The sequence below is a fragment of the Paenibacillus sp. M2 genome (assembly GCF_046713495.1).
GTDB lineage: Bacteria > Bacillota > Bacilli > Paenibacillales > Paenibacillaceae > Paenibacillus > Paenibacillus amylolyticus_B.
Map to the genome: position 1 here is coordinate 5,699,508 of NZ_CP169648.1, position 57,671 is coordinate 5,757,178.

53 protein-coding genes and 1 pseudogene (2 of these 54 cut by a window edge) are annotated in these 57,671 nt (G+C 47.2%); 11 read left to right on the forward strand and 43 right to left on the reverse strand.

The window, feature by feature from the left end:
- The 3 genes from gcvT to gcvPB form a co-directional block, all read left to right on the forward strand.
- Positions 1 to 82, forward strand: the end of a protein-coding gene (gene gcvT / locus ACETMN_RS26120) for a glycine cleavage system aminomethyltransferase GcvT (protein WP_091020397.1). 1,055 nt of this gene lie to the left of the window's left edge; only the last 82 of its 1,137 coding nucleotides appear in the window; the start codon falls outside the window, past its left edge; it ends in the stop codon at positions 80 to 82.
- Positions 79 to 1,434 carry an aminomethyl-transferring glycine dehydrogenase subunit GcvPA gene (gene gcvPA, locus ACETMN_RS26125; protein WP_341073836.1) on the forward strand — a complete coding sequence of 452 codons (1,356 nt, stop codon included), beginning with the start codon at positions 79 to 81 and terminating at the stop codon, positions 1,432 to 1,434. Before gcvT ends, gcvPA begins: the two co-directional genes overlap by 4 nt.
- Positions 1,435 to 1,568: 134 nt before the next feature.
- A complete protein-coding gene (gcvPB, locus tag ACETMN_RS26130) occupies positions 1,569 to 3,008 on the forward strand; it encodes an aminomethyl-transferring glycine dehydrogenase subunit GcvPB (RefSeq protein ID WP_105601851.1) in 1,440 nt (479 codons plus the stop codon).
- Between the two features lie 237 nt (positions 3,009 to 3,245).
- Here the strand turns inward: gcvPB and ptsP are convergent, their stop codons facing one another.
- The 11 genes from ptsP to ACETMN_RS26185 all read right to left on the reverse strand — a co-directional run bounded on the left by ptsP (position 3,246) and on the right by ACETMN_RS26185 (position 16,866).
- Complete coding sequence (gene ptsP / locus ACETMN_RS26135) at positions 3,246 to 4,958, reverse strand: phosphoenolpyruvate--protein phosphotransferase (RefSeq protein WP_047844045.1); 1,713 nt, start codon at positions 4,956 to 4,958, stop codon at positions 3,246 to 3,248.
- On the reverse strand, positions 4,951 to 5,226 hold the full coding sequence (locus ACETMN_RS26140) for an HPr family phosphocarrier protein (RefSeq protein WP_036617010.1): 276 nt from the start codon (positions 5,224 to 5,226) through the stop codon (positions 4,951 to 4,953). Before ACETMN_RS26140 ends, ptsP begins: the two co-directional genes overlap by 8 nt.
- Before the next feature lie 77 nt (positions 5,227 to 5,303).
- Positions 5,304 to 7,355 (reverse strand): glucose-specific PTS transporter subunit IIBC, encoded by a 2,052-nt coding sequence (gene ptsG, locus ACETMN_RS26145; RefSeq protein WP_091020401.1) that lies wholly within the window; start codon positions 7,353 to 7,355, stop codon positions 5,304 to 5,306.
- A 286-nt stretch (positions 7,356 to 7,641) separates the two neighbouring features.
- Positions 7,642 to 8,496, reverse strand: a complete 855-nt coding sequence (glcT, locus tag ACETMN_RS26150; protein ID WP_091020403.1) for a glucose PTS transporter transcription antiterminator GlcT — start codon at positions 8,494 to 8,496, stop codon at positions 7,642 to 7,644.
- 165 nt (positions 8,497 to 8,661) lie between these two features.
- Positions 8,662 to 10,209 carry a flotillin family protein gene (locus ACETMN_RS26155; RefSeq protein ID WP_310337560.1) on the reverse strand — a complete coding sequence of 516 codons (1,548 nt, stop codon included), beginning with the start codon at positions 10,207 to 10,209 and terminating at the stop codon, positions 8,662 to 8,664.
- A 62-nt stretch (positions 10,210 to 10,271) separates the two neighbouring features.
- On the reverse strand, positions 10,272 to 10,808 hold the full coding sequence (locus ACETMN_RS26160; RefSeq protein WP_017686844.1) for a hypothetical protein: 537 nt from the start codon (positions 10,806 to 10,808) through the stop codon (positions 10,272 to 10,274).
- Between the two features lie 278 nt (positions 10,809 to 11,086).
- Entirely contained in the window at positions 11,087 to 12,250 is a 1,164-nt protein-coding gene (locus tag ACETMN_RS26165) for an iron-containing alcohol dehydrogenase (RefSeq protein WP_047844049.1), read from the reverse strand.
- Between the two features lie 93 nt (positions 12,251 to 12,343).
- Complete coding sequence (locus ACETMN_RS26170; RefSeq protein WP_256975382.1) at positions 12,344 to 12,931, reverse strand: MSMEG_1061 family FMN-dependent PPOX-type flavoprotein; 588 nt, start codon at positions 12,929 to 12,931, stop codon at positions 12,344 to 12,346.
- 149 nt (positions 12,932 to 13,080) lie between these two features.
- Positions 13,081 to 14,679 carry a UDP-glucose--hexose-1-phosphate uridylyltransferase gene (locus ACETMN_RS26175; RefSeq protein WP_341073838.1) on the reverse strand — a complete coding sequence of 533 codons (1,599 nt, stop codon included), beginning with the start codon at positions 14,677 to 14,679 and terminating at the stop codon, positions 13,081 to 13,083.
- Between the two features lie 14 nt (positions 14,680 to 14,693).
- The gene (gene galE / locus ACETMN_RS26180) at positions 14,694 to 15,683 is read right to left on the reverse strand and encodes a UDP-glucose 4-epimerase GalE (protein WP_341073839.1); all 990 of its coding nucleotides are present in this window, start codon (positions 15,681 to 15,683) and stop codon (positions 14,694 to 14,696) included.
- A 1-nt stretch (position 15,684) separates the two neighbouring features.
- On the reverse strand, positions 15,685 to 16,866 hold the full coding sequence (locus tag ACETMN_RS26185; protein ID WP_341073840.1) for a galactokinase: 1,182 nt from the start codon (positions 16,864 to 16,866) through the stop codon (positions 15,685 to 15,687).
- 153 nt (positions 16,867 to 17,019) lie between these two features.
- Here ACETMN_RS26185 and ACETMN_RS26190 point away from each other — a divergent pair, with 153 nt between their 5' ends.
- Positions 17,020 to 17,994, forward strand: coding sequence for an AraC family transcriptional regulator (locus tag ACETMN_RS26190; protein ID WP_341073841.1), 975 nt, complete (start codon positions 17,020 to 17,022; stop codon positions 17,992 to 17,994).
- A gap of 81 nt (positions 17,995 to 18,075) precedes the next feature.
- On the opposite strand, the gene mgrA is transcribed toward ACETMN_RS26190, so the two are convergent.
- The 6 genes from mgrA to ACETMN_RS26220 all read right to left on the reverse strand — a co-directional run bounded on the left by mgrA (position 18,076) and on the right by ACETMN_RS26220 (position 23,339).
- Positions 18,076 to 19,083 (reverse strand): L-glyceraldehyde 3-phosphate reductase, encoded by a 1,008-nt coding sequence (mgrA, locus tag ACETMN_RS26195; RefSeq protein WP_091020503.1) that lies wholly within the window; start codon positions 19,081 to 19,083, stop codon positions 18,076 to 18,078.
- Between the two features lie 77 nt (positions 19,084 to 19,160).
- A complete protein-coding gene (locus ACETMN_RS26200; RefSeq protein WP_091020412.1) occupies positions 19,161 to 19,901 on the reverse strand; it encodes an NAD-dependent protein deacylase in 741 nt (246 codons plus the stop codon).
- A gap of 28 nt (positions 19,902 to 19,929) precedes the next feature.
- Positions 19,930 to 20,697 carry an HAD family hydrolase gene (locus ACETMN_RS26205; RefSeq protein ID WP_341073842.1) on the reverse strand — a complete coding sequence of 256 codons (768 nt, stop codon included), beginning with the start codon at positions 20,695 to 20,697 and terminating at the stop codon, positions 19,930 to 19,932.
- A 64-nt stretch (positions 20,698 to 20,761) separates the two neighbouring features.
- Positions 20,762 to 21,526, reverse strand: coding sequence for an alpha/beta fold hydrolase (locus tag ACETMN_RS26210; protein WP_105601804.1), 765 nt, complete (start codon positions 21,524 to 21,526; stop codon positions 20,762 to 20,764).
- Between the two features lie 93 nt (positions 21,527 to 21,619).
- Positions 21,620 to 22,285 carry a bifunctional 2-keto-4-hydroxyglutarate aldolase/2-keto-3-deoxy-6-phosphogluconate aldolase gene (locus ACETMN_RS26215; RefSeq protein ID WP_017686833.1) on the reverse strand — a complete coding sequence of 222 codons (666 nt, stop codon included), beginning with the start codon at positions 22,283 to 22,285 and terminating at the stop codon, positions 21,620 to 21,622.
- A gap of 88 nt (positions 22,286 to 22,373) precedes the next feature.
- Positions 22,374 to 23,339 carry a sugar kinase gene (locus ACETMN_RS26220; RefSeq protein WP_411735341.1) on the reverse strand — a complete coding sequence of 322 codons (966 nt, stop codon included), beginning with the start codon at positions 23,337 to 23,339 and terminating at the stop codon, positions 22,374 to 22,376.
- Positions 23,340 to 23,561: 222 nt separating this feature from the next.
- Between ACETMN_RS26220 and ACETMN_RS26225 the strand changes: the two genes are divergently transcribed.
- The 3 genes and pseudogenes from ACETMN_RS26225 to ilvD all read left to right on the forward strand — a co-directional run bounded on the left by ACETMN_RS26225 (position 23,562) and on the right by ilvD (position 26,970).
- Complete coding sequence (locus ACETMN_RS26225) at positions 23,562 to 24,602, forward strand: fucose 4-O-acetylase (protein WP_341073845.1); 1,041 nt, start codon at positions 23,562 to 23,564, stop codon at positions 24,600 to 24,602.
- A 123-nt stretch (positions 24,603 to 24,725) separates the two neighbouring features.
- Positions 24,726 to 24,968, forward strand: a pseudogene (locus ACETMN_RS26230) (KGG domain-containing protein); the annotation flags it as partial.
- A 316-nt stretch (positions 24,969 to 25,284) separates the two neighbouring features.
- A complete protein-coding gene (gene ilvD / locus ACETMN_RS26235; RefSeq protein ID WP_036616973.1) occupies positions 25,285 to 26,970 on the forward strand; it encodes a dihydroxy-acid dehydratase in 1,686 nt (561 codons plus the stop codon).
- 85 nt (positions 26,971 to 27,055) lie between these two features.
- Here ilvD and ACETMN_RS26240 read toward each other — a convergent pair whose 3' ends face one another.
- Complete coding sequence (locus ACETMN_RS26240; protein ID WP_411735342.1) at positions 27,056 to 28,459, reverse strand: polysaccharide deacetylase family protein; 1,404 nt, start codon at positions 28,457 to 28,459, stop codon at positions 27,056 to 27,058.
- Between the two features lie 174 nt (positions 28,460 to 28,633).
- Between ACETMN_RS26240 and ACETMN_RS26245 the strand changes: the two genes are divergently transcribed.
- A complete protein-coding gene (locus ACETMN_RS26245; RefSeq protein ID WP_091020423.1) occupies positions 28,634 to 29,830 on the forward strand; it encodes an AI-2E family transporter in 1,197 nt (398 codons plus the stop codon).
- On the opposite strand, the gene ACETMN_RS26250 is transcribed toward ACETMN_RS26245, so the two are convergent.
- The 16 genes from ACETMN_RS26250 to cymR all read right to left on the reverse strand — a co-directional run bounded on the left by ACETMN_RS26250 (position 29,809) and on the right by cymR (position 46,434).
- Entirely contained in the window at positions 29,809 to 31,620 is a 1,812-nt protein-coding gene (locus ACETMN_RS26250) for a peptidoglycan D,D-transpeptidase FtsI family protein (RefSeq protein ID WP_411735343.1), read from the reverse strand. The two genes, ACETMN_RS26245 and ACETMN_RS26250, sit on opposite strands and share 22 nt — an antisense overlap.
- A 122-nt stretch (positions 31,621 to 31,742) precedes the next feature.
- Positions 31,743 to 34,040, reverse strand: coding sequence for a methyl-accepting chemotaxis protein (locus tag ACETMN_RS26255; RefSeq protein ID WP_223199762.1), 2,298 nt, complete (start codon positions 34,038 to 34,040; stop codon positions 31,743 to 31,745).
- Positions 34,041 to 34,274: 234 nt separating this feature from the next.
- Positions 34,275 to 35,603 (reverse strand): peptidase U32 family protein, encoded by a 1,329-nt coding sequence (locus tag ACETMN_RS26260; protein ID WP_411735344.1) that lies wholly within the window; start codon positions 35,601 to 35,603, stop codon positions 34,275 to 34,277.
- Between the two features lie 17 nt (positions 35,604 to 35,620).
- The gene (locus ACETMN_RS26265; protein WP_411735345.1) at positions 35,621 to 36,550 is read right to left on the reverse strand and encodes a peptidase U32 family protein; all 930 of its coding nucleotides are present in this window, start codon (positions 36,548 to 36,550) and stop codon (positions 35,621 to 35,623) included.
- Between the two features lie 14 nt (positions 36,551 to 36,564).
- A complete protein-coding gene (mltG, locus tag ACETMN_RS26270) occupies positions 36,565 to 37,605 on the reverse strand; it encodes an endolytic transglycosylase MltG (protein WP_411735346.1) in 1,041 nt (346 codons plus the stop codon).
- A 76-nt stretch (positions 37,606 to 37,681) separates the two neighbouring features.
- Positions 37,682 to 37,996 carry a DUF1292 domain-containing protein gene (locus tag ACETMN_RS26275; protein ID WP_047844066.1) on the reverse strand — a complete coding sequence of 105 codons (315 nt, stop codon included), beginning with the start codon at positions 37,994 to 37,996 and terminating at the stop codon, positions 37,682 to 37,684.
- Entirely contained in the window at positions 37,997 to 38,296 is a 300-nt protein-coding gene (locus ACETMN_RS26280; protein ID WP_017686820.1) for a DUF1292 domain-containing protein, read from the reverse strand.
- Positions 38,297 to 38,308: 12 nt separating this feature from the next.
- Complete coding sequence (gene ruvX, locus ACETMN_RS26285) at positions 38,309 to 38,725, reverse strand: Holliday junction resolvase RuvX (protein ID WP_062835871.1); 417 nt, start codon at positions 38,723 to 38,725, stop codon at positions 38,309 to 38,311.
- Positions 38,670 to 38,885 carry a hypothetical protein gene (locus ACETMN_RS26290; protein ID WP_411736456.1) on the reverse strand — a complete coding sequence of 72 codons (216 nt, stop codon included), beginning with the start codon at positions 38,883 to 38,885 and terminating at the stop codon, positions 38,670 to 38,672. The genes ruvX and ACETMN_RS26290 overlap by 56 nt, the downstream gene beginning before the upstream one ends.
- The gene (locus ACETMN_RS26295; RefSeq protein ID WP_036616950.1) at positions 38,854 to 39,114 is read right to left on the reverse strand and encodes an IreB family regulatory phosphoprotein; all 261 of its coding nucleotides are present in this window, start codon (positions 39,112 to 39,114) and stop codon (positions 38,854 to 38,856) included. The genes ACETMN_RS26290 and ACETMN_RS26295 overlap by 32 nt, the downstream gene beginning before the upstream one ends.
- Before the next feature lie 242 nt (positions 39,115 to 39,356).
- Positions 39,357 to 41,987 carry an alanine--tRNA ligase gene (gene alaS / locus ACETMN_RS26300; RefSeq protein ID WP_411736441.1) on the reverse strand — a complete coding sequence of 877 codons (2,631 nt, stop codon included), beginning with the start codon at positions 41,985 to 41,987 and terminating at the stop codon, positions 39,357 to 39,359.
- 435 nt (positions 41,988 to 42,422) lie between these two features.
- Positions 42,423 to 43,490 (reverse strand): AI-2E family transporter, encoded by a 1,068-nt coding sequence (locus tag ACETMN_RS26305; RefSeq protein WP_411735347.1) that lies wholly within the window; start codon positions 43,488 to 43,490, stop codon positions 42,423 to 42,425.
- Positions 43,491 to 43,784: 294 nt separating this feature from the next.
- Entirely contained in the window at positions 43,785 to 43,994 is a 210-nt protein-coding gene (locus ACETMN_RS26310) for a hypothetical protein (protein ID WP_017686815.1), read from the reverse strand.
- A 10-nt stretch (positions 43,995 to 44,004) separates the two neighbouring features.
- Entirely contained in the window at positions 44,005 to 44,526 is a 522-nt protein-coding gene (locus ACETMN_RS26315; RefSeq protein WP_017686814.1) for a PRC-barrel domain-containing protein, read from the reverse strand.
- Between the two features lie 164 nt (positions 44,527 to 44,690).
- Entirely contained in the window at positions 44,691 to 45,842 is a 1,152-nt protein-coding gene (locus ACETMN_RS26320) for a cysteine desulfurase family protein (protein ID WP_091020437.1), read from the reverse strand.
- A gap of 172 nt (positions 45,843 to 46,014) precedes the next feature.
- Positions 46,015 to 46,434: a cysteine metabolism transcriptional regulator CymR gene (cymR, locus tag ACETMN_RS26325; RefSeq protein ID WP_017686811.1), complete on the reverse strand. Its 420-nt coding sequence runs from the start codon at positions 46,432 to 46,434 to the stop codon at positions 46,015 to 46,017.
- A 321-nt stretch (positions 46,435 to 46,755) separates the two neighbouring features.
- On the opposite strand from cymR, the gene mnmA reads away from it, so the two are divergent.
- Positions 46,756 to 47,880 carry a tRNA 2-thiouridine(34) synthase MnmA gene (gene mnmA / locus ACETMN_RS26330; protein WP_143786588.1) on the forward strand — a complete coding sequence of 375 codons (1,125 nt, stop codon included), beginning with the start codon at positions 46,756 to 46,758 and terminating at the stop codon, positions 47,878 to 47,880.
- 131 nt (positions 47,881 to 48,011) lie between these two features.
- On the opposite strand, the gene crcB is transcribed toward mnmA, so the two are convergent.
- The 4 genes from crcB to ACETMN_RS26350 are packed head-to-tail and all read right to left on the reverse strand — an operon-like array spanning position 48,012 to position 51,041.
- The gene (gene crcB / locus ACETMN_RS26335) at positions 48,012 to 48,371 is read right to left on the reverse strand and encodes a fluoride efflux transporter CrcB (protein WP_091020438.1); all 360 of its coding nucleotides are present in this window, start codon (positions 48,369 to 48,371) and stop codon (positions 48,012 to 48,014) included.
- Positions 48,368 to 48,769 carry a fluoride efflux transporter FluC gene (locus ACETMN_RS26340; protein WP_091020440.1) on the reverse strand — a complete coding sequence of 134 codons (402 nt, stop codon included), beginning with the start codon at positions 48,767 to 48,769 and terminating at the stop codon, positions 48,368 to 48,370. Before ACETMN_RS26340 ends, crcB begins: the two co-directional genes overlap by 4 nt.
- Before the next feature lie 31 nt (positions 48,770 to 48,800).
- Entirely contained in the window at positions 48,801 to 50,108 is a 1,308-nt protein-coding gene (locus tag ACETMN_RS26345) for a replication-associated recombination protein A (protein WP_091020442.1), read from the reverse strand.
- 42 nt (positions 50,109 to 50,150) lie between these two features.
- Positions 50,151 to 51,041 carry a LysR family transcriptional regulator gene (locus ACETMN_RS26350; protein WP_091020443.1) on the reverse strand — a complete coding sequence of 297 codons (891 nt, stop codon included), beginning with the start codon at positions 51,039 to 51,041 and terminating at the stop codon, positions 50,151 to 50,153.
- 136 nt (positions 51,042 to 51,177) lie between these two features.
- On the opposite strand from ACETMN_RS26350, the gene ACETMN_RS26355 reads away from it, so the two are divergent.
- Both ACETMN_RS26355 and ACETMN_RS26360 read left to right on the forward strand, forming a co-directional pair.
- Positions 51,178 to 51,921, forward strand: a complete 744-nt coding sequence (locus tag ACETMN_RS26355) for an SDR family NAD(P)-dependent oxidoreductase (RefSeq protein WP_411735348.1) — start codon at positions 51,178 to 51,180, stop codon at positions 51,919 to 51,921.
- Complete coding sequence (locus ACETMN_RS26360; protein WP_091020447.1) at positions 51,918 to 52,820, forward strand: DMT family transporter; 903 nt, start codon at positions 51,918 to 51,920, stop codon at positions 52,818 to 52,820. Before ACETMN_RS26355 ends, ACETMN_RS26360 begins: the two co-directional genes overlap by 4 nt.
- A 126-nt stretch (positions 52,821 to 52,946) precedes the next feature.
- Here ACETMN_RS26360 and ACETMN_RS26365 read toward each other — a convergent pair whose 3' ends face one another.
- The 5 genes from ACETMN_RS26365 to ACETMN_RS26385 all read right to left on the reverse strand — a co-directional run.
- A complete protein-coding gene (locus tag ACETMN_RS26365; protein ID WP_091020448.1) occupies positions 52,947 to 55,127 on the reverse strand; it encodes a HelD family protein in 2,181 nt (726 codons plus the stop codon).
- A 136-nt stretch (positions 55,128 to 55,263) separates the two neighbouring features.
- On the reverse strand, positions 55,264 to 55,434 hold the full coding sequence (locus ACETMN_RS26370; RefSeq protein ID WP_179198679.1) for a hypothetical protein: 171 nt from the start codon (positions 55,432 to 55,434) through the stop codon (positions 55,264 to 55,266).
- Between the two features lie 41 nt (positions 55,435 to 55,475).
- A complete protein-coding gene (locus tag ACETMN_RS26375) occupies positions 55,476 to 56,282 on the reverse strand; it encodes a DUF4097 family beta strand repeat-containing protein (RefSeq protein ID WP_306299292.1) in 807 nt (268 codons plus the stop codon).
- 21 nt (positions 56,283 to 56,303) lie between these two features.
- Positions 56,304 to 56,969 (reverse strand): TetR/AcrR family transcriptional regulator, encoded by a 666-nt coding sequence (locus ACETMN_RS26380; RefSeq protein WP_091020452.1) that lies wholly within the window; start codon positions 56,967 to 56,969, stop codon positions 56,304 to 56,306.
- 147 nt (positions 56,970 to 57,116) lie between these two features.
- Positions 57,117 to 57,671 carry the final stretch of an ABC transporter ATP-binding protein gene (locus tag ACETMN_RS26385; protein ID WP_411735349.1) on the reverse strand. 1,245 nt of this gene lie beyond the right edge of the window, so only the last 555 of its 1,800 coding nucleotides appear in the window; its start codon lies beyond the right edge, outside the window — the gene reads right to left on this strand; it ends in the stop codon at positions 57,117 to 57,119.

A 57,671-nucleotide genomic window follows, 5' to 3' on the forward strand; every position in this document is an offset into this window, starting at 1 on the left:
AAAAGCCGAGGTTGTGAAGACCCCTTTTCATAAACGGACACGTACGTCTAAGACACCTACTCAAGGAGCTGATCAAGCATGAGCAAGCACCGGTACATTCCCATGACTGAACAAGATCAGAGCGCCATGCTCGCAACCATCGGTGTGGATACGCTGGAGGAACTGTTTCAGGACATTCCAAAAGAGATTCGTTATCAGGGCGAGCTGCCCGTATCCTCCAAACTTGATGAATATGCGCTAACACGTCATATGTCCAAACAAGCCGGCGCCAACGCCAATTTCGAAACACACGCCAGCTTTCTCGGCGCAGGTATATACGATCATCATGTTCCTTCCGTCATCAATCATGTCATTTCCCGTTCCGAGTTCTACACTGCCTACACACCTTATCAGCCTGAGATCAGCCAAGGTGAACTACAGGCCATTTTCGAATTTCAATCCTACATCTGTGAATTAACCGGTATGGCTGTAGCCAATGCCAGTATGTATGACGGCGCAACCGCCTTTGCTGAAGCAGGTAATCTGGCCGCAGCGGCAACTCGTCGCAAACAGCTCATCGTCTCCCGTACCGTTCATCCGGAAGCCCGTCAGGTATTGCAGGCGTATGCGCACGGACTCCGTCTGGAGATTGTCGAGATTGGTTATAAGGATGGCGTCACGGACTGGGATGCCTTGCAAGCCGCCATATCGGACGATACCGCTGCTGTCATGATCCAGAGTCCGAACTTCTTTGGTGCCGTGGAAAATGTGAAGCAGGCTGCCGACCTCGTGCATGCGCACAAGGGCCTACTCGTTGTAAGTGCCAACCCGCTATCGCTGGGTCTGCTGGAAGCCCCAGGCAAGCTGGGTGCCGACATCGTTGTAGGTGATGCGCAGCCCCTTGGCATCGCCGCTTCACTCGGCGGCCCGACATGCGGATATTTCGCCGTATCCCAGCCTCATATGCGCCGAATTCCTGGCCGAATTGTAGGCCAGACCAAGGATCGCAACGGAAAACGTGGATTTGTACTCACACTGCAAGCACGTGAACAGCATATCCGCCGCGAAAAGGCGACATCCAACATCTGTTCCAACCAGGCTTTGCTTGCACTCAGCGCATCTGTGTATATGTCCATCATGGGGAAACAAGGCATGATCGATGTCGCGGATCTGAATCTGCAAAAGAGTCATTACACCCTGAATACATTAACTGCGATTCCTGGAGTTAGCCTTACTTTTAATGCACCCACATTTAATGAGTTTGTTATTAAACTTCCTGAAGGAACCGATCTGGATGCTCTTCAACTGAAACTGCTGGATGCAGGCTTCATTGGTGGTTACGAACTCGGACGTGATTATCCGGAGCTTGCCGGACATATGCTGATTGCTGTTACCGAACGACGCAGTAAGGAAGAGATTGACGAATTCGCACGAGCATTGGAGGGATCGCTGTGACTCAGGAAACGACGACAACGACAACACCGGCACAAGGACAATCGGAAACAGGCACCTCTTTCTCCACTTCGTCTAAACCTGAGACGGATACAACATTCAGTGCACAGACCCTATCTCCTGCTCCGGAACAATCATTGATTTTTGAACTCAGTAGCCCTGGACGTGTCGCTTATTCCTTGCCAGAATGTGACGTTCCTCGTCAGGCTGCCGATACGTTGATTCCCCGGGAAATGCTCCGTTCGGAAGCAGCGGCACTACCGGAAGTGTTCGAGGTAGATGTTATCAGGCACTATACTGCGTTGTCCCGCCGCAACTTCGGCGTAGATAACGGATTCTATCCACTGGGCTCCTGTACGATGAAATACAATCCAAAGATTAATGAGGACGTGGCCCGTTACAATGGATTCGCCAAAATCCATCCGTACCAGCATGAATCCAGCATTCAAGGTGCACTTGAACTGTTGTATACGTTGCAAAACGACCTTGCGGGGTTGACAGGTATGGACGCTGTAACCTTGCAACCAGCCGCTGGTGCTCATGGAGAATGGACTGGACTTATGATGATTCGTGCCTACCACGAAGGTCGTGGCGAACAACGTACCAAAGTCATCGTGCCCGATTCTTCGCATGGTACCAACCCAGCAAGTGCTACCGTTGCAGGATTTGAAACTGTGACGATTCCATCCCGCGCAGATGGACTGGTCGATCTGGACGCGCTCCGTGCAGCCGTCGGTTCGGATACGGCAGCATTGATGCTCACAAACCCAAATACACTTGGTTTGTTCGAGAAAGACATTCAGGAGATTGCATCCATCGTACACCAGGCTGGTGGTTTGCTTTACTACGATGGCGCGAACTCCAATGCCATTATGGGCATTACCCGTCCGGGTGATATGGGCTTTGACGTGGTGCATCTGAACTTGCACAAAACGATGAGTACACCTCATGGTGGTGGTGGACCTGGCGCCGGACCAGTCGGTGTGAAGAGCCGCCTGATCCCGTTCCTGCCTAAACCGATGGTGATCAAAAATGATGACGGTATGTATGCATTCGATCGTGAAGGCGATCAATCCATTGGCCGGGTGAAAGCCTACTACGGTAACTTCGGTATATTGGTACGTGCCTATGCCTACATTCGCACCTATGGACCGGAAGGCTTGCGCCGTGTGTCTGAATGTGCGGTACTGAATGCCAACTATATGATGGCCCGCCTCGCACCATACTACGAGATTCCGTATCCGGGTGTATGCAAACATGAATTTGTCATGTCTGGTCGGGGTTTGAAGCAATATGGTGTGCGCACACTTGACGTTGCCAAACGATTGCTTGATTTTGGATATCATCCACCTACGGTGTACTTCCCGCTCAACGTTGAGGAATGCATCATGATCGAGCCGACGGAAACCGAAAGCAAAGAAACACTGGATGGGTTCATTGATACGATGATTCGGATTGCCAAAGAAGCGGAAGAGACACCAGAGTTGGTACTCAACGCACCTTACGGAACACCAGTCACTCGTCTTGATGAGACCACTGCCGCCCGCAAACCTGTACTCAACTGCGCATGCAGTTAAACACTAAGTGAATTTCTAATCCATGCTCTTGCTGATGTTAACTTACCCCAGCAAGAGCATTTTTTTGCCTAGACATTACAGGGTCTTTCTCCTCGTACTCCCCTCCTATACATTCGCGCAACAAAAAAAGCCGATATCCACAATGAATCGCGGATACCGGCAAAATTGCTGCACGACTGCAGCTTTTTATCGGAAAAAGAAACCCTTAAAATCGGGTGGAAACCCCGTAAAATTACATTACGCTTGAATGCTTTGAACCAATTCAACGACTTGTTCAGCCGTTTGCATATCCAGAGCTTTAGCAGCCAGTTCCTGCATATCCGCACGGGACAGCTTGGTGATCTGACTACGAGCTGGCAGGATGGAGGTTGCGCTCATGCTGAACTCATCCAATCCAAGACCAAGCAGCAATGGAATTGCTGTTTCGTCTCCTGCCATCTCACCACACATGCCAACCCATTTGCCTTCACGATGCGCAGCATCGATAACCATTTTAACCAAACGCAAAATGGCTGGGTTGTAAGGCTGGTACAGATAAGCCACTCGTTCGTTCATACGGTCAGCAGCCATTGTGTATTGAATCAGATCGTTCGTTCCGATACTGAAGAAATCCACTTCTTTGGCAAACTGATCTGCCAGAACTGCAGTCGAAGGAATTTCGACCATGATTCCGAGTTGAATGCTGTCAGAAACAGCAATACCTTCAGCAACCAGCTTCTCTTTCTCTTCGAGCAAGACAGCTTTTGCTTCACGGAATTCACCAAGCGTTGCGATCATTGGGAACATGACACGCAGGTTTCCATGTACGCTTGCACGCAGCAATGCACGCAATTGTGTACGGAAGATATCCAGACGGTCCAGACACAGACGAACTGCGCGGAAGCCGAGGAATGGATTCATTTCTTTTGGCAGATCCAGGTATGGAAGCTCTTTGTCTCCACCGATGTCGAGTGTACGAACAACGACAGGTTTGCCTTCCATTTTTTCCAGTACCGCTTTGTAAGCATTATACTGAATGTCTTCGGATGGAAGCTTGTCTCTGCCCATGTAAAGGAACTCGGTACGGTACAGGCCTACAGCCTCGCCGCCGTTTTCCAGAACACCCGTTACATCATTGGGTGTACCGATGTTGGCTGCAAGTTCAACATGAACGTTATCCACCGTTACCGTTGGCTCATCACGAAGTTTTCTCCACTCTGCACGTTGTGCATCATACTGTTCCTGTTTGGCACGGTATTCAGCAATAACTTCATCAGTAGGGTTAACCAGTACGTGACCATCCAGACCGTCAACAATGATCATATCGCCTTGTTTCGCTTGAGCCAAGATGTCCTTGGTTCCAACGACAGCAGGAATTTCAAGAGAGCGAGCCATGATCGCTGAGTGAGAAGTACGTCCACCAATGTTAGTTGCGAAACCTTTAACAAATTGGCGGTTTAATTGAGCCGTGTCGGAAGGTGTCAGATCCTCCGCAAGCACGATCACTTCTTCATTGATCTCAGCTGGACTCATGAAGTCGATACCAAGCAAGTGATTTAGCACACGTTTGGTAACGTCACGCATATCTGCAGCACGTTCCTGCAGGTAAGCACTCTTCATGTTCTCAAACATGGAGATAAATTGCGATGCCGTTTCGTTCAAAGCAAATTCTGCATTGATCATGTCATCTGCAATTCTAGCTTTAACCGGATCAATCAATTCCGGGTCATTCAGAATGAGCAAATGCGAAGCAAAAATCTCAGCTTTTTTCTCGCCAAGCTCTTGTAAAGTGCGCTCTTTGATCGCCTCAAGCTCAGCCTGGGATTTACCCAGAGCTGAGTCGAGTTTCGCGATCTCTGCGTCAACGTCGTTGATTTGGCGTTTTTCTACAGAGTAATCAGGATGCTCCAAGATAAACGCCTTGGCGATAGCAATACCCGCCGAAGCCGCGATCCCGGAGACATTAAGCATTAATTTCGCCCAACCCTTCGTTAACCATAACGTCAGTCAAAGCTTGAAGAGCTTCAGCTTCGCCTTCGCCTTCAACGATGATGCTGATAGTGTCGCCTTGTTCCAATCCGAGGGAAAGAACACCCAGAATAGATTTCAACGTTACTTTTTTACCGTTAGCTTCTGCAAAGGATTCTGCACCTTTGAATTTGTTTGCTGTATTTACCAGGGCTGTCGCCGGACGTGCGTGGATACCATCTTCGTCTGTAATTCTGAATGTTTGTTGCATTACAATCATCTCACTTTCAGTAGTTTGGTTTAGGCATTGCATATATTTACACTTGCTTGCCATCGTCGTAACACTTCTTATTTTATCTCAATGATTGGCTGTTCGCCAACTTTCAGCACTCCACTCTTCTTCAGAGTTACCGTGGAGCCCTCTGGCAGGTTGGTGAAAATAACTGGTGAAATGATCGAAGGAGCGTTTGCTTTGACATACTCCAGATCCACTTCCATAATCGGCTGACCTGCCGATACCAGATCACCTTCCTGTACCAGTACGTTAAAGCCTTGACCTTTCAACTTCACCGTATTAACACCTATATGAACAAGCACTTCCTTGCCACCATCGGACATGATGCCCACGGCATGTTTGCTTGGAAATACATTAAACACTTTACCATACACAGGAGAAGTTATCGTACCATCATGTGGCAAAATTGCGAATCCATCACCTGTCATTTTCTCAGCAAAGACCGGATCAGGTACGTTTGTAATGTCCAGTAATTCACCATTAACTGGCATGACAATATCCTCAGCAACAATGCGCTCGCCTTGCTCACCTTGTGCCTTCTCCTCTTCAGGAGTTGGTTTGGCAGCTACTGGCGTTGGTGCTGGTGTTCGTCCTGCAATAATATCCTGCATTTGAGATTTGATCGTGTCGGAACGTGTTCCGAAGATGGCTTGAACATTATTACCCACTTCAAGTACACCAGATGCACCCAATTGTTTCAAACGATCTTTTTTCACATTGGATTTCTCATTAACTTCAATCCGCAAACGAGTAATACAAGCGTCCAGATGTTTGATATTCTCTTTGCCACCAAAAGCTTCAAGAATGTTATGGGGCAGATCATCTGTTGAACCAGAGCCTCCGCCAGATTCGGTTTCAGGCGTTGCATCCTCTCGTCCAGGTGTTTTGAGATTGAATTTGCGAATGATAAACCGGAAACCGAAGTAATAGATCACCGCAAGAATCAATCCGACAATAATAACGTCCCACCAAGGTGTACGGTTCGGAATAATCCCGAAGATCAGGAAGTCAATGAACCCACCGGAGAAGGTCATACCGATCTTTACACCCAGAATCTGCATGGTCATGAAAGACAAACCTGCAAAGATACAGTGTACTGCAAACAAGATTGGTGCTACGAACAGGAACGAGAACTCAAGCGGCTCTGTAATCCCTGTCAGGAACGAGGTCAGCGCAGCTGAACCCATGATCCCTGCAACATACTTTTTGTGCTCCGGTCTTGCTTCATGGTACATCGCAAGTGCCGCTGCTGGCAAACCAAACATCATGAACGGGAATTTACCAACTTGGAATGTTCCTGCTGTTAGAGCAACGCCATCACGTAACTGGCTGAAGAAAATCTTCTGATCCCCACGAATAACATCTCCGGCTTTATTCACATACTCACCAAACTCAAACCAGAATGGGGAGTAGAAAATGTGATGCAAACCGAACGGAATCAATGACCGTTCCACAACTCCAAAGATGAACGCCGACAAGGTCGGACTTGTATCTACCATGAAGTGAGATACAGCATTCAGTCCATTTTGAATCGGAGGCCAGATAATCACAAGAAGCAATCCGATTACAAGGGATACTACCGATGTGATAATCGGTACAAATCGTTTACCTGCAAAGAAACCCAGGTAGGACGGCAGTTCGATTTTGAAAAATCGATTGTAACACAGCGCGGCGGCAATACCTATGATTATACCTCCGAACACGCCTGTACTTAATGTTGGGATACCCAAGATGCTGGCATAACCCGGTACTTCACCGATCATTGCCGGAGTAACACCTACCGCAGATCCTAATGTAACATTCATGACCAGGTAACCGATGATCGCTGCAAGACCTGCAACGCCTTCGCCACCAGCCAATCCGACAGCTACACCGACAGCGAACAGCAATGCCAGATTATCGAATACGATCTGACCTGCGTTCATCATAATTGTTGCGATCGAGTTCACCCAAGGGGTGTCGAGCGCAGTTACATATTGCAAGAAATCTGGATTAACCAACATGTTACCAATTCCGAGCAGCAAACCTGCCGCAGGTAGAATGGCTACAGGCAGCATGAGAGCTTTACCTACTCTTTGCAATACACCAAAAAGCTTTTTGAACATCGCGTCGTTTCTCCCTTTCGTCTAATTTATATGTTGTGATGCAAGCAAGGGAACACAAAAAAGGCATGAATTAATAAAGTAAACTGTGCCAACCTTGGGGTATAGCATACCCTGTACAAGGAAAGAACAATCACACTTTAATTAACTCATGCCTGATCGAGTCAGTAACACGTCGCTTATGTTTATTCAGTTGCTTGATTACGGAAACCATTGTAGCACCAGTTCTAATCTATTGCAAGCCTTTACACCAAAAAAATAAATTCCGCATTCCATCACTGGAATGATCTCACTTATTCTCTTCTTCCTTCCGCTGATTCAGCCTTTGCAGATGAATGGTCAGATAACCTACCTCCGCAGGATAAACCGGCAGTTTCAGTCTTTTCTCCATTACTTTGGTCAGTTTCCATGCAAGCGAGTACATTTCGGGATACTCCAACTTAAGCAGGGAATCCAACTTATGGAGCTCTTCCACTTTGTCTCCACGGCGAACACGCTCAAGGGCGAAACGAAGATGAGTCAGCAAACGAGAGTAATCAAGCGATTCCGCTTCAAACGAATAATCGAGTTGATCAGACACCAGGTTCACCAAATCAGTGATCAATTGTGAATGCTCACGTACCTGGGATATATTTTGATTGGTCATTGCGCTATAGATATGGAGGGCAACAAAACCAATCTCGTCCATCCCCAGATCTACACCCATTTTCTCTTTGATCAGACGAATAGCGTATTCTCCCATTCGATATTCTTCAGGATAAATTTCGCGGGTTTCATATAAAAATGGATTTTGTATGATAATGCCCTGCTCCTTGCGTTTTAACGCGAAAGAAATGTGATCGGTTAATGCAATATGGATATGTTCATTCAGAGGAACGTCCGTACGCTCTGCAATATACGTAATAACTTCGTTAATAATCTCGATCAGTGCTTCATCCACCTGTGGAAGAAGCTGTTTGTACTGCTCTTGCTCCTGCTGGTTTTTCAAAATAAACATTTTCTCCACAGCCATCAATGGAATGTGATCACTCGGTTTTCGGTTAAAGCCAATGCCTTTACCAATAACAACGACTTCCCCGTGTTCTGGATGCTGTGCAATGATTACATTATTATTTAGCGCTTTATCTACATGCAGGCTGCTCATTGTTTGCACCTCTTTTTCACACCATCTTAGGTGTGATTATGTCACACCCTGTTACGAACAAAAAGACACCCGGAGCGGGCAAACCGCGCCGGACGTCTCGCTTAAAAAGTAACAAAAATTCGTCTTAAGGTCAATAGAGTAACCATGCAAGATTCGAAGTGCTTCTTACTCGTCAACTCCAGCTCTTTCCACAATCTTGTCGATTATAGAAGGAGTTGTTACAGGCTCGCTCTGTTGAATGGCAACCGGTGCAGGTGTTTTGGACTTGGTAAGGCCCTTGATCAGCTGCTCAACGTCAATGCCGGATACGCTCTTAAGCATCTCTGGAGCCGTCGCCATAAGTTCCGTAACATAGTTACTCACCCGCGTGGCACCTTCACCTTTACCTGTATCTACCACAGTCAGTTTATCAATGGATGCAATCGGCTCGGCAATTTTGCCAGCCAGCTCAGGCAGCATTTTGACAATGATATCGAGTACAGCCGCTTCGCCAAACTTCTGGAACGCCTCAGCCAGTTTTTCCTTCGCTTCTGCTTCTGCAAGTCCCTTCAAACGAATAACTTCAGAGTCCGCTGTACCTTTGGCAAGTTCAGCATCCGCCATAGCCTGACCTTCAAGTCGTTTCTGTTCAGCTGTCGCTTTGGCATGTGTTTCAATGGAGTACTGTACTGCATCTGCTTCACGCATTCTTTTAGCTTTGTCTGCTTCGGCCGCTTGCTCTACTGCATAACGATCTGCTTCGGCCTTTTTCTTCACTTCGGCGTCATATTGCTTCTCACGTACGATGATTTCCTTGGCCTGGAGGTCAATTTCCCGTTCCTTACGAACGAGTTCAACTTTCATTTCCTCTTCGACTACGGTTTGTCTAGCACGTGCCTCATGAATATGGTACGCCTGATCGGCTTCCGCTTTGGCTGTATCTTGATCCCGCTTAAACGTGGCTACTTTCAGTTCCTTCTCTTTGGCTGCCTCGGCGATATTGGTATCCCGCAGCAACTCTGCTTTCTGGCCCTGTTCTTCCGCATTGGCCTTCTGAATACGCGCATCACGCATGGCTTCCGCTTCGGCAATCTCGGCATCACGCTTCACTGCTGCAATTCTCGGTTTACCGAGAGCATCCAGGTAGCCCTGTTTGTCACGAACATCCTTGATCGTAAAGGAAACAATTTGCAGACCCATTTTCTTCAGATCTCTAGCGGCTACGCCTTGAACCTCTTGTGCAAACCGATCCCGGTTCCGATATACTTCTTCCACCGTCATTGTACCGAGAATGGCCCGCAAATGCCCCTCTAGTACCTCCTGTGCTTCGCTTCTCAGCGCTTCTACAGGTTTACCGATGAATTGCTCAGCTGCCGTAGCAACGTCCTCTACAGCGCCTCCAACCTTGATAATAGCGACACCATCAGCGATAACCGGAACACCTTGCTCCGTGTACACTTCAGGTGTGGAGACATCCAGCTTGTGGGACAACAAGGAGATAAATTCTGATTGCTGGAATACCGGCAGGATAAATGCACCGCCACCACGAACAATCTTAATTTTTCGGCCAGAATCATCATCAGAGATATTTTTGCTACCCAAGAATGATCCCGTAACGATCATCGCTTCATCCGGTCCAACCGTTTTGTATCTCGCCCAAAAAGCCAATCCCAATATCAGAATCACACCAACAACAACGGCAGGTATCAACAACACATCCCAATCTAAATTCATTCCACATCTCTCCCCTTATTCATTTATGATGAGTGCTTAAACTACTTAGGTGGTAAGAATACTTATAAATCTTTAAGTACGTTTTCATCCCATTCCGACACACGCAGTACGCCATCTACAACATCCACTACAACAACACGGGCTCCCGCCGCAATGGGGAGGTGTTCAAAACTGGATGCTGTTTGAATCGTACTACCTGATGCAAAGCGGATCATCACTTCACCAAACCCTTTTTCCGGCACCGGAATGGTAATTTCCCCAATTTTCCCAGATAATTCTTTCATTGAAAATGCAATCGAGACATCGCTGTTACGCATCGGTTTGATATATGCGAAGAATACCAGCATGGCTGCAGCAATACCTATAAGCAGGGATAATATTAGACCCGACATCGCACTTAATGAACTATAACGTGTCAGCATAATGCCTGCCCCACCGAAGGTTGTAATGGAACCAGCTAACACAACGGGTTTGAAAAAATCAAGACCTGGCATCTCAAAAGCCCCGTCCAGCAAGCCGTCAATCAAGTCACCCAGCACCAGGCTGACAACCGCAAATATGGCCCCTCCGATCAGACACCCCCAATATATCGTCTCCATCCCCTGTTCCTCCTCTCTCTGCCGCAAATTCATCCTAACTGGGCATTCCACATGTAAATAAATACGTAACTAACATCAAAATGTTTCAAAATCTTTCCTCAAATGTATTCTGGAGCCGATAATGGGTATTATCATGGCATTCTTTACTTCATGCTTCATGTTCCTCCATCATTCACGTGTACAGTCCGAATACATGAAAAAACCGCAAGCCCCCATAAAGGAGACTTGCGGTTATTGGACCACAGGATGTGTCCGTTCACTTGTCAGTGATTATAGAATTACAGAGAAGCCTTGTAGATGGATACAACATCTTCACGTTGCAGTTTCTTGAAGTTACCAAATGGGCCAAACAGCATAGCTTTATCAGCCATTACATCGATCTGGCTATCATCGATATCGTAATCAGCCAAACGGTTAGGGGCACCAATGGATGTCCAGAATTTGCTGAGCGCATCGATACCTTCTTCGGCAATCTGTCTGTCAGACTTGCCTTCAGGATTCACTTCGAATACATTAATTGCCAGACGTTTGAATCGATCCACATTGACATCCAGATTATGCTTCATCCAGTGCGGGAACAAGATGGCCAGTCCGCCACCATGCGGGATATCATACACTGCGGATACCGCGTGTTCGATATTATGTGTTGCCCAGTCTCCTGCGAGACCCATATTCAGCACACCATTCAATGCCATCGTTCCGCAATACAGAATCGTTTCGCGCAGTTCATAGTTCTCCAGATCCTCAACCAGACGAGGTGCTGCTTCCATTACGGTACGCAGAATCGTTTCACAGAAACCGAGTTGAACCGGTGTGTTGGCATCCAGATGGAAGTAATGCTCCAATACGTGGGACATCATATCCACCATACCATATACCGTTTGGTCCAGTGGAACAGTGTATGTATTCACCGGATCCAGGATGGAGAATGCAGGGAATGAATAAGCGCTACCCCAGCCCAATTTTTCTTGTGTATCCTGATTTGTAATAACCGAACCGGAGTTCATCTCCGAACCCGTTGCTGCCATCGTTAATACGGTACCAAGCGGAAGAGCGTCTTGTGCAACGGCTTTGCGCTGAGCAAAATCCCACATGTCGCCATCATATTTAGCACCTACAGCAATCGCTTTGGAGCAGTCCAGTACACTACCGCCACCTACAGCGAGAATCAGGTCAATGTTATTTGTTTTGCAAAGGTCTACCCCTTTATGCACCGTAGAAAGACGTGGGTTAGGTTCAACGCCTGCCAGTTCAGTCACTTCTGCTCCAGCTTCCTTAAGCAATCCGATCACTTGATCATACAGCCCACTGCGTTTGATACTACCGCCACCATATACAAGCAGAACCCGTTTACCGTATTTCGGCACTTCTGTCTTTAATGCTTCCAGTTGTCCTTTACCGAATATCAGACGGGTTGGATTATAGAATTGGAAAGATCTCATATCTATTGTCGCCTCCAAGGGAGTTTAGAATTTTTAGTGCAACTCCAATTATAGTACCCCGTTTATAGAAAAACAAATCGATAGTCACTCACTTTATAACAATCCGTTAATCTCCAAATGTGCTCTAAACATCTCGCTCGTTGAAGGCAAATCCTCAGCGTCCACCCATGTTTCATGGTCCCATAACCCAGCCTGTTTGAATGCCCGCGGACAATGGATAAAACACTCTTCCACATCTACAATGACAGCTGCACCTATGGTTTTACCACTCCAACCCATGCTGGCGATGAATTCCTCATCCTTGGTAATGGTTGCTGTGCCATTAATACGCAGCACTTCATTCATACCCGGAATCAAAAAGAGCATACCAATACCAGGGTTCGACAACATGTTCAACAACGAGTCTATTCGCCGATTGCCTGGGCGCTCGGGATAAACGAGCCGGTATGTATCATAGACTTTTACAAATCCCGCTCCATCACCCCGAGGTGACACATCACTTTTTCCATCATGATCGGACGTGGAAAGGAAAAATAATGGTGACATGGATAAAAAGTTCTGAACATGTGAATCCACAAATGAGATTGCCTTATTACGCACATGTTCATGCGGCTCACCCACCATGCCCTGCAGTTCCTCAGCATCTGTAATCAACGGAATATCCAATGCCTGCTTTTCCAAGTTATTAACCCCATTTCCTCAATTCATTTTGGTACTCCAGGACTTCACTCCATTATAACTGGCTGGGAAGTTCATTCCAATGCACACAAATGTCAGGAACGACAAGAACACCCGCTCATGAATGGGCGGGTGTTTTGGTTTGTTGACTGCTATTCAGTGTATCCCATGCTGCTTACAAAACGACGGAAAGCCTGGCGTCCTGCTTCATCATATTTGTAGACACCTGCATGTTCCAGAATCTCAGCAAATTTTAAGCCAACTTCCTGCTGTACAATGGAAATAGCTTGTTCCTTGTCCAAATTAGGACCAAATCGTTCAATCAATTCTTCCGCCCAGCCCAGATGTTTGTTCAACACATGATCAGAAGCTTTGGCGGCTTCAGCAAGTTTGGCATCTCCAGCGAGAATATCCGCGATACTGTCCAGCTCTTCCTTCAAACGACCTGGCAGGATGGCAAGTCCCATCACTTCGATCAGACCAATGTTTTCTTTCTTCAGATGGTGCATTTCACGGTGAGGATGGAAAATCCCTTCAGGATGCACATCATTTGTACGATTGTTACGCAATACAAGATCCATCTCGTAGCCACCGTCTGCACTGCGACGAACGATTGGTGTTACCGTATTGTGTGGTACCTGCTCGCCGTCTATTTCACTGAATGCTTCAATATCCACAGCTGAATCACTGTAAACCTTCCATGCCTCATACACAGCGTTACCGGCTTCAAGCAGCTCTGCAGGATCGTGTGAGGCCAGACGCATGACGGACATTGGCCATTTCACAAGACTCAATGTAAGTCCAGGTGCATCCGCATGGCGGAATACCGCCTCTGGCTGTGCATTTTGAATCGCAAATGTATGACGACCACCTTGGAAATGGTCATGTGTCAGGATAGAACCGCCCACGATCGGCAAATCCGCGTTAGATCCGATAAAGTAATGCGGGTACTCCCCGACAAAGGCAAGCAGTCTGCGCAGCGTATCTTTGGTCAGCTTCATCGGCACATGATCATGATGGAAAATAATGCAGTGCTCATTGTAGTACACATACGGCGAGTATTGGAACAACCAAGGCTCGTTGTTAAGATTCAACGGAATGACCCGCAGATTCTGGCGGGCCGGGTGATTCACCCGACCAGCGTAGCCTACATTTTCACGACACAGCTGGCATTTTGGATATACCGGTGGCGGAAGCAATTTCGCCATGGCAATTTCCTTCGGGCTTTTCTCCGGCTTCGAGAGGTTAATGGTAATCTCCATCTCCCCATAAGCCGTATCCTGCGTCCAATAGACGTTCTTCGAGATGCGATCCATCCGAATGTAGTTGGAGTTAATCGACAAGTCATAGAATTGGGATGTGGCCGCCTCAATGCCTTCCGTCTGCTCGGTGTGGCGGAATGCGCGTACCACTTCGGATGGGCGTGCCATCAACTGACCCATGATTTTGGCATCCAGCAAATCACGGAACGTATCACTATTTTCAGGAATGAGTCCAATGGAAAATCCATAATCGATCAACGTATCCAGCATCGCCTGTGGACTATCGGGCACAGTTGTGTCCAACTCACCGGCATAAGGCTCTGAGAATCCGAATTGTTCCAACAAGAGGTTGCGGCTATAATCCCAATCCGCTTCCTCGATTAATTGTTTCTGCAAGGCAAATGCAACCAGACGTTCAATGGCATGCAGTGCTTCCTGCTGCTCCGGTGTCCGCTCTGTGGCACCTGCTGCAATATGAGTCTGTGACATAAGGTGTTCGCCTCCTAATTTTTTCCGTAGCCGTCAGGACGTGATTGGTGCCAGCTCCAAGCGCTTTGAATGACATCTTCCAGATTGGTCCATTTCGGATTCCAGCCCAGAACGGATCTCGCTTTTGCAGATGAGGCTACCAATACAGCCGGGTCACCCGCACGACGTGGTTCCTGAACAACCGGAATATCGAGGCCAGTCACTTTTTTAGCTGTTTCGATCACTTGTGTTACCGAGAATCCAGTGCCGTTACCCAGGTTAAACACGTTACTGTTCTCACCTTTGCGCAGGTAATCTACTGCACGCAGATGTGCATCAGCCAAGTCGCTCACGTGGATATAGTCACGGATACATGTTCCATCTTCTGTTGCATAGTCGTCACCAAACACAGCAATGTGTGAGCGTTGTTTCAAAGCCGTTTGCAGTACGAGTGGGATCAGGTGACTCTCAGGCTGGTGATCTTCACCAATTTTGCCGCTCTCATGCGCACCGGCTGCATTGAAGTAACGCAGGGAAACGTACTTGATATCCTGAACTTTATCGAACCATGACATCATGCGTTCCATCATCAGTTTCGTTTCACCATATACATTGGTTGGCTCTGTACGATCGCTCTCTTCGATTGGCACTTTCTCAGGCTCACCGTAGGTAGCTGCTGTAGAAGAGAAGACGATGCGGCGTACGTTAGCTGCATTCATCGCTTCCAACAGACAGAGTGTACCAAACACGTTGTTGTCATAATATTTAACCGGGTCTTTCATACTTTCGCCTACGAGTGAGTTGGCTGCAAAGTGAATGACTGCATCGATTGAATTCTCAGCGAACAGCTTCGCCAGAATTTCTTTGTCACGCAGATCCCCTTCATACAACTTACCGCCGAGCAACGCTTCACGATGCCCTGTCTGCAAGTTATCCAGTACAACAACCTCTTCTCCACGTTCCAACAAAGCCGCTACCGTATGAGATCCAATATACCCTGCTCCACCTGTCACCAAAATTGCCATTTTACTTCGCCTCCTTCAATTCTTTAACACCGTCACCTACGCCGCACACATAAAAATCACCTTTGAGACTGGTGCGCGCTTCATATGCAGCGCCCACTTCGCTTACAAAACGCTCGACATCATTTTCATGCACCAGCGATACGGTACAACCGCCAAATCCTGCGCCAGTCATTCGGGCACCAAGTGTGCCAGGAATCCGCTGAGCTTCTTCAACCATAACATCCAGCTCATCACAGCTTACTTCATACAAGTCACGAAGCGATTCATGAGAAGCGTTCATCAATTGGCCGAAGGTTTCCAGATCATTACGCTGCAATGCTTCGACCGATGCGAGCACACGTGCATTCTCTTCCACAACATGTTGTGCGCGCTGTCTTACTTTCTCATCCTTGATCTGATCCTGTAGTGTTACGAACTGCTCTGGCGTCAATTGAGCCAGGTAATTCAGTGCAGGCAGCTGTTCCTTCAAGATGGCAAGTGCCTGCTCGCATTGGGAGCGACGTTCATTGTATGCCGAATCTACCAGACCCCGGCGTTTGTTTGTGTTACCGATGACCAATTTGTAGGAGCCTGTACGGAAAGGAACCTTTTCGTACTCCAGTGTGTCACACATCAGCAGGATCGCGTGATCCTGCGCACCGTTGGCCACAGCGAACTGATCCATGATTCCACAGTTGACACCTACGAACTCATTTTCCGCTTTCTGGGACAGAAGTGCCAGTTGAACTGTATCAATATCCGCTACGCCCTCCAGAGATTGAATCGCGAATCCGGTGAGTACCTCCAGAGATGCAGATGATGAAAGTCCTGCCCCGTTCGGAATCTCCCCGTGGTACAGGAAGTCGTAGCCTTTTGTTACATTTACGCCTTTGCCTTGCAATTCAACCATGACACCAACAGGATAGTCGGTCCATTCTCCGGTTTTCTCCTTACCGATGGAGGAAGTATCCAGTGCTCCTTCATAAGACATGTTCGTGGAAGCCAGTTGCAACTGATTGTCCTGACGCTCACGGATAATTAATGTTGTTCCGAATTCAAGTGCTGCCGGAAGCACGTATCCACCGTTATAGTCAATGTGCTCACCGATCAGATTCACACGCCCAGGGGCATGAAACACACGGATATCCGCTCCATTCTCTCCGTACTTCTCAATAAACTTTTGTTTCAATTCAGTTACGTTCACTGCTGGTGCACCTCGCCTCGTTGTTGTGGTTTTCTTAATGTTATTATATAAGAAAGCGGTGCCTCTTGTAATGCAACCATGTGTGTTTCATATGGATAAATGTGACCTTAAGGCGTATAATGATCGGAGCATCCCGGAAAGAAGGAAACGACCATGTCAGATCAATCCAACCCCAAGAAAGAATCCCTTGCATCTTCTACCGAAAAAATACAGGAGTCACCTTCCGGTAAAAGTGGAGCACTCAGTTATTCGGTTGCCTCCAATCCCGTCTATTATGAGCAAGGCGCACTGCATGTCCTGTTTGCCGGAGCAAGCCAGACCCTTCCGGGTCACGCCCTCGGCCCTAAATTGTTTGATTATTATCTGCTGCATTATGTAGAAAAAGGGGCGGGTACGTTCCGTACCGAACTGCACACCTACGAGTTATCCGCAGGTGATTGTTTCCTCATTCACCCCGGACAGCTGGTGAGCTACCAGTCTCACGCCCGTAACCCATGGCAATACCGCTGGATCGCCTTTACGGGCAGCCAGGCTGCCCAGTATGCCGAGGAGGCAGGATTCCGCCCGGAAAAGTCCGTTTTTCATGCCGGACCCTCTTGTGGAATTTCCGATTGGTTATCCGTGATGCAGGATGCTTTTGCCGAGCGCAAAGAAAGCTCCCATTTCACATCACTGGGTACGTTATATATGATTCTAGCCGAAGCACAGAATCACCTTTCGCAGGGCCAAACCTTAATTCCCGGTGAATCCTCCATCCGACGTACGGTGAAACAAATGATTCAATATATGTCTACCCAGTATGCCTATCCTGTCTCCATTGAACAAATGTCTGCGAGTCTTGGGTACAACCGGGCCTATCTATCCCGTATTTTCAAACAGGAAACCGGACTGTCGCCAGTCACGTATCTGCTAAAACTGCGGATCGACAAGTCGCGCCAACTCCTAAGAGGACGCCCAGATCTGTCCATCGAACAGGTATCTGCATCGGTCGGACTGCCAGACGCGCTGTATTTCTCCAAACAGTTCAAACGATTTCACGGTGAAGCGCCCAGCTTGTATCGAGAGAAAATACTGTCCCGTTCACTACATCAGGGTTTACAGAAAAATGCTCAACAGATCAAACGGTGAGCAACATAACGGACGGAACCACGTACAACAAAAAAAGGTGCATTCCGCCATTATGGCTAAGATGCACCTTTTGCACTTTATTTATTTGTCATCTGGCTCCGGAGACAGAATGGATTCAATCCGTTCCAATTCCTCTGTAGAAAAATCCAGTTGACTGAGCGCAGCCACATTCTCTTCAATCTGGGAAGGACGACTTGCGCCAATCAGCGCAGAAGTTACCCTGCCATTACGCAGCACCCATGAGAGTGAAAATTGGGCCAAACTCTGACCACGGGCTGCTGCAATCTGGTTCAGCGCACGCACTTTGCGGAGCGTCTCTGGAGAGATGTTGTTTTCATTCAGGAATACCGACGGTCCTTTGGCACGTGAGTCTTCCGGGATACCATTCAAGTATTTGTTCGTGAGCACACCTTGTGCCAATGGACAGAATGCAATACTGCCTGTTCCATACTCATCCAGCACGTCCTGCAAACTATCTTCAATCCAGCGGTCCAGCAGCGAGTATTTCGGTTGATGGATTAACAGGGGCGTACCCAGACCTTTCAGAATTTCGGCAGCCTGTCTTGTCTGCTCTGCGGGATAGTTGGAGATCCCTACATACAGGGCTTTGCCCGAGCGAACAATATGATCCAGTGCCATCATCGTTTCTTCCAAAGGCGTTTCGGGATCATAACGATGTGAATAGAAAATATCCACATAATCCAGGCCCATACGCTTCAAGCTTTGATTCAGACTGGAGACCAGATTTTTGCGTGAACCCCACTCGCCATACGGCCCAGGCCACATATAATAACCCGCTTTGGTGGAGATCACCAGTTCATCACGATAAGGTTTCAGATCCTGGGCCAGTACCTGTCCAAATAACTGCTCTGCCGAACCTGCCGGTGGGCCATAGTTGTTGGCAAGATCAAAATGTGTAATACCCAGATCAAATGACCGGGTAATCATATTTCGGCCATTCTCAGCGTTATTGATACCGCCAAAGTTATGCCACAGCCCCAGTGAAATCGCTGGCAGTTTCAAACCCGAACGTCCAACGCGGTTGTATTTCATCGTTTCATAGCGAGTATCGCTTGCTACGTAGACCATCATGAATCCCTTCTTTCCCCAGGTTCCGCCTCCTGATCCGGTCAACACCGGAGAATGCGGTTATTCAGTCCATACGTTTAACCAAGAAGCTGGTCCACATGATTCATTACCTCACCAATCGGCTCTGTAATCAGCAAATCCGCCCTGCTGTCGTAAGCGGTAGGTGTAGCATTGAGCAGAACGGTATGTTTTCCCTGAAAATACGTAATTAACTGGGCTGCTGGATATACCGTCAGTGACGTGCCGCCCACGAGTAACAGGTCTGCGGAAGACAATGCATCAATAGAGCGATACAATGTTGTCTGGTCCAGCTCTTCCTCGTATAGCACCACATCCGGCTTGATAACACCACCGCATGCGGTACAGCGAGGTACGGTATCTTGGGATTGTATAATATCATTCAGTGCATAAAACTGCTTGCAATCCATGCAGGCATTACGATGAATTGAGCCATGTAGCTCCAGGACATTGCTGCTGCCTGCCTTCTGATGTAGTCCATCGATATTTTGCGTGATCACTGCCTGAAGTTTTCCTTCCTTCTCCAGACGAGCCAATAGTCGATGGCACCCGTTAGGTTCCGCATCTGGATGAAGCATTTTGCCTCGATAAAAATCATAAAAAATATCCGCATGCTGATCAAAAAAATGTCGGCTTAACAACTCTTCCGGTGGATAAGGCGAATGCTGCTCTGTCTGATACAGACCCGCAGCCGAGCGGAAGTCGGGAATCCCGCTTTCCGTTGAAGTTCCGGCCCCTCCGAAAAAAACAATCCGGGAGCTTTCCTGAATCCAGGCAGCCAGTTGTTCTGTTACGTTCATCCTCTCTCCTCCTTTTGGCCAGAGTGACTTATATAATCACACTTATCTCATTATAATGACGAATAATGGCATGTGCATCAACCAGGTGAGATCCTTGATCTAACTGCGGACAGTAACCGAGCGTATAGGATACCTCTGCGTGACGCCCCATCTGCATATCCCCATTACTGTCTCCAATTACAACGGCCTCCGCAGGATCGATATGTAATTCATGGCAAGCCAAGAGTGCTGCTTCTCCATCCGGTTTGCCCTGGGTCACCCGATCACAGCCCACAATGGAGGTGAAAAAGGAACGTATCCCCATCCAATCCAGATGTGTTTCTGCTGCCGCTGTACTGTCTGAAGTGACAACTGCCAGAGGTATGTCTGCTGCCCTGCAACTCTGTAAGAAAGCAAGTAATCCTGGCATCGGTTCAGCCGATTTGCGCTCTCTTACCGATTTCATGGCCACACTTGAAAATTGGCGTATCGTTGTGATCGCTTCATTCCATGGCAAGCCTGCTGCATATAACTGCCCGGCAAGCAATCCCGTGCACTCATCCACAGTCGCAATGGCAAGTGGACCTTGCGGATCATAGCCGACAATGTGACCTTCTGCGTTATGAATGGTGCCCAGGACGTGCTCCAGTTCAACCGTAAATGAAGCTCCAAGCTCATTCATACGTGATTGTAACTGACTCAGCAATGTCTCTGCCCACGGCCCCCATAGCTGGAGGAATTCCAGCAGTGTTCCATCTTTATCGAACAGGATAGCTTTACATGGGATCTGCGCTCCATTCACTTTAAGCATGGTCATCCATATCACCTCCATCAAGTTATGCTATCAATGCATTCAACCCTTAATGCAGAATAATCAAGATCTACTCGATGGTACTTAACCAAGCCAGTACCGTCTTGACGGTCTGATTCAGCTGTTCTTCTCCACTCACTTCCGGCTCGCCATCCCCTTTTTGATGACCATAATCACCGAACTGGGCGTGGTTTCCACCTTCAATGGTGTAGTACACCGTCTCCGCGGGCAAATACATCCGTCCACTCTGATACTTGGTCATATTCACAACCTCATCTTTAGTACCCAGAATGGATAAGGCAGGTAGACCCAATGTCAACAGACTTCCTTTTTCATCCGGGTAAGATGCCAAGAAGAAGATCCCATGAAGTGCATCTGGATGCACGGCTACATAACGTGCAGCCATGGATCCGCCGAGAGAGTGTCCACCCATAACAAATTGTTCCTCTGGATATGCTGCCAGAATCTCATCTGCCAAGTTTGGCTTAAGCACTGCCAGGTTAACTGGCATCTTGGCAATAATCGTGTGATGACCGGCAGAAGCCAGCTCATGGGCAAGTGGTGCATAACTTTCCGGTTTTACCAGTCCACCAGGGTAGAAAAGCACACTTTTCCCCGTCGGTTTGTCTGGCACAAAATCAATCCAGTTCTCTTGTTCACTCACCGTCACCTTATTGGCTGTTTCCATAGCTGTTTGAGCTGTCTCCTGTGGACCGTATGGTGTGAATAATTTCCACGCAACAAATCCACATCCAATGACAATGAGCGCCAGAAGTACGAGCAGGAATTTCCCGATGCCCCTCTTCTTGCGCCCTGTATTATACCGATTTCTCAACGTTAATCACCTTTCTTCACTTCCGCAGGTGCCGCGGCTCACAGAATTGGGAGCCCTCATTCATCAGGCTCCCCTTCTACGAATTAAAAAATATTATTCAGCCTTGGCCTTACGGTAAGCATCCATATATTGTTCCGCTTTGCGACGGACATGACTCAGGTCACCCGTCTTCACAGCTTCCGATGTCAAGTCGGAGCCGATCCCTACAGCCACTGCTCCGCCCTTGATCCAATCTCCCAGATTAGACAAGGATACCCCGCCAGTTGGCATAAAATTAGCCTGAGGCATAGGGCCCTTCATCGTTTTGATAATCGAAGGATCATACAGATTACCTGGGAACAACTTCACAATGTCCACGCCGAGTTCCAATGCGCGTTGAACGTCAGCAATCGTCATCACACCAGGCAGAATCGGAATTCGATACAGATTGCAGATCTGAACCGTATCCGGATTCAGGGAAGGCCCAACTACAAACTCGGCACCCGACATGATGGCCGCTCTTGCCGTTTGCGGTTCAAGCACCGTTCCCGCACCAATAATCGCGAATTTCTCTGGATCTTGTGTGTTCCAATGATATACACGGCTTAATTTTTCAATGGCTTTGAGTGCACTGGGTACTGTCATCGTAATCTCGATAACTTTAATGCCACCCGCAATCGCTTGCTCGGCCATGGCAATGACTTGATCCGCAGAATCTGCACGCAGAACTGCCACAACCCCATTGTCCGTAATCTTTTGCAACAGCTGAAGCTTCTTCATTTCATTCTCTCCCTTGTCAATGTGGTGGTTGTGTATACAAGCCTTACATTTAAGAACGAAGATGAGCCATATATGATTTCAGCAGCGACTAACGCTCAACATGGGCAACGTTGTTCAGCTTGGCCTCGACCTGCCCCCACGTCGGGAGCGCCTCCCAATCGCCAACAGCCTGTATAACCATGGAACCGGTCAAATTGCCGAGACGGGTTGCTTCCTGCGGGGAGTATCCTTTTAATAAACCCGATAAAAATCCCGCACAGAATCCGTCTCCTGCTCCTACCGTATCCAGAACATTATCCGCCTTAAAGTACGGAACTTCAGTTAGGGTACCATTCGCCAATACGTAGGTCAAATCAGGGCCACCTTTCACGATGCACACAGCATTCATGGCAGATAAATGCTCAAGTACTTTTTGATCATTTTCTTCGTTATATAGAAGTTTCATCTCGTCCAGACCCGGTAAAAAGTAGTCCGCCAGTTCAGCTAAACGCAGTAAAACCGGACGGGCCTCATCCGCAGACCATAGTTTGAGACGCAGATTTGGATCAAAGCTTACTTTCACCCCTGCCTGTTTGGCAATATGTATAGCAGCCTCTACCGTAGCAAGTCCGGACGGGCTTATCGCTGCCGTTATACCCGTAACGTGCAATATCTTCGCCCCGGCAATATAGTCGGGATCCAGATCATCAGGTGTGATCGCACTTGCAGCAGATAGCTTCCTATAATAATGCACCGAGGCTTTCCCGGAAGCGTTCTCACGAATCATCAAACCAGTGGGCTCGTGATCACTCAACCTTACCCGGGATACATCTACGCCTTCACCGCGAATGGCTTTCAGTATCATACTGCCGATCGGATCATTGCCCAAGCGTCCAAACCAACCACTGGTATGCCCCAGGCGGGATACGCCAATAGCCAGATTGCTCTCAGCACCCCCGAAAGACTTGTCCAGTGTGGCTGCATATTCCAGCCCTCTTGTATCCTTGGCAGTCAGCAAACCCATACTCTCCCCAAACGTAATAATTTCCGGGCTTGGATAGGGACTCGTTGACATGATTTCTTCCCTCCTTATATTTACATTCCCTCATCTTCTTTTTCTATTGTCATCCTCTATGCAACCGTTGTCAATCCCGTTGCGTTCATTTTGTTGTCACAGCTTTGAGAAAAGATAACGCTTACTAATGTGAATTAAATCACAATAGATAATGCACATCCATATTACCCTTATTACAGATGCAAATGACCTGGCAACCAGGGTCTATAAGGGGGCTACACCATGAAAAATCAGACACTGATCCGGGATGATCAGGAATCTTTCTTTTACAATCTGCGCTTTATGCTTATCGTCTGTGTCCTGGCTGGTAATGCACTTGAACCACTCATCACACGTTTTGCAGGAGCGGAAGCTCTGTTCCTGTGGATATATACGTTTCACATGCCACTCTTTGTATGGGTGACCGGGTATTTTGCGACACACTCACTCCAGGGTGCATCTGGGCGAAACGTCCTGAAGCAGATTGCACTACAGTATGTACTGTTTCAGTCCTTATACGCATTGATGGACTTTACCGTATTCCACACACCCCATATGCGGCTATCCTTCTTTGCACCTTACTTGCTGTTATGGTTTCTCGCGAGTCATTTCTGTTGGCGACTGTTGCTTCGTCTGACGATTTCCTGGAAACCGATATATCGGCTGATTGGATCGATTACGCTTGGTATAATTGCCGGGTATTTGCCCATCGACGGGTTCTGGCTCAGCTTCAGCCGTACGTTTGTATTTCTGCCGTTCTTTGTCATCGGTTATGACTATGGAACAACCATCCGTTCACGTTTATTATCCGGTTGGGGTCGAAAAACCGCAGCCATCCTCTCTGCTGCACTGTTGGTATGGATAGGGTATGGGGGTTTGAATATTTCAACCGGATGGTTACTCGGCAGCATGACGTACGCCGAACTGGGTCACCACGAATGGTATGCTGGCATCTTCCGACTTGGAGTCTACCTATTGGAGATCGCATCGGCAGCACTGTTCTTGGCCTGGGTACCTTCCTTGACTTCCAGACTGACGGACCTTGGACGACGCACACTCTATGTATTCCTGCTGCATGGGTTTCTCGTTCGTCTCGCGATCTGGTCCGGAGTCTACAGTTATATGGGAAGCTCGGCGTATATTCCAGTCATACTGGTCATTGCCATACTCTTCGCAGTCACACTGGCTCTACCGGCTGTGCGTCACACGTTCAAACCCTTGATTGAACCGGATATATCCCGATTTTCTTTCAATCGACATGAGGTGTTTAAACGATCGGCCTAACGCTCTGACGGATCTCTTCACCATCGATTCTATTCTGCTGTGTTGTTTCAGGCTGGAAATAAGGTGGTAAATTAGGGATACGCGCTACAAAAAACAACTTATCGTTGTAAGGAGTGATTTGTAATGGCACGTCAACCGACGTCAGAACGCAAGATGAGCCGTGAGGAAGCTGGCAGATTAGGTGGCAAAGCGACTTCCAAGAACCATGATCGAAGCTTCTACCAGATGATTGGAAAAAAGGGTGGAGAAGCGACTTCAGATGCCCATGACACTGACTTTTACAAGCAGATTGGTCGCAAGGGCGGCGAAGCAACCTCCGAAACTCATAATAAGGAATTCTATCGTGAGATTGGACGCAAAGGCGGAAGCAACTCATGAATTCCGCTTGCCACATCGAAACATGATCATAGCTTTCCCGTAAATCAAGAAGTCTAATTCCATGAAAATGGTTTGAGGCTTCTTTCTATTGTTTGTAGAAATATGACGACGGTTGTGATAGACTCAATAGAAAAACCGGGTGTTCACGGGTTTAAAGCAGCAAAGAATTTCAAAAACTACGGGGAGCTCGACACCGGCATGCCGGTCCTTTTTTTAGAGTACGGATGAAATTAAACGACAGATGCACTGCCATTTACTTTTCCATTCATGTTGCTCAATATTATATATTTGGGGGGAATACACCATGTCAGCCAAGAAGATGCGTTCCGATATGATCAAAAAAGGTTTTGACCGTGCACCACACCGGAGTTTGCTCCGCGCAGCGGGCGTTAAAGAAGAGGATTTCGGCAAGCCGTTTATTGCCGTATGTAACTCATACATCGATATCGTGCCCGGCCACGTCCACCTTCAGGAATTCGGTAAAATTGTAAAGGATGCTATTCGTGAAGCCGGTGGCGTTCCATTCGAATTCAACACCATCGGAGTAGATGATGGTATTGCCATGGGACACATTGGTATGCGTTACTCGCTGCCAAGCCGTGACATTATCGCGGATTCCGTGGAAACCGTTGTATCTGCACACTGGTTCGACGGCATGGTATGTATCCCGAACTGTGACAAAATTACACCAGGCATGATGATGGGTGCGCTTCGCGTAAACATCCCTACCCTGTTCGTAAGTGGTGGACCAATGAAAGCTGGTCGTGACAGCAATGGTAAAGCTCTTTCCCTGACTTCCGTATTTGAAGGTGTAGGTGCTTACCAAGCAGGTAAAATCGATGATAAGAGCTTGCTTGAACTTGAACAGTTTGGCTGTCCAACATGTGGATCATGTTCCGGTATGTTTACGGCAAACTCCATGAACTGTCTGGCAGAAGCGATGGGACTGGCTATGCCAGGTAACGGAACCATCCTTGCCGTTGCTCCTGAGCGTCGTGAGTTTGTTAAACAATCCGCTACCCAATTGATGGAACTCATCAAAATGGACTTGAAACCACGTGATATCGTAACTGTAGAAGCGATCGATAATGCGTTTGCACTGGATATGGCGATGGGTGGCTCTACGAATACAGTACTGCACACGCTGGCACTGGCTCATGAAGCAGGTATCGAGTATCCAATCGAACGTATTAATGAAGTAGCTAACCGCGTTCCGCATCTGGCGAAACTTGCACCTGCTTCCGATCTTCACATCGAAGACGTTCATAATGCAGGCGGCGTAAGTGCAGTGCTGAACGAATTGCTCAAAAAACCAGGCGCAATTCATGGTGACTGCATTACAGTAACAGGTAAAACAATCCGTGAGAACGTTGAAGGAAAAGAAATCCAGGATACAAATGTCATTCATCACCTGGATAACCCGCATTCCGAAAAAGGTGGCCTGGCTGTATTGTTTGGTAACCTTGCACCACAAGGCGCTATCATCAAAGTTGGTGCAGTTGATGCTTCGGTTGGTGGATACCATAAAGGTCCTGCCATCTGCTTTGACTCCCAGGAGCAAGCGCTCGAAGGTATTGCTAACGGCAAAGTAAAAGAAGGACATGTTGTTGTTATCCGTTATGAAGGACCAAAAGGCGGACCAGGTATGCCTGAGATGCTGGCTCCTACTTCCCAGATCGTAGGTATGGGATTGGGTGCCAAAGTTGGCCTGATCACCGATGGACGCTTCTCTGGAGCATCCCGCGGAATCAGTATCGGACATATCTCTCCGGAAGCAGCTGAGGGTGGTCCAATCGCCTTTGTTGAAGAAGGAGACATCATCGAGCTGGATCTGAACAACCGTATCATCGAATTGCACATCAGTGACGAAGAATTTGAACGTCGTCGCGCAGGTTGGAAAGGCTTTGAACCGAAAGTAAAAACCGGTTACCTGGCTCGTTATTCCAAACTGGTTACCAATGCAAGCAACGGTGGCGTACTGAGTATCTAATTCACTAATAAAAAAAGGGTTGCTCTTCTGCCAAATCTGGCGAAGGGCAACCCTTTTCTTTTGCTGGATGGTATAATTAGTCCGTTTAGTTCCGCTCTGGCAATATCTCTTGATCAATTAACAACGATTCATCTCTGGATTCTTCCATCGTTGCTGCCACCTGCGTCGTATGTTGACCGTAACGCTCCAACAATATATCCAGCGGCATGGCAATCATCTTGGGTACCAATTGTTCTGTACGCTGTTTCAGACGTTTGGTTCCTGCCGGATGGATCACACTTAAGAGCAGTTTCAGGTATACTTTGGATGCAGCACTGAACGGTCCAGGGGGCAATTCTTGAATGGTAAATCCGAATTTTTCCGGACCTCTGTTAATCATGCTCACACCGTATATCGCTTTGGCAGAGCGTAACTCAGGTTCGAGTGCTACCATGCGTGCCAAATCCGGCAATTGCTGTTCCATCGTCCGAATCATGCGAATAGCCAAATGCATACTGGAACGTGACGTCACTCCCAGTTCAAACAACTTCTGATTGTCAAAATGCAGTTCTATCACCGGGTCTCCATTTTGAATAACATGGCCGTCATTCATCTCCACCCGTGCTCCGTGATATACACGTGATCTGAAGTGCAGCATTGGGTCCTCCGGCGAAGCTGTCCGTAGATGATATACCCAGTGGAATAACTTCTCCCAGCCCAACCATAAGGCAACAACGATTCGTTTCCATAACTTCAACGTTGTCTGTGGTTGATTCTTGTTCTGAGATTCGCTCACTGTAACACCTCCCATCAACGTATCAACGCGTACGCTTTGCAGGCCTAACCGTTCAGCTTCCTGTAATACGAGTTCCAGCGCCTGAAGCATCTGCTCCGGCGCGTGTGCATCAGCACCAAGGGTCGTTCCTCGATCATGCAGCAGCATGACCTCTCCGCCTCTCAGTTCCTTCAGCATCCGTTCAGTCAATCTCTGGGCACCTACTCGGCTTCTCCAGTCTTCAAACATGGAAGACCATAGTACAATCTTTCGTTCTTTCTTGCTGAAAAAATCAAACAGATTCATAATCCCCCATGGTGGACGATAATAACAAGTCTTCACGCCGGTTACTTCATGGATAATCTGACCTGTTCGCTGAATCTGGTCACGAACCGTACGCGGCCGCATGAGCCAGTTCGTTTTGTGAATATAATTATGAATGCCAATAAGATGGCCTTCGTCATGTATGCGCTGAATGAGTTCAGGATGACTCGCGGCATGTTCTCCAACGACAAAAAATGTGGCTTTTGCTTGATGCTGACGAAGCAGATCGAGCAATCTCGGCGTATAGTGCGGATCTGGCCCATCGTCAAACGTTAAAGCAAATTGTGTATCACTTCTCCCCCGTCGGAATACACGAAAACCAAAAAGCCTACTGATCAAACTTGGAATAAAGGCGTAAAAAGATGAAAGATACAATAACCACAGTAAAATACTCTGAAGTATCGTTGTCATGTTGCAAGCTCCCCACTTCTCCTGCTGAATTACGATGCACAATGGCACTATCTAAAATAAACCGCCTTTAATTTTATCATAGTTCAGACTTTTCTTGAATCCTGTTTTCCCAAAAAGATAGCTATCGTGTACAATAAATACAATCTAATTATTGCCATCAAAGGAGCCATGTCCATGCTACCGCTTTACAAAAAATACGGGCGAACTGTCTTTGACATCGCGTTGCTCGTATTAACCGTGTATGTGATCATGTACGGTTTCAGTCAATTATACCATGTGGCTGCACCGGTCTTTCTATCATTCATTGTGTATTGGATGATTGAACCGCTGGCCAAATTTTTACATCGCAAAGGATTGCCCAAGACACTTGGGGCCGCAATCTCTGTCTTGTTGTTTCTTGCATTAATTGTTGCTGCCTTTTTTGGGGTAGGCTTGATTATCATTTCACAAATTTCCAATCTTCAAGATAATTTCCCCGTATACATTGAAATGATACAACGTGAATTCACCAATCTGGTGTTATTCATTCAGGACAAGTCAGATGCTCTCCCTGATGGAGTTATGGAAAAAGCGAATGATTATTTTGCAACACTGACCGGGTTCCTGTCCAAATGGGTAACGAGCGGAGCGCAATTCGTCGTAGGCTTCCTCAGTTCGTTCTCATCGTTTATTACGAACTTCGGAATTGCGATTATTCTGGCCTTCTTTCTCAGTATTGAGATTGAATCCTGGCGCAAGTTCGCCCGTGCGAAGACGCCCAAAACATTAAAGTTAGCTATTGAATTCATGCGTAATCACGTGTTCAAGACAATCCGCTCGTATTTGAAGGCACAGATGATCATGATGCTCATTACGTTTGTATTGATTTATGCAGGTTTGTTGATTTTGGGAACCTCTAATGCCTTTACCATTGCAGCAGTCTGTGCCGTTTTTGATCTGGTACCATTGCTTGGCGTTCCTGTTGTGTTTATTCCATGGATCGTCTACTTATTCATTATTGGCAATAGCAGCCTGGCGATTGGCCTGATTGTGATTCTGGCAGTGACGATGCTGACACGGCAGTTGCTGGAACCGAAAATATCGGGTAACTCGATTGGTGTATCTTCGGCGTACTTGATGCTTTCGTTTATGCTGATCTCCCTGTCGATCTTTGGCCTGGCTGGTGTAGTGTTATCTCCAGTGCTCCTGATCCTTCTGAAAGAACTGTTACAACAAGGGTACCTGCAAAAGTGGATTCACCTGCCAAAAGATGAATTTGAGTCCTCTCCATTAGTAATGGACCCACCCGTTAATAAGGCCTCATCCAATTCTGCCGAATCTACTGTACAACGTCCCGTTCCTGCGAAGAATCATGAGGACTCAGCCAAGTAGTCCATCACCTTCCTGAAGAGTGCCGTCGCCTGATGTTGGCTGTCAGGAGAGACATTTTGAACAAGAACAGCTACAGCATATTTGGGTTGTTCTACTGGTCCATAACCAATGAACCATTGATTGTTGCGCTTCTCTCCATGTTTCTGTACCTGAGCTGTACCTGATTTCCCTGCAACATGCCACCGCGCAAGCTGCAGGGATTTTCCTGTTCCCTCACGGACTACCTTATTCATCCAGGATAACAGTTTATGCGCTGTTGCGGGAGCAATCTGTCCTGCGGCTGAAGGTGAATCATGCAAGGGCATCTCCAGCATGGTGCCACCATCCGCATATCGGATACGTTTAACGAGACGTGGGGCACTAACCTTTCCATCATGTAACAATGTAACGATCAGATTGGCAGCTTGCAGCGGTGTGACCAAGACATCGCGCTGACCGATTGCTGTCTGTATTTTCGCACCTTCATCAGCACCAGTAACAGCCTCTGTTCTCACACGCCCTTGATCCTCATGATCAAAGTGTCGTAACACGGGCATTCCTGCCATCTGCTTCCCCTCCCAGCCAATCGGACGCGCGAGTCCCAGACGATCAGCCGTGTTCTCCAGTTGTTCCATACTAAGCCTGCGCGCCGTTTCCGCAAATACGATGTTGCAAGACTCAGCGAATCCTTGCTCCAGATTCAGGTTTCCATGCCCATGCTCCTTCCAGCAAGACAGCCCATATCTTCCGTACTCACCACCGCAATGGAATTCTTCTCCGTTAGAAACCGCATGGTATTCCAACGCAGCGGCCGCAGTGACAATTTTGAAAATGGAACCCGGGATGGCTCCCTGTACTGCACGATTTTCCCAGGCCGATTGCTTGGGGTTAACATGTTGTGGCTGATAGAAAGGGCGGGAGATCATGGCGCGAACATCTGCGTTAGCGGCATCTAACACAACAATGGCCCCTTCTTGTAATCCAGATTCTTGCATCAACTCCTCCAACCCACGCTGTAACTTAGCATCCACAGTGGTTTCCACACGTAAAGGATAATGGCTATTTGCTGGTGCAATGACGTGCGGCTGAATATCAGGGATAATCTCTCCACCCCCCGAGACCATGCGTGATAGAAGCGTAGGGCCAATTCCCCTTAACAGCGGTTCAAGTGTCCTCTCCAGTCCAGCTGCTCCTGATTTCATGGCAAATGGCTGTTTTACTTCATCCTGATGCCCAGTTAGAACTTTGGAGGACTCAGGCTGTTCAGCCAGATAACCCATCCACTGCATTCCTGTATGCCCCTGAAGGTACCTTGTCATCATCGGATAGATGCCAGCTCCCTGCAGGTGCAAACTACGTAGGCGCTCCACCTGAGCAGCGTTCAAATGAACAGGCTGATGTGTACCTGCTGTCCAGAAATGAGGTATACTTTCCTGATTCCATTCCTTCTTCAATTGATCCGGATCGGTATGTAATATAGTTGCCAACTGTATCATCTCGGAGCCTTCTAATGCCCCTTGCTTGCGCAATTTCTCTAATGGCACTGCCTGTGGAAAAAGAACCAGTCCCCATTGCAGCTTACCAGTCAACGCCTCACCCTTGTAATCCGTAAATTGTCCCCGCCCCGGGTCAAGCATCACCCCGCGTTCACGCTGCAATACAGACATTTCACGTACCGTTCGGTCAAATCCAGGCATCGTCTGATTCACCTGAACGATCTGAACCCATCCCAATCGTAATATAAGTAATCCAAAGACAAGAGTTAGAAGAATACAAGTTATATAGATTCGCCGTTTCGCAAGGAGATGCATCCCAATCTCACCTTTTGTCGTTTTGACATATTATTGCTGATATGGCTTGGAATTATCCGGTAAACAAAAAGAGAACCTGTCCCATGTGTGGGACAGGTTCTCCTCATTTCAACCTTGACTTGTTACACCGTGAAGCGTGACAAGGTTTCTTTCAGTTCAGTAGACACATTCTCCAGTTTGCCAGACAGATTGACCAGCTGGTTACTGATATTCTGCTGTTCACTGCTCAAGGAAGCTACTTCTTGGGACGTTGCAGAAGATTCTTCAGCTACAGCGCTGACATTGCTCATGGCTTCAGACAATGTACCTTGAGATTTGTTCAAATCTCCAATAGAACCTGTCACCATGCCCAGACGTTCCACAAATGCACCCATCTGTTCCTGCACGGAAGCAAAGATGACGTTGGTGTCTTTAACCGCATCCATCTGTTCCTTGAATAACGGATAGGCTGCAGACAAAGCATCCACGGTCTCATTCATTTCGGTCATGATTTTGTCTGTGATCTCTCCAACCATCTCAATGGATTGTCTGGATTGAGCCGCAAGCTGACGAACCTCATCAGCCACCACCATGAATCCACGTCCGGCTGCACCGGCACGTGCTGCTTCAATGGTTGCATTCAGGGAAAGGATATTTGTCTGTTTCGTTATGTTTTGCAGCACTTCAAGCACTTTCAGAACAGAAGACGTACTCTCTTTCAGCGAATCAACCTTATTCACCAGGGCACCAATCATTTCTTCTGTCTTCTGCGTTTTGGTCATCAACTGATTCAGATGTTGTGTTCCTGTCTGACTGGACTTCTCTACATGACGAGCAGAATCACCCATCTGTTCATTAGCAGCGATTACACTCTGCATCTGACGAGAGATATTGTCCGTTAATTCATTGCCACGTTCCGCTTCGGTTGCCAAACTGCCTGCACCGCCTGCGATCTCTTCTGTAGCTACGGCAATCTCCGAAGCAGACACAGCCGTTTTCTTGGATGCGCTGCTCAGCTCAGAGGCCGTATCCAATACTTCCTGCGCAGAACGATTGGTTTGTTCAACCAGCTTAGTAATCTGCTCCATCATCAGATTGAAGGCGGTCGAGAGCTGACCAATTTCATCCTGGGAGCTATATGGTGTACGAACTTTAAGATTACCCTTCGCACCTTCCTGCATCAGGTCTTTCAATTTGCCGAGTGGACGAGCGATCATACGCACCATCCAGATCCCGATCAATACTGCAATCCCCGCATCAATCAGCGCCATCCAAAGGGTCAGAGTCAGAATTCCTTTTGCGTCCTGAACCAAAACAGAGGTAGGTATCATACCAACCAGTTTCCAATTGGATGTATCCATCGTACTGTATACAGCCAGCATTTCCGTAGATTTGCCATCTACCTTATACTCCGTATTCGTACTACCTGCTGGTTCGGTCAACTCTTTGACAAATGCAAGCTCTGTTTCTTGTCCTGTACGATCCGAGATGGAGGAAGCAACCACTTTATTATCAGGAGCAATTAGTTGAAGAATAGCTCCTTGCCCCAGATCAAGCGATTTCAATTGTTCCTCCAAAACTTCCAGTTTCAGTTCAATAACCAGAACATACGACTGAGTAGTCCCCTGCAAGTTTTTCATGGAACGTGCAATTTTAAACGTTGGCGTTGAGCCACCTTCTTTGACCTCTGTTGGAAGCCAGCGATAACCGCCCGCCTCAATTAACTCACTGTACCATGCTTCCTGGCGAATGCTGCCCATGGATGAACTGTTGCTGCCGGTACCCATAATGGACTTTGTATCGTCCGTAGGTACCAAATAAATCGCTTCCATAGATTTATTTGTAAATGCAACATTGGACAGTTGCTTGTTGATTGAACTTGAGTTCACGAATGTATCATACGCAGTCAAATTCGTATCTGACATTTTTTGTAGCAAGGACTGCATTTCCGGATCAAAGAAAATCTGTGTGGATGTATCCACAAATCTCTCCAAAATGATGTCCATTTTTTGTTTGGTCTGATCAATGGTCTCCTGATTGGCACGCGAGGCATTTTTCTCTATCGTACCTTTGGCCTTCGAATAGGATAATAGACCTAAACTTACTACAAAAATCATAATTCCCGCAAAAAAGATCAAGAACAGTTTAACCCCTACGGATTTAACCGGATTTGCCTTCTTAATCTGTTGGAAAGAGGAACCTCCAATGTTTTTCCAATCCCGGTTTTTAAATTGTTTCTTCACCCAATCAGTCTTGATCCAGCCCAGTTTGAGCTTGCTGCGGTCAATCTTAAACATTTTTTTGCCACTGCCTGTTGTTTTGCTTTTGACTACTTTTTCTTTCTTCACTTTCTTCACTTTCTGAACCTTCTCAGGATTAACCTGCTCGGCTTTTGTCACTTGCTCCCCACTGTCTTCCTGCTTCTTTTGAACCAATCCCATTCACCTGCCAGTAATTTACTTGTTAGATTTTTCTTTCTCTCCCCTATAAATATGTAGTATTCGACAGCTTTCTTCGTTCCCCTTTCACTTCCCAGAAATATTTTACAACTTTATTCCTATTTTTCTATAAAAAAAAGACCCCCATCTGCCGATAAACGGAGGTCCCCATGTAAATTTCATAACACTATGTTGTTAAATCCTAATACAATATTGACACATCGTAGGTATTTGAGCCTACTTCTTTTTTCTCATCATATCGAAGTACGAAACCGGTTGATCTACCTTCATTTTAATCAGTTGCAACGGGTGACGAGCAGCATCTAGAACATTGCCTGCTTCATCCTGTATTTCACCGACGACCTGTTTGAAAAAGTGACCTCCCGGACCGAAAAATTCGATTTCCTGTCCTGGTTTGAAATGATTGCGCTGTTGAATGGTTGCCATTCCTGTTTCAGCATCATACCCCATGACCAATCCAGCGAAGTCAAAAGGTACAGCCTTTTCTTCCGGTTCATAAATATGATCTTCATGGTCTGGTGTATCATAGAAAAATCCGGTATTCAGCGGGCGATTCGCCGCTTTGTTCATTTCTTCAACCCATTCAGGTTTCAGAACATAATTTTCCGGGTCTGCCATATAGGCATCAATAGCTTGACGGTAGACGTTAACCACAGTTGCCACGTAGTGGATCGATTTCATACGTCCTTCGATCTTGAAACTGTCCACGCCCACATCAATCAACTCTGGGATATGGCCAATCATGCACAGATCCTTAGATCCCATGGAGAATGAATTGTCCTGTTCCTGGAATAGGGGAAGCTGGTTCTCACCCAGTTTGAATGGTGCAGGTGCCTGCATCTGCAGGTCCTCTTCACTAACCCACACCGTATCTTCTCTCGCATCTTCGAACAGATCATACTTCCAGCGGCAAGACTGGCAACAGCCACCCCGGTTGGAATCCCGATCCGTAAAGTGATTGGAAAGAACACAACGGCCAGAATACGATGAACACATCGCCCCGTGAATAAAGGCTTCAATTTCAATATCCACATTAGCCTTGATCTCTTCAATCTCTTCGAAGCTGGTCTCACGTCCGAGAACAACACGTGGAAGTCCTTCATCTTTCCAGAACTTCACGGCTTGCCAGTTGAGTGTGGATTGTTGAGTACTTAGATGTACCTCAAGGCCTGGCACAGCCCGAAGGGCTACTTCAATAATAGCCGGATCGGCTACGATGATCGCAGATATTCCCGCATTATAAAGGTTTTGGAGGTATGTTTCGATACCCTCAACATCCTCATTATGTGCATAGATATTTGTCGCTACGAACACTTTGGCTCCATACTTTTTGGCAAACTCCACACCTTCACGCATCTCTTCAAAGCTGAAGTTATCCGCGTTGGAACGCAGACCATAGGCCTGTCCACCGATATACACGGCATCTGCACCATAATGGATTGCAAATTTCAGTTTTTCCAGATTACCCGCCGGAGCTAGCAGCTCCGGTTTGTCCAGACGGTTACGTTTACCCGAGAACTTCCGCTGTACCGCCACTGTTTCCATTCTGTTCACCTCGTTTATTAATACACTTGTTCTTTATAGAAAAATCCAAACGACAATTCACGTTCAGGATCCTGTAACTTCCGCACCTCAGCGAGCCACTCTTCAGAGAACGCATATGCATCAGCATCGGCTACATAACTGTCAATCGCTGTCCGATATGCACGTACAACAGCTTCATTGTAGGCAAGTGATTTTAACATACCTTCAATTTTGAAACTGTGCACACCCGCCTCCATCAACAGATGGAGATCTTCGAGGATACATATATCCTCAGAGCTCATAATGTGTGTGCCATTAATGTCCTCATAGATCGGGAATTTCTCATCCCGGCGTTCAGCCTCAATCAGGAACAATCCCCGCTCTTTGCCCAGATGTCCCTCAACCGGCCGCCCTTGATGAGCCATGTAACTTTGCACCAGACTGCGCTTCGAATGATAAATATTCGTCATACCATGCACCTGAACCTGAGCTTCCACCTTGAGAAAAGGAACCATTTCCGTCAACTCGTCCATATTCAACTCACGGGCAAGTACAACGCGACTCGCTCCTTTGGTTCCCCAATAGTTGGCTGTCGCATAGTTCGTTGAAGTCATCTCCGCATTCCAGTGCAGCTCCACATGTGGAGCGTATTCCTTCATGGTAGCCAGCACGGATGGATCATTAAACTCCACACCATCAATACCGATTCTGCCAAGTGCTTGAACATATTCAGGCAATTCTTTCAACAGTTCGTTGGACATCAGATTAGTCATGGATACATACACACGCGCCTGATGTTTGGCTGCAATGGCAACCACGTCTGCTGTCTCTTCCACGCTAAAACTGCCTGGAAGACGCATGCCAAATCGATCATCTCCAATGACCAGAGCATCTGCTCCAGCCTGGAGCAGCACTTCTGCCTCTTTCACATTCGCTGCTGTAACGAGCAGTTCATGTTTCTTACTCATATAATCCCCTCCGCTTATTGCGCAGCCTTACTTTTGGCTATATTTTGCTGGTGTTCCTTATACGTTTTGGCAAATAGATGTCCAGACGAGCCGTCCTTTTTCGTCACATAGAACAGATACTCCGAAGCTTCCGGATTTAGCGCTGCTTCAATGGACGGAAGGCTTGGACTGGCAATTGGACCTGGTGGCAAGCCTTTGTTCAGGTACGTATTATAGGGACTTTTCACCTTTAGATCCTTGAAAAACAATCGTTCCTTCGGTCTGTCGAGCAGATATTGCACGGTAGCATCAATCTCCAGCTTCATATCCTGATTGATCCGATTGTAGATTACACCTGCAACCAGAGCACGTTCCTCGTCCACTACAACTTCTTTCTCCACGAGTGACGCAATCGTCAGCAGTTCATGCAGGGAAAGGTTCTTTTCCTGCAGCTTGGCTTCCAAATCAGGGATAGAATTGATCTTGGTTTGAAATTCTTCCAGCATCCTTTGCATCACATCATGCGTTGAACTTCCTTTTTTAAGTTCATACGTCTCCGGGAACAGATACCCTTCCAATACGTAGCGAAGTTCTTCATCCACTGGAATATCTTTGAGGATATCTACGTCGAAGGCAGACGGATCATTAGCCAGCTTGATAAATTCATCCCGATCGACAACATGCTCATAAGAAAGCTTACCCGCCATTTGCAGAACGTTATAACCCTCCGGAATCGTAAATTTCACCATTTCTTCCGGTACAACTTCACCACTACTCAGCTTGCTAACAATCTCATCATATGTCACGCCAGGATTCATAGAATATGTACCCGCCATGAAATTAGAACCTAGTTTCTTCCACTTTAAATACCCTTTGAAGGTTAACCCACTTCGGATGAGGCCTTCTTCTTGAAGCTGATCCGCGATTTTCGAAGTTCCCGATCCGCTCTTAATCTCGAATACGACCGGTTCTGTAGAAGCTTCCACAGGACGCATCATACTCCATACGTAACCGCCTGCGCCTCCGGCAAGAACTACAATGATAAGCAGTATGACTACAATTGCTTTCCCTTTCAAAAAAGAAACAACTCCTTTACACAACCAAAAAGAGCGGACTTCTCCGCCCTCCCGGTTTCTTCAATTTGAAGCTGATTTAATCTTCGTCAATGGGGAGTGTACACTCATCATACAGTTCCGAGATGTTCTCCCACTCATCATCATCGTCGATCGTAACTAACTCTGGCATGATCTGGTCTTCACTTCCAGGTGATACCCGCAGAAGTTCAACCTCGTCATAAGGTCGCAACGAACTGCGGAGCACCGCGTACTGCTGACCGTTCACTTCGAACTCAGCCAACAAGTCATACGGTTGTGATTTACCGTTCTCTTCCTCGAGCTCAACATGAGCACCGAATGCCAGACGCAGTGAATCTGTCCATTTCAGGTCTTTGCGGCTATATTCCGTCATTTAGTTCGCTTCCTCTTCATCTTCAGCAAGAAATGTATTAAACGTCTCCTCGACGATATCCCATTCGGCATCATCTTGGATGACGAAAAGTTTAATATCGTCGCCCTCTTCTTCATAACGGAATGCATATACATCCGTTTCGCCATCTTCAGGTTCAACCGGAGCAACCATCATGTACTTGGCCTCCGAACCATCTACTTCAAACTTCATGATGACTTCAAATTCCTCTTCATTACCCTCGTCATCCGCAATGTAAATAATTTCCGCTTCTTCTTCCATACCCAGTTGATCTTCAGCCATTGTTGATCCCCCTCACCTTCTACTATTGGCATCCAAATAATTTTGCAAAATCAAGCTTGCGGCCATTTTGTCCACAACCTGCTTGCGTTTTTTCCGACTGACATCCGCTTCGATCAGCGTACGTTCTGCTGCCATGGTTGTCAGCCGTTCATCCCAAAGGTGAACAGGTAAATTCAGTTCATCCCGCAGGCGTTCGGCAAAAGCAATGCAGATCTCACCGCGCGGTCCTACGGTGCCGTTCATGTTTTTGGGAAGTCCGACTACGATCTCACTAATCTCATGCTCACGCACAAGTTCGGCGATCCGAGCGAACTCGCCTTCATCACGGCGGCGTTCTAGCACTTCCAATCCCTGGGCAGTCCAACCGAAGGCGTCACTCGCGGCAACTCCGATTCTTCGGTCCCCATAGTCCAAACCTAATATTTTCATCCATGCTCTCCCATCCTGGGGCCTGCTCAGGTCGATTACAAATAATCGCCTTCTCAAGCTTCAGGCTGTCTTCTGTCGGTTCATTTTCCGCTGCCTGCAAGGCTGCAACACAGCGGAAGCGGCGTACATTACCGGTGATTGGCCAGATAGGAACGTACAAGCTCTTCAATCAGCTCATCGCGTTCCTTTTTACGGACCAGACTACGTGCGTTGTTGTGACGAGGAATGTATGCCGGGTCTCCGGAAATCAGATACCCAACAATCTGGTTGATCGGATTATACTCCTTATCGACCAATGCATCATATACCGTGAGAAGAATCTCTTTGGAGGATGCTTCCTGTTCGTCACCTTTCACATTAAATTTAACCGTCTTATCCATGGAGTCCATTGATGACACCTCGCTCCTGCATGAACATGGGGACCATGTCCTGCCGAATTGATTTCTGTTTATATAATAACATATTCTGACTGCCACAAGTAAACAAAGGATAAGGCAATTGTGTTTTTTGCTTGTCCTTTACTGGCTTCAGCATAATGCATCATTCGATTCCACACGCTCTCGGGTACAAAAAATAAACGAACAGAACCATTTCGATTTATTTTTTGACGATTGAAAGCCGCTCAATGGATTTATGCATTATGCCCGCTAACCAGCGAAACCGCCAGTTTCAGCGCTTCATCCAGCTTGGTCGCATCCTTACCTCCGGCTTGCGCCATATCTGGACGTCCACCGCCACCGCCGCCGCATACTGCTGCGACTTCTTTGACGATTTTGCCTGCGTGTAATCCTTGTTTTACTTGTTCAGCAGGTACTGCTACAACAAAATTCACTTTACCGTCCGCTGGAGCACCCAGTACGAGTACCGCGTTAGGCAATTTTACTTTCAACTCATCTGCCACTGTACGCAGCGCATCCATGTTCGGAGCATCTACGCGTGCTGCCAGCAACTGTGTATTTCCTGCTTGTACCACTTGATCCGTCAATTGACCAGCTTCCATGGCACTCAGCTTGCTTTGCAGGGATTCAGTCTCTCTGGCTGCTTCTTTCAGTTGTTGGTTCAGACCTTCGATCCGTTTAGGTACATCAATCACATTTGCTTTGAGCAGTGCTGCTGATTGTTTAAGCAGTTCCAACTGGCTTTCCACATACAGATATGCGCCGCGGCCAGTTACAGCTTCGATCCGGCGTACGCCGGAGCCAATTCCGCTCTCGCTCACCAGTTTGAAGATTCCAATCTCTGAAGTATTATTTACGTGACAGCCGCCACAAAGTTCCAAACTGTAGTCTCCGACTTGAACAACACGTACAATATCACCATATTTTTCGCCAAACAGGGCCATTGCACCCATTTCTTTAGCTTCATCAATAGCTTTCAGCTCGATGTTCACGTTCAGACGGTTCCAGATCTGTTCGTTCACCTGACGCTCAATTTCTGTCAACTCTTCCGGCGTAATACTGCCGAAGTGAGAGAAGTCAAAACGTAGTCGCTGTGGCTCTACGAGCGACCCTGCCTGGTTTACGTGAGTTCCGAGCACATCTTTGAGTGCCTTGTGCAGCAAGTGGGTGGCCGTATGGTTTTTGATAATGTCGCCACGTTTTGCTGAGTCTACCTCGGCATTGATCACATCGCCTACACGCAGTTCACCAGACTCCACAGTCACCAGATGTACATGTTGTCCAAGTGGAGCTTTGAACAAACCTTGTACTTTCGCTGTTACACCAGCACCTCGCAGCAAGCCCTGATCACTCACTTGACCGCCACTTTCCGCGTAGAACGGAGTCTTGTCCAGAACAACCTGACACGTCTGTCCTTCGCCTACAGATTCAACAAGGGCGTCACCATCTACGATGGCTACCACTTTTGCTTCCGTCAACAGGTCAGTATAACCAACAAACTCGCTTTTAACCTCCAGGTCAGCAAGTGGTCCGCCTTGGACTTTCATGCTCTCGTTCTCTTGACGTCCAGCACGTCCAAGCTCACGTTGTTTCTGCATGGAAGCATCAAAACCTTCACGGTCCACAGTCAAACCATGCTCTGCAGCATAATCTTCTGTCAGGTCAAACGGGAAACCGTACGTATCATACAGTTTGAAAGCTTCAGGTCCGCTAATAACTGTGCGTCCTTCGGATTTGGCTGTGCCGCTGATATCAGCCAGAATAGCCAGACCATCTGTGAGAGTTTCGTGGAAACGCTCTTCCTCGGTTTTGATTACTTTGGCGATGAACTCCTGTTTGTCCACTACCTCAGGGTAGTACATGCCCATCACTTCACCAACGGTTGTTGTCAGTTCATACAGGAATGGACGGTCAAGTCCAAGCACTTTTCCATAACGAACTGCACGGCGAAGCAATCGACGGATGACATATCCACGTCCTTCATTACTTGGCAGAACGCCATCACCTACTGCAAAAGCAACCGTACGGATATGATCGGCAATGACTTTCAGTGCAACATCAATCTCTACGCTGTCGTTATATTTCACACCCGCAAGAGCGGCTGTTCTTTGAATCATCGGTTGGAACAGGTCTGTGTCGAAGTTGGAATCCACATTTTGCAGAATGGAAGCAAAACGCTCCAAACCTGCACCTGTATCAATATTTTTGTTAGGAAGCGGTGTGTAGCTGCCGTCCTTGTTATGGTTGAACTGGGAGAATACCAGGTTCCATACTTCCAGGTAACGTTCGTTTTCCCCACCTGGATACATTTCAGGATCACTCATGTCGTTTCCGTAAGCTTCGCCGCGGTCATAGAAGATCTCGGTACAAGGACCACATGGGCCTTCGCCGATATCCCAGAAGTTTTCATCCAATTTAATGATACGCTCAGCAGGCAGTCCTACTTTTTCGTTCCACAGTTTGAAAGCTTCTTCATCTTCCGGATATACCGTTACTGAAAGACGTTCCGGATCGAATCCGATCCACTCTTTGCTGGTCAAGAATTCCCACGCCCAAGTAACCGTCTCTTCCTTGAAGTAATCTCCAATAGAGAAGTTGCCAAGCATTTCGAAGAACGTATGGTGACGACGCGTTTTACCAACATTCTCGATATCATTGGTACGGATACATTTTTGGGAGTTCGCTAGACGCGGGTTCTCCGGCTTCTCACGTCCGTCAAAATATGGTTTGAGCGGTGCCATACCTGCATTGATCCACAAAAGAGAAGGATCGTTGTGAGGCACGAGCGATGCGCTCGGCTCGATTTTGTGACCTTTACTTGCAAAAAACTCTATCCATTTGGACCGGATTTCACTGGCTTTCATACTGGATGCCCCCATTAAATTATAATAGTCCGTTGCGTATTCGCTCCGGTTGGTCAACATTGCTTTTGTAAAAATAAACACAAAAAACGCCCCTGAATAATCAGGGACGATGTTATCGCGGTACCACCCTGGTTATTGCTGTTCATCCCTTGCTGCCCGGACAAACAAACAATCTCCTCGTTCATGCGAAATAACGGTCGCTCCCGGCAGGGTTGTCCTGCACTCCGAAATTAGCTTTCCGCCGCTTCATCTTTCAAGACTCTTCCAGCCATCAGTTCAGGCTCACCCTGATCCGATGAAGTCTATTCTCTGAGGAAAGGAACCCTCGGCGTACTTTATTTCATCATCGATTTCATGTTCTAAATATACACACTCATTATATCGGTAGCACAAGCGGGTGTCAACGCGGCTTCCTTGAAGATCTGCCCCTACTATTTAGTCGGTCCTTCGTTTGATGTAATAGGCGAAAAAGTGTTGCACAATCACCTTCAGGACGGCAAAAACGGGTACTGCCAGAATTAAACCTACAATGCCTGCCAGTTCACCTCCGACGAGCAGTGCAAATATAATCGACAGTGGATGCAGATGCAACGTACGTCCCACCACCTGAGGAGAAATAACGTTGCTCTCCAACACCTGGCACAGTGTATTCACAATGACAACAAGCAGTACCATTTTAAACGATACGGTTGATGCCATGACCACAGCAGGAGCAGCTCCAAGGAACGGCCCCAAGTAGGGCACAATGTTAAACACAGCTACAATGCTTGCAAGCAGCAGGGCATACGGCATATCAATGATGATATAACCAATGTAGGCAAAGATACCAACAATGACACAGACAATAAACTGTCCCCGAATGTAGTTCCCCAGTGCAGTATCGATCTCTTTCATCACCGAGACAATCGCTTTACGACGTGAACGCGGAAGATACGCCACAATGGTGCGCTCAAACACCTCAAAGTCTTTTAACATATAAAAGATCAGAAATGGCACGATAAACACATTAAATAACACATTAATAGTCGCCCCGATATTGTCCATGAGCACGGTAATTCCCTGAGTTAGTCGATCCTCCATCTGAAAAAACCAACTGTTCATGCCTGTTCGCACACTTGGCGGCATTAATTTGTGATTCATATTGTTCATCAGGCTCTGTGCACGCATGGATAGTTCCGGCATATGCTCGTTGAGTTCCCCCAGCTGTTCAATCAGTACCGGAATCACATTCATCAGAATGACACCGAGGCAGGTCAGGAAAAAGGCATATATGAGTAGTACCGCAATCGTACGCGGCACCTTGCGCCCTCCCAGCATGCTTACAATCGGATTAAGTACATAGGATATGATAAGGGCTACGATAAAGGGTGCCAGCACTGTTTTCAGGAACGCATATAAGTGAAGCAGTAAAGGCCGCAGCAGCCATATAAAATATAAAATGATCAATCCGAGCAGCAGCCAGATCGCGTAACGGAACAGCTTGTTTTTGGTTAATTGCTCCACTTGCATCTCTCCTTTTGGACTGGCTCTGAGAGTCAGTATATGTAGGAAAGGTAATATTTATTAACACAGCGCAGAAGTGGAAAGGAGCAATCCGAACATTTTTTCTTAAAACCAAAAAACGCCTCCTTCATCAGAGAAGAAAGCGCATTTTGCAGTACGGGTTAGCATATAATCATACATACACCAGCCGAACCACTATGTAACCGCATCTATATACATCTGCCAACAATTAACGACAGCCTCCCATGACAGACATTGTCATGAAACCGCATATAGAGGAAGTTATCCTGCTTATTAAGAAGAAGCGTGAAGATGAGGGAAGTCTTGTGGCAGCTCGTCCCCGAAAAACAAATCATCCAGGGAGCTCAGCGTACCGTCTTCTTCCACCTGATATACAGACATTTTCTCACCGTTCACCGTTAATTCGATAAAGCATCCCCAGCAATAAAACTGGTGGGAACCAATTTTCCCGATATCTTTGGAACTACAGTTTGGACATTTCATATTCATTCACCTATCCATTAACAGAATGAATGGCATTTTCCAAGCGTTGTTCACTCAGAGACGGCACCATAATGGCACTTTCCCCGATGGACATATCGCTTGTACATGGCAGCCATTTGCGGCCCTCGATCAGATCGGACACAAAACCGTCCGTAATTTCAATCCCTATTATTGTATTTCCCAACTCTTGGTCAAAATAAACATCGGAGACACGCCCAAGCAGCAAACCTTCTTCGGTGAGCACGGACATCTCCTTCAATTTAGACCGACCGAGGAGGTACGTGTATTTTATGTCGTCGGCTCCCGTCTTGCGGACAGCCTGTTGATTACGGATCATGACGGCATCTTCGCCGTAGGCAACGATATCTTGCCACTGCACGATTTTGACATGATTGGTAAACAGACCTTTGTTCTCAAGCTCAATGCCTTCGATCTCCCAATCATCATTCACAATGAAATCCTGGATTTTACCGACCTGCTTCCCGTCCTCAACATCAAAAACGGCAAGTCCGATCATTTCCTGAAGCTTCATCGCTGGGTCCCCCTCATCTTCTTATCATTAAATAGGCGCGGCGCTATTGCTAGGTATGCCCAAAGTTGATGAGTGGCAATCAGACGCCGGTCATCAAAACCGCTTCTATCCAACCGATGAAATGGAACTTCTTCCCTCCTTCTGTTCCATGTGTAAAGTTCCCCTTAGGGTCTATTACGCAGTCGTCCAAGAATGGTTCCAATTTTTTCGGCGGTTATCATGATTTCTTCCGTAGTATTACCCAATCCCCAGCTAAATCGAATCGCAGAGTGTAAAAATGTTTCAGGCAATTTCATCGCTTTGAGCACATGAGAGACTTCGAGTGAACCGGAAGTGCAGGCAGAACCGCTTGCAACAGCAATTCCTTCCATATCCAGATTCATTAACATCGTCTCTGTGGACACTTCCGGAAAGCTGATATTCAGGATGTTTGGCAGCGTATGCTCCAGGTGTCCATTCACATGAAAGTGCTCCGTCCCCACATGAATTTCAAGCTGTTTCAACAAAAGTTTACGCAATTCCAAATCATTCTGACGATGCGTATCCATTTGTGCTGATGCAATCTTGAGAGCCTCGGCAAATCCGGTAATACCTGCGATATTTTCCGTACCAGCGCGCCGCTGACGTTCTTGCAATCCCCCATGAGCTCTTGCTTCCAGCACAATTCCTCGCCGTACATAGAGTGCACCCACGCCCTGAGGCCCGTTGATTTTATGCGCAGAGAAGCTGATCAGATCCACAGGCAGTTCTTTACATGAAATATTCTGACTGCCCAGAGCCTGAACCGCATCGGTATGGAACAAAATATTATGCTTACGTGCCAGCTCCCCGATCTCACGTATCGGCTGAATAGTGCCCACTTCATTGTTGGCATACATCATGGTAATCAGCACCGTATCCGGCCGAATGGCCTCTTGTAACTCGTCCAGATTTATTCGTCCTTGATGATCCACAGATAGATAGGTTACTTCATAACCTTGCCGCTCCAATTCTTGACACGTATGCAAAACAGCATGGTGCTCAATGGCGGTCGTAATGACATGTTTCCCCTTATCCTGTCTTGTTGAGACGGCTCCGAAAATGGCCAGATTGTCGCTCTCTGTGCCACCTCCGGTAAATACCAATTCGTCCGGGAAACAACCCAAAGACGCCGCAATGACATCCCTTGCTCCGCTGACAGTCCGTTTGGCCTCACGCCCAAAGGCATGGATACTTGATGCATTGCCAAATTGTCCTGTCATGACGTTCATCATCGCTTCTGCGACTTGTGGATGCATAGGTGTCGATGCGGCGTGATCCAAATAAATTCGTTTCATTTATCTTCACCCCGTTATATGTTAAATTATCTTATTTTTCTGTTATGGAATATGTTTCGTAGCCTTATATGCTCACCAACCGCAAGCCATTGTAAAACAGATGTTATGGCATGGATAAAGCCCCCAAATGGGGGCTCAAGTAAGTTAGCATGTCATGCTAGCGCAGTGATTGTTAAATGTAGAACATGTAGCTATCTTTTTTGTCCTGATCCTGGAATGTAATCAGGTCTTTCAGTGTTGTGGAATCCAACACTTCCGCAATGCCGTCACGAATACGCAACCACAGATCACGTTTCGCCGGATCATCTTCCTCTGTGAAGTCTACTGGAGAGATTGGCCCTTCCAGTACACGGATTACATCGCCTGCAGTTACGGTTGCAGGATCACCCGCAAGGATATAACCGCCGTAAGCGCCTCTAATGCTCTTCACCAGTCCTGCATTCCGTAGTGGAGCGATCAGTTGCTCCAAGTAATGCTCCGAGAGCTGGTTGCGCTCAGCAATACTTTTAAGTGATGTAGGACCTTCGCCTATTCTGGCAGCAAGCTCCATCATGATTGTGAGGCCGTAACGGCCTTTTGTCGATATTTTCAAAGGAGTCACCTCTTTCAATTTTCAGAAACGATTGGAAACTTTATATTTAATCCTATGGTCCATGACCGTCTGTTTCACGATCTGTCCACAGCGGAGATGCATTGAGATTAGCATAAACCTTCTAATCCTCCGTATTCCGATCATAACCCTCAGCTAATGTTAACATATCTGCATGCTTTATGGAAAAGAAAGATTGACGATATTCCAAAATGTGCGTCTGTGGTGGACACTATCCAAAATTGGCCGGGTGTATCGTATCTTGAGTCCGGTTATGCTAGAATAAGAAACGAAACACATTTATATATAGAAATGGTGATAACGATGTCCAAAACAATTGAAAATACACGGGTCGTCGTTGGCATGTCCGGAGGTGTCGATTCTTCCGTTACCGCACTGCTGCTGAAAGAGCAAGGGTACGATGTCATCGGCATTTTCATGAAAAACTGGGATGACACTGACGAGTTCGGCCACTGTACCGCTGAAGAAGATTCAGAGGATGTACGCCGCGTATGTGAACAGATCGGCATTCCTTACTACACTGTCAACTTCGAGAAAGAGTATTTTGATAAAGTATTTACCTATTTCCTTGATGAATATAAGTCGGGTCGCACGCCAAATCCGGATGTCATGTGTAATCGTGAGATCAAATTTGGTGAATTCCTGAACAAAGCTCTGGATCTCGGCGCAGATTATGTAGCTACAGGACACTATGCTCGCCTGATTGAAGAAGATGGCACATTCAAGCTGCTGCGTGGTGTGGACAACAATAAGGATCAAACTTATTTCCTTAATGCACTCAATCAGAACCAGTTGTCCAAAGCCATGTTCCCGATTGGTCATCTGCCTAAACCGGAAGTACGCAAAATCGCAGAAGCGGCTGGTTTGTATACTGCCAAGAAAAAAGACAGCACAGGTGTCTGCTTCATCGGTGAGCGTAATTTCAAAGAGTTCCTGAGTAACTATCTACCTGCCAAAGGTGGAGACATGGTTGATATCGCGACCGGTGAAGTCAAAGGTCGTCATGACGGTCTGATGTACTACACACTTGGACAGCGCCAAGGTCTTGGCATTGGCGGTTCCGGCAATGGTGAGCCCTGGTTCGTTGCAGACAAGAATCTGGAGAAAAATCAACTGCTTGTTGTTCAGGGCGATGCCCATGCAAGCCTGTACTCCACTGGTCTAACCGCAACGGGTGTGAACTGGATTGCTGGCACAGAGCACATGCCTAATGTCCCCTACCGTTGTACTGCCAAATTCCGCTATCGTCAGCCGGATCAAGGTGTAACATTGACCTGGCAAGAAGATGGAAGTGTGGATGTACAATTTGACCAGCAACAAAAAGCCATTACGCCAGGACAAGCCGTTGTTTTCTACGACGGAGAGGTCTGCCTGGGTGGGGGTACGATCGATCAGGTGCAAAAAGTACCTGTACCCGCAATGCAATAATAGAGCTTGTCCATTAAAATGTGGATTATACACAATACCGTGTATCCCTATTAAAAAAGCCGTCTTTCATGTATACCATGAAGGATGGCTTTTTTCCTGCTTATTTTTGCAAAAAAATTAAAAATAGTTCGTTATGCAGTCAACCAGACTCCTGCCAAGCAGGCCAACACCCCAACTACAATCGAACTGACAACGTAGAGCGACGCGCTTGCGTATCGTTGTCGACCCATAAGTCCTAACGTCTCATAACCAAAGGTAGAGAACGTGGTGTACGCACCGCAAAATCCGGTTCCCCAGATCACCCAGATTCCATCTGAGATCATTGCAGATTCATGCCACCCGTATAACAACCCAAGCAGCAGTGAACCACTGATATTGATGATCCATGTTCCCCACGGAAAAGCCGCTCCCAGCAAGCCCGAGATCCATTTGCCCAGACTGAAACGCAGTACCGCACCCAGTACACCTGCAAAACCAATCCATAAGATCATGAGGCATCACCCTCTTGTCTTGGCGCTCTCAACATACGCTGTCCGATGCTCATTCCCAACGCACAAAGCATTAATCCTGCCAACAGACTTACGCTCATATAAAGGGCGGCATTGACCCACTCGCCCCCTTCGGATAAACGAACAATATCCAGTGTAAACGTGGAGAATGTTGTAAATGCTCCAGTAAAACCAGTACCAATGGCCAGTCGAAGTTGTGGTGTTATTTTGCCTGGAACAGCTATAGTAAAGAACCAACCCAAAAAAAGGCTGCCCATCGCATTGATTAACAGTACCGCCCAAGGGAATCCTCCATGGCCAATTGGTATCGCTAACTGTACGGCGTATCGGGTTAATGTACCGAGAAATCCACCCGCCCCTATATACAAAAGCTCTTTCATTGTGTGCATCTCCCGAGTGATCTGTCTCTTCTTACAATTCCCTGCGCCGCTGTTGGTTCAGCCTGATCTTCGATTCGTTACCCTGATCCGTTGCCTCATAGAATACTCTCCGTGAGAGCTGCTTTGGCAGATATTCCTGCTTCACATAATGCCCAGGGTAATTGTGCGGATATTGATAGCCCTCATGTCCAAGTTTTACAGCACCCGAGTAATGCGTATCTCGCAAGTGAAGCGGAACTTCTGCCGATTTCACTTCATCAATCGCGTTCATGGCTTTGGAAATGGCGGTGTACACCGCATTGGATTTTGGACTTTCGACCGCGAACAGAATCGCTTGTGCGATGTTCAGCTTGGCTTCGGGCCAGCCGTTATTTCGGTACGCATCAAGTGCTCCAATGGCCTGAGTCATAGCTTGCGGGTTCGCAAGTCCAATATCTTCACTGCTTGCTGCAATCAGACGCCGAATAAAGGTCATCGGGTCCATGCCGAGCTTCTCCACCGCGTATAGAAACCAAAACAGCGCCGCATCACTGGAACCCCGAATACTCTTGTGAAATGCAGATAACACATCATACTGTGTCGATTCATCCGCCTTCACAATCGGTCGTCGAATAGACTCTTCTGCTACACCAAGCGTAATATGAATGGACCCATCCTTTTCCGGTGGCGTCGTCAACGCAGCCAGTTCAAGTGCGTTAAGCGCACGCCGAATATCTCCGTTGGCCATCGTAGCAATATGTTCAAGCGCCTCATCGTCCGCCTGTAGTTCCATGAACCCCAGACCTTTGTCCGCATCGCTCAATGCTCTGCGCATTGCAATAAGGGAATGATCCTTGTTTAGCGATTCCAGCTGAAACAGAGTTGAACGACTCATCAAGGCTCCATTAACATAATGAAAGGGATTCTCTGTTGTTGCGCCGATAAAAATAATCGTGCCCTTCTCTACCGCTGGCAATAACGCATCCTGACGTGAACTGTTAAACCGATGTACCTCGTCGAGGAACAAAATGGTTTTGGTTCCATACAGCTGTTTATTCGTTTGCGCCTGTTCGATGACTTCACGCACATCCTTGACGGAAGCTTCCACTGCATTCAGACGTACGAACTGTCCTTGCGTTTGCTGGGAAATAATATGTGCCAAGGTTGTCTTGCCACATCCCGGAGGGCCATATAACAAGATGGACGAAATCTGATCGGCCTCAATGGCGCGCCGGAGTAATTTCCCTGGTCCAATAATATGTTCCTGTCCAATATATTCATCCAGATGCTCTGGCCGCAAGCGGTCCGCGAGCAATCTAGCTTGTGGTTTTGAGTCTTGTTGAAACGAAAATAAATCCATTGCTCATCACTTCCTTAACGGATTGCCTTGCCTTGATTACAATTACACTTCTGATGGTTCTCCACTCTCTATCATATCATACTCTCGCGGTAACATAGCCATAAATGCATGAAGTGCACTGCTGACAAAGGCATCCTTGCGAGTAATAAAATGAGTCATCATGCGATTCATACCTACGGGAAGCGTATGCGTGCGCAATAATCCATTTTTGATCTGATGCCTAATCACAATCTCTGGTAATAAGGAAATTCCCATGCCGGACGTAACTCCACTAATAATCGCTTCAAGGGTTCCAAATTCCATTATTACTGGGCGGGTAACACCACCCACCTCTAACCATTCCTCCAAAATCTGACGATAGGAACACCCTATGCTGTAGACAAGAATGGGTTTACTCTTAAGATCTTCATCCGTAGGACCCATGCCAGAATAGACAACAAATAGTTCCTCATCAAATACGGGAATAGAAACGATATCAGGATGATCACAGGGACAGCCTATAAATGCTCCCTCCAATTCATACCCAATAACCTGATCCATAAGCATCTGCGAATTGCCAGTAACCAGTGACAAGGAGACATCTGGATACTGTTTATAATATCTGACGAAAAGTTCAGGTAGTCGCACGGCCGCTGCGGTTTGTGTAGACCCTATTCGCATTGGACCCGATGGTGTGCTCGTCGCCCGAAGCGCCTTGGAAGCATCATTCAGCAAACCAATAATTTTATCTGCATAGGTCACCAACATTTCTCCGGCTGGAGATAACGTCATGCCTCGGTTATGACGAATGAACAACGTTGTACCTACTTCTGCTTCCAGATGCCGGATTCGTGCCGTTACGTTGGATTGCACATACCCCAGTTTAGAAGCAGCTTTGGTCAGATTCCCTTCCTGTGCAACACACTGAAATATTCTAAGATCCCCGCTCTCCATGGTCCCTCCACTCTGACATCATTCAAAATGATATCCGCTTCATTACCAATCATTATACTTCATGTGTAAACCGGACTACAATTCATGTAGATCCCAAACCAGTCATCTGACTGGATGATGATAAGGAGTGTTCAGCATGACATACTGGAAAAATGGAGTTGCTTTGATCACAGGTGCTGGAACAGGTATAGGCCGTGCTGTAAGTCTAATGCTGGCTGAGCGTGGAGCGTTGGTCGCCGTCAACTATTCCCGCTCACAAGATGCAGCAAGCGAGACTGTTCAACACATTTTGGGTACGGGAGGCCATGCATTCGCCGTTCAAGCTAATGTTGCCAATGATCTTGATGTCCGGCGGATGGTCACTACAGTTACTGAAACCTATGGCCCGATAACTGCACTTGTAAATAACGCCGGAATCACGCATCATATCCCCATGCACGATCTGGAGTCTGTTACAGATGACATCTGGAATGAGCTGGTTGATGTGAATGTAAAAGGCATGTTTCATTGCGTTCGTGCAGTGACGGAGGGCATGAGACAGGCTGGTGGTGGTTCCATCGTGAATCTGGGCAGCATTGCAGGCAGTACGGGTTCTGGCTCATCCCTTCCTTACGCCGTCTCCAAAGCGGCAGTTCACGGCCTGACCTTATCCCTTGCGCACGCACTCTCACCACACATTCGGGTGAATGCTATCGTCCCTGGCGCAGTTGCTACAAGGTGGTGGGCTGGAAACGAGGAGCGAATGCATCGTCTCGGTGGAGAAGTGTTATTACAGCATATTGCCTCACCTGAAGATATCGCACACATGATCTGTGCTGAGCTGGAACAGCAATCCATGACCGGGCAGCTAATTACTGTAGATAGCGGACAGACGTTATGAGCTCCAGTCATGATAAAGATACCCGGATCATCAAACCATTGAAATATACACTATTGATCATTTTAACAACGCTAATCATGGGTACTTCTTTTCCAGTCGGTAAAATCGGTATGTTATATGCTCCACCGTTCCTGCTCATGGGCATACGTTATATAATGGCAGGTGGCTTGATGGCCTTGTTCCTACGTAAACGTCCTTTACCTACCGAGTGGCAGTCTTGGTTGAAAATAATCCTCATTGGCCTGTTTCAATCCGCAGGAGTGATGGGCTGCGCCTACTACAGCATGAACTGGATTACATCCGGTGAATCCGCCATTATTACGTTTACCAATCCGCTACTGGTCATTATCCTCAGTGCTCTCTTATATAGAGTGACCTACCGTTTCAGTCAGTGGATCGGTGTTATACTCGGTTTCATCGGGATTATGTTAACCTTTGGATGGCAGATGAGCTTTAGTCCTGGAACCTGGATTGGATTTGGTGGTGCGATCTCCTTTGCAGTATCCACATTGCTCATCAAACGCTGGGGCGATGGCTACGATACTTTTGTTTTAACAGCCTATCAGATGCTCGCGGGAGGTGCTGCGCTTCTTCTATTGAGCGCATGGACTGAACAGCCTCACTTTATGGTCAATACCACCTCGGTTATGGCTCTGCTCTGGTTAACGTTTGTTTGCTCCATCATTCAGTTCTCACTCTGGTTTTATCTGCTTCAGAATAGTGACCCAGCCCAAACCAGTTCGTATCTGTTTCTAGCACCGTTTTTTGGTGTATTATCGAGTTGGATTTTACTAGGAGAACACGTTCAGTGGTTTGCATTGGCAGGCGGTTTATTCATTGGTGTTGGTATATTCCTGGTGAATCGTCGCTCGTCCAGAATGAGAAATAGCGTAACATAACCCTGAACTTCCACCGTCGTTCTTTCTCGGAAGCTTAAGCAATTCTTGCACAACAGCAGAAAAGGCATGCGCTTATGGGACACTTTCCCATGAACGTCATGCCTTTTCTTGTATAGCAAACTTTACTCACCCAAGCTCTGGCCAACCCTGAATGGTTACGGACTCGCCGTCGGGATTATGTGTTGCAGCCGCGTATTCTGGCAAATCATCCTCGTGGAACAACCACAATTCGTGCAGGGCCCTTGTACAACCAACGTACAACAGCTTCGCATCACCTGCATTCGGCAAATAATGCTTCTGGTCTACGTCTGCCACAATAACCGCATCAAACTCCAATCCTTTGGACAGATAGACAGGCAAAACGGAGTGCCCACCAGTGTACTGCTTTTTGCCACCATCGATCAGGTTCAGATCCCAGCCTGCGGCCTGTAGGTCACGGTGAAGTTCCTCTGCTTCATGCAGTGTACGGGTCAGGATGGAGACGGTTCGGTAGTCTTTGACGGTTAACACCTTCAAAGCCTGCTCCAGACTTGCCGTCCGCCCTTCGCCTCCATAAGCCAATGTCCGAACTGGATCACCACTACGGAAAACAGGTATCGCCGTAATCCCGCTCTTGACGCCACGTTCCAGAATCGTGTTTGCATAATCGATAATTTCCATCGTTGAACGATAACTTCGGGTCAATGCAAAGTATGCATTCTGTTCCTCAGGAAATAGAGAACTCATCTCTTCCCACGCATGAACACCACGGTACTCATGAATGCCTTGGGACAAGTCACCCAGTATGGTGAAGGAATGCCCTTTGACGAACTGATCCAATAACGCCACATGAAAAGGGGAAAAGTCCTGCGCTTCATCAATCACAATATGGTCAAACCGCTCCGAACCCTCAATATCATGGACCAATGTATGAATGTATACCAATGCAGGCAGATCCTCTTCACGGACGATATCCTGCTTCAGATCTGCTGCCGTTTGTTTCATGACCAGTTTTGGAATAAGTCCGCTGAGCGAGGATGGCACAGAGCCACCCTTTACAGCTTTGAACAGCTGTTTGTATAACGTAAGCGGCTCGTATTGAGGCCATTTTTTGGCATAGGCTTTCTCACGAGTAGACGCTTTTTTCTTGCGTTCTTTGCGCACAGCTTCTGGCATCGGTTTCTTAAGTTCCATCTCAATCCAGCGGTGAACCCGCGCCATGACCCGTTCTTTGCGTTTGGCCAGCGGATAATGTTTGTATTCCTGTCCGAACCAGTTCTCGATCTCCGTCTTGCTAAGCACCTTACCGTCCCATGGACTGAAGTCCATATCCGGTACGGAATCCGCTTCCATGCCTGACAGCCACTCTCGAATAAGCTCCATGAAACGGATCGATCCTTTGTAACGTCCAGGTACATCATCATTCAATTCAGGCCGTGCATCAGGTGTTTCGAACCAGGTGTTCAATGTATCCGACGTATTCGCCAAAGGCATTTCCAGCCCCAGCAGATTCATCGCCCAATCCGGGAATGTCCGCTGCTGAATATCCCCTACTCCGAGTTCCGGGAGTACATCCGAGATGTAATCCAGGAACATGTGGTTGGGTGCAAAAATAACCATTTTCTCCGCAGATACCTGCTCCTTGTACTGATATAGCAAAAAGGCAAGACGATGCAGGGCAACCGTTGTTTTCCCTGATCCGGCCACACCTTGAATGATTAATGCGGTATTTCGCGCCGCACGAATGATCAGATCCTGCTCCGCCTGAATCGTAGATACGATGTCACGGAGTTTGTTATCCTTGTTCTCTCCCAGACGATAAACGAGGAATTCATCCGATACCGCTGGCTGGTCACTGTCACGGTTATATGTATCCGCCACACGTTCCAATATCCGCTGCCGAATGACAACGTTCCGTTTCAGGTACACCAGACCTTCAATAAGCCCTTCTGGGGCTTCATACGTAGCGGAGGCTTCCCCTCCGGTAAATGAGTAAAACAGGCTCGCGACAGGAGCACGCCAATCGATGACGAGCGGATGCTCCCCCACCTCTTCGCGGTCTACGCCAATTTTGCCAATATACAGCGGTTTCCGTGCACCACTGCCCTGTTCTTCGAAATCCAAGCGTCCGAAATAGGGTTGCTGCGCGCTCTTGGACAAGGCGGTGCGGCGCTCTTCGCGTCCAGCTTCCAGCACTTGTTCTGTGAAGTCGTGGCCGGTATACACCGGAATGTTCTGCAGTCGTTCCAGCTGACTATCCACTTCCTCCATCGTTCGCTCTAACCTGTACTCTTCTTCTTGATAGGCACTTTGAAAGCTGTCTGACATGTTTCAGTTACCTCCTAAGAATATGTTTTGCTCTGTATCGCCTAGATCTGGAAATACAAAAGGATACTTACTATATCACATAGGGCAATTGAAAGCCACATCCGTTTTGTAGGCTTACTTTTGTAATATATGAGGCTCATCTGAATTGATAATTAATGATGGCACTGACAAGCGCACAACAACCAAACAAAATAAACCACCAGGCCCACTTGTTTCTGGCCTGCCTGCGCCTGCTGTTCAATACGCCGTAAATCCCAATTAGCAATACGATGGTGGAAAAACTAATTCCTACGATCCAACCAGCCATGATATCTGCCCCCATTGTTTTCAGTACACACGATTAGTCTCTTATTTCCTGTGTTTTAAATGAAAAGCTCCTCCTCGAATATCCACTTGGAATTCACTTTTTCCACTTTTGTGTATTAGATTATTGCTGTCCCCATGAAGAGGAGTCAATTCAAATTCACTTTTTAACGCTCCTGATCTTCTTTTAAGTAAAATTCGGAAACCTTCGTTATCTGGAATGGAAACCACTGCCTTTGCCCCTGTGGATACAAAACGCAATCTCTCTGGCATCTTGAGACAGTCCATATTTAATTTTCTGCCTGTTGTGATAATTTGCAAGTGGCGAAACTCCCCCGAAATGTCGATCTTGGCTGAACTGGATTGAAGATTAAGCTTATCTGCACTAAGGTGTTTTACTTTCACTACGGATGCCACTGCGCACAGTTCAAGCTCCTCCATCCTCCCTGATAGGTCTACACGACCTGAGGTGATCTTACATTGACAGCGAGTGGCCAGAAGCCGATTCAACCGGAGGTGTCCTCCTGTGGAGATCAGCGAAATACTGTTAAAAACCCGAGCTGGTACATGAATCTCCAATGTTGTTCTACCAATATTTATTCCAACGAGGCCTCTCCTTTGTCTCCCGTCCACAATGCTTAAGGAATCCCCTCGTATGTTAACTTGCATCAGCCTTCGCTTGGAAAACCACGCATCCACATATTGCATGACGTGTATCAGTTCATCCACACTTGGAAGAACTCTGATATCTCCTGACAACCAATTTAACTGTATATCATGAATGGGTTGATCAATGTCTATGCTCTTGCATATGGCAAGCTCACTACTTTTCAACATCTTTTCCCTCTCCATTTCAAACAATCAGGTGTATGTTTATTCCGCCTCCGCATAGCCTCCTGTGCTGGCATGCCGATTCGTAATTCGCTGAATGAGCTGTTCGCTAACGATATCTGCCCCCAAGAGCTTCATCATGTGTTGCAAAAACTTAAGCCTTTCCAATGTCTGCTCCTGATCTCTGCCAAATAGAAGAGGGTTGATCCAGATGTTGACAAGCAGCATGAAGATTTCAGCACACTCCAGCGGATATTCGACTGAAATGGACCCATCCTCCTTTCCCTGTTCCATAATGTCGGCAATAATTCGAGCATCCTTCAGAACACCCTTCCTGATTCCACCAAGTACAAACTGTGGATTCTTGATCTGAGTGCTAAGAACCTGATCTATTGAGTTAGACTGGATTCCAGGGTCAACAATAATATTTTCCAAAATACTGATGAGCTTCTGTCTAGCATTCGGAGCATGCGTGTTCTGGATGAGTTCCATAAACATGTCTTCTGCCCGCCCAAGCTCCTTCTCCATCACTGCACTAAGGATATCCTCCTTGGATTTGAAATGATGATATATTGCACCTTTGGACATACCTAATTCATCTATAATGTCTTGAATACTGGTCTTTTCATATCCCTTTTCGGTGAACATTTGAGTTGAGACTGTCAGAATCAGGTCCAGTGTCTGCTCAGGATATTTATTTCTGGCCATAAGTTCCTCCTTATACATACCAACGGTCGGTATCTATAATATAGAGTATGTTGGTCTTATTGTAAATATGAGGAATTTAAGAAAAGAAAAAAATCTCCGTTGAAATACCTCATGAGTATTTCAATGGAGATCCTGCATTAATGAGAATTACTCTTCGTTTTGTACTGTAGCTGCATTTCCTTCCTGTGCCACAAACTGTTTTTGAGCTAATTCACGGTATACCGGATGATTGCTAATTAATTCCGTATGAGTTCCTGTTCCGGTTACATGCCCATGCTCCAATACAACAATCTGATCGGAATCCACCACTGTGGACAATCGGTGCGCGATCACGATCGTGGTTCTGCCTTCCATCAGGTTGGACAAAGCCTGTTGTACTTCATACTCCGAGGTGCTGTCCAGACTGGATGTTGCTTCATCCAACATGAGAATATCCGGACTGCGCAGTAAGGCACGAGCAATAGCAATCCGCTGACGTTGGCCTCCGGATAGCTTAATTCCTCTCTCGCCCACTTCCGTGTCATAACCCTGTGGCAGCTTGTCGATAAAATCGGCAGAATAGGCCATATCAGCAGCTCGCCGGATCTCATCCATTGTGGCCTCACGACCTAATCCGTACGTGATGTTGTCTTTAATCGTACCCGCCATAAGTGGACTTTCCTGAGACACATACCCAATCTTGCTACGCCAGGAGGATAAGGA

What these genes read in the sequence shown, in the direction of transcription:
- gcvPA (WP_341073836.1), top strand. Translation starts at nt 79, where the DNA reads ATGAGCAAGCACCGGTACATTCCCATGACTGAACAAGATCAGAGCGCC.
- ptsP (WP_047844045.1), bottom strand. Translation starts at nt 4,958, where the DNA reads ATGCTTAATGTCTCCGGGATCGCGGCTTCGGCGGGTATTGCTATCGCC.
- ACETMN_RS26140 (WP_036617010.1), bottom strand. Translation starts at nt 5,226, where the DNA reads ATGCAACAAACATTCAGAATTACAGACGAAGATGGTATCCACGCACGT.
- ptsG (WP_091020401.1), bottom strand. Translation starts at nt 7,355, where the DNA reads ATGTTCAAAAAGCTTTTTGGTGTATTGCAAAGAGTAGGTAAAGCTCTC.
- glcT (WP_091020403.1), bottom strand. Translation starts at nt 8,496, where the DNA reads ATGAGCAGCCTGCATGTAGATAAAGCGCTAAATAATAATGTAATCATT.
- ACETMN_RS26155 (WP_310337560.1), bottom strand. Translation starts at nt 10,209, where the DNA reads ATGAATTTAGATTGGGATGTGTTGTTGATACCTGCCGTTGTTGTTGGT.
- ACETMN_RS26160 (WP_017686844.1), bottom strand. Translation starts at nt 10,808, where the DNA reads ATGGAGACGATATATTGGGGGTGTCTGATCGGAGGGGCCATATTTGCG.
- ACETMN_RS26165 (WP_047844049.1), bottom strand. Translation starts at nt 12,250, where the DNA reads ATGAGATCTTTCCAATTCTATAATCCAACCCGTCTGATATTCGGTAAA.
- ACETMN_RS26175 (WP_341073838.1), bottom strand. Translation starts at nt 14,679, where the DNA reads ATGTCACAGACTCATATTGCAGCAGGTGCCACAGAGCGGACACCGGAG.
- galE (WP_341073839.1), bottom strand. Translation starts at nt 15,683, where the DNA reads ATGGCAATTTTGGTGACAGGTGGAGCAGGGTATATTGGATCTCATACG.
- ACETMN_RS26190 (WP_341073841.1), top strand. Translation starts at nt 17,020, where the DNA reads ATGTCAGATCAATCCAACCCCAAGAAAGAATCCCTTGCATCTTCTACC.
- mgrA (WP_091020503.1), bottom strand. Translation starts at nt 19,083, where the DNA reads ATGGTCTACGTAGCAAGCGATACTCGCTATGAAACGATGAAATACAAC.
- ACETMN_RS26200 (WP_091020412.1), bottom strand. Translation starts at nt 19,901, where the DNA reads ATGAACGTAACAGAACAACTGGCTGCCTGGATTCAGGAAAGCTCCCGG.
- ACETMN_RS26205 (WP_341073842.1), bottom strand. Translation starts at nt 20,697, where the DNA reads ATGACCATGCTTAAAGTGAATGGAGCGCAGATCCCATGTAAAGCTATC.
- ACETMN_RS26215 (WP_017686833.1), bottom strand. Translation starts at nt 22,285, where the DNA reads ATGAAGAAGCTTCAGCTGTTGCAAAAGATTACGGACAATGGGGTTGTG.
- ACETMN_RS26220 (WP_411735341.1), bottom strand. Translation starts at nt 23,339, where the DNA reads ATGTCAACGAGTCCCTATCCAAGCCCGGAAATTATTACGTTTGGGGAG.
- ACETMN_RS26225 (WP_341073845.1), top strand. Translation starts at nt 23,562, where the DNA reads ATGAAAAATCAGACACTGATCCGGGATGATCAGGAATCTTTCTTTTAC.
- ilvD (WP_036616973.1), top strand. Translation starts at nt 25,285, where the DNA reads ATGTCAGCCAAGAAGATGCGTTCCGATATGATCAAAAAAGGTTTTGAC.
- ACETMN_RS26240 (WP_411735342.1), bottom strand. Translation starts at nt 28,459, where the DNA reads ATGACAACGATACTTCAGAGTATTTTACTGTGGTTATTGTATCTTTCA.
- ACETMN_RS26245 (WP_091020423.1), top strand. Translation starts at nt 28,634, where the DNA reads ATGCTACCGCTTTACAAAAAATACGGGCGAACTGTCTTTGACATCGCG.
- ACETMN_RS26250 (WP_411735343.1), bottom strand. Translation starts at nt 31,620, where the DNA reads ATGCATCTCCTTGCGAAACGGCGAATCTATATAACTTGTATTCTTCTA.
- ACETMN_RS26255 (WP_223199762.1), bottom strand. Translation starts at nt 34,040, where the DNA reads ATGGGATTGGTTCAAAAGAAGCAGGAAGACAGTGGGGAGCAAGTGACA.
- ACETMN_RS26260 (WP_411735344.1), bottom strand. Translation starts at nt 35,603, where the DNA reads ATGGAAACAGTGGCGGTACAGCGGAAGTTCTCGGGTAAACGTAACCGT.
- ACETMN_RS26265 (WP_411735345.1), bottom strand. Translation starts at nt 36,550, where the DNA reads ATGAGTAAGAAACATGAACTGCTCGTTACAGCAGCGAATGTGAAAGAG.
- ACETMN_RS26275 (WP_047844066.1), bottom strand. Translation starts at nt 37,996, where the DNA reads ATGACGGAATATAGCCGCAAAGACCTGAAATGGACAGATTCACTGCGT.
- ACETMN_RS26280 (WP_017686820.1), bottom strand. Translation starts at nt 38,296, where the DNA reads ATGGCTGAAGATCAACTGGGTATGGAAGAAGAAGCGGAAATTATTTAC.
- ruvX (WP_062835871.1), bottom strand. Translation starts at nt 38,725, where the DNA reads ATGAAAATATTAGGTTTGGACTATGGGGACCGAAGAATCGGAGTTGCC.
- ACETMN_RS26295 (WP_036616950.1), bottom strand. Translation starts at nt 39,114, where the DNA reads ATGGACTCCATGGATAAGACGGTTAAATTTAATGTGAAAGGTGACGAA.
- alaS (WP_411736441.1), bottom strand. Translation starts at nt 41,987, where the DNA reads ATGAAAGCCAGTGAAATCCGGTCCAAATGGATAGAGTTTTTTGCAAGT.
- ACETMN_RS26310 (WP_017686815.1), bottom strand. Translation starts at nt 43,994, where the DNA reads ATGAAATGTCCAAACTGTAGTTCCAAAGATATCGGGAAAATTGGTTCC.
- ACETMN_RS26315 (WP_017686814.1), bottom strand. Translation starts at nt 44,526, where the DNA reads ATGAAGCTTCAGGAAATGATCGGACTTGCCGTTTTTGATGTTGAGGAC.
- ACETMN_RS26320 (WP_091020437.1), bottom strand. Translation starts at nt 45,842, where the DNA reads ATGAAACGAATTTATTTGGATCACGCCGCATCGACACCTATGCATCCA.
- mnmA (WP_143786588.1), top strand. Translation starts at nt 46,756, where the DNA reads ATGTCCAAAACAATTGAAAATACACGGGTCGTCGTTGGCATGTCCGGA.
- crcB (WP_091020438.1), bottom strand. Translation starts at nt 48,371, where the DNA reads ATGATCTTATGGATTGGTTTTGCAGGTGTACTGGGTGCGGTACTGCGT.
- ACETMN_RS26340 (WP_091020440.1), bottom strand. Translation starts at nt 48,769, where the DNA reads ATGAAAGAGCTTTTGTATATAGGGGCGGGTGGATTTCTCGGTACATTA.
- ACETMN_RS26345 (WP_091020442.1), bottom strand. Translation starts at nt 50,108, where the DNA reads ATGGATTTATTTTCGTTTCAACAAGACTCAAAACCACAAGCTAGATTG.
- ACETMN_RS26350 (WP_091020443.1), bottom strand. Translation starts at nt 51,041, where the DNA reads ATGGAGAGCGGGGATCTTAGAATATTTCAGTGTGTTGCACAGGAAGGG.
- ACETMN_RS26355 (WP_411735348.1), top strand. Translation starts at nt 51,178, where the DNA reads ATGACATACTGGAAAAATGGAGTTGCTTTGATCACAGGTGCTGGAACA.
- ACETMN_RS26360 (WP_091020447.1), top strand. Translation starts at nt 51,918, where the DNA reads ATGAGCTCCAGTCATGATAAAGATACCCGGATCATCAAACCATTGAAA.
- ACETMN_RS26365 (WP_091020448.1), bottom strand. Translation starts at nt 55,127, where the DNA reads ATGTCAGACAGCTTTCAAAGTGCCTATCAAGAAGAAGAGTACAGGTTA.
- ACETMN_RS26370 (WP_179198679.1), bottom strand. Translation starts at nt 55,434, where the DNA reads ATGGCTGGTTGGATCGTAGGAATTAGTTTTTCCACCATCGTATTGCTA.
- ACETMN_RS26375 (WP_306299292.1), bottom strand. Translation starts at nt 56,282, where the DNA reads ATGGAGAGGGAAAAGATGTTGAAAAGTAGTGAGCTTGCCATATGCAAG.
- ACETMN_RS26380 (WP_091020452.1), bottom strand. Translation starts at nt 56,969, where the DNA reads ATGGCCAGAAATAAATATCCTGAGCAGACACTGGACCTGATTCTGACA.